A 56,291-nucleotide genomic window follows, 5' to 3' on the forward strand; every position below is an offset into this window, starting at 1 on the left:
ACGCCCGGTTACATTCCGAACCCGGAAGCTAAGCCTTACAGCGCCGATGGTACTGCAGGGGGGACCCTGTGGGAGAGTAGGACGCCGCCGAACAATCTTTGGAGGACCCCTGGTCCCAGCGTTCACGCTGGGACCAGGGGTCCTTTCTTTTTTCTTGTTTTGAGCACAAGCGCAGCCCGGAGCGCGCCGAGTACTTGGCTGCGCGAGAATGACTTGCGGTACCGAAGACAGGAGTCACCGATGTCCACCAACTCTCCCGAGGACCGACCGGAGCGCGACGAGCGGCGACGGGACAGTGGTGACCGCGGCGACCGTGCCGGGTACCGCGGAGGCCCGAGTCGTAGCAACGATCGTGGTAACGACAACCGTGGCGGTGCCCCTCGCCGTGACGACCGTGGTGGTAGCGGTGGTGGCGATCGCGGTGGGTTCCGTGGGCGGGACGACCGTTCCGCCGGCCCGCGTCGCGATGACCGGCCTGCGGGTCCGCGTCGTGACGACCGTCCCGCTGGTCCTCGTCGTGATGACCGTGGTGGCGAGCGCGGTGGGCGTCCCGGTGGTTTCCGCCGTGACGACAGCCGTGGTGAGCGTCCCGCGTTCCGACGCGACGACCGAAGCGACAACCGTGGCGGCGAGCGTCGCGACGACAACCGTGGCGATCGCGGTGGCTTCCGGCGCGATGACAGTCGGGGTGAGCGTCCGCCGTTCCGACGGGATGACAATCGCGGTGGCGGTGGTGGTTTCCGTCGTGACGACAGTCGCGGTGAGCGTCCGCCGTTCCGTCGCGACGACCGTGACAACCGCGGCGAGCGTCCGGCCTTCCGCCGTGACGACGACCGCGGTGAGCGCGGCAGCTACCCTCGCCGTGACGATCGTGGTGGTAGCGGTGGTGGCGATCGCGGTGGGTTCCGTGGGCGGGACGACCGTTCCGCCGGCCCGCGTCGCGATGACCGGCCTGCGGGTCCGCGTCGTGACGACCGTCCCGCTGGTCCTCGTCGTGATGACCGTGGTGGCGAGCGCGGTGGGCGTCCCGGTGGTTTCCGCCGTGACGACAGCCGTGGTGAGCGTCCCGCGTTCCGACGCGACGACCGAAGCGACAACCGGGGCGGCGAGCGTCCGCCCTTCCGCCGTGATGACCGTAGGGACGACCGCCGTGACGGCGACCGTCCCGCTTTCCGGCGGGATGACGACCGCGGTGACCGTGGCAGTTACCCCCGTCGCGACGACCGTCCGGCCGGTCCCCGTCGTGATGACAGCCGGGGTGAGCGTCCGCCCTTCCGTCGTGATGACAACCGTGGTGAGCGTCCGCCGTTCCGTCGCGACGACCGTGACAACCGGGGCGAGCGTCCGGCCTTCCGCCGTGACGACGACCGCGGTGAGCGCGGCAGTTACCCCCGCCGCGACGACCGTTCCGCCGCCCCCCGCCGCGACGACCGTCCGGCCGGTCCTCGTCGTGATGACCGTGGTGGCGAGCGCGGTGGGCGTCCCGGTGGTTTCCGGCGCGACGACAGCCGTGGTGACCGTCCGGCGTTCCGGCGCGACGACGACCGTGGCGGCTACCCCCGCCGTGATGACCGCAGGGACGGGGGCGACGACAGGCGCGGTGGCGGCCGGTTCCGGGACGACCGGGAGCGTGACCGCGAGCGGGAGCCGATCAAGCGGCTGCCGATCCCCGAGGACGTCACGGGCGATGAGATCGACAAGGACGTACGCCAGGAGCTGCTGAGCCTGCCGAAGGGGCTCGCGGAGGACGTGTCGAAGAACCTGGTGATGGTCGCCCGGCTCATCGACGAGGACCCCGAGGGTGCCTACGCCTACTCCAAGATCGCCCTGCGGTTGGCGTCGCGCGTCGCCGCCGTACGTGAGGCGGCAGGGTTCGCCGCGTACGCGAACCAGAAGTACAGCGAGGCGTTGGCAGAGTTCAGGGCCGCGCGGCGGATGACCGGCAGCGTGGATCTGTGGCCCGTGATGGCCGACTGCGAGCGTGGGCTCGGGCGGCCGGAGAAGGCGCTGGAGATGGCCGGGGCCCCTGAGGTGCACAAGCTCGACAAGGCAGGGCAGGTCGAGATGCGGCTCGTCGCGGCCGGCGCCCGGCGTGACATGGACCAGCTCGACGCGGCCATCGTCACATTGCAGAGCCCCGAGTTGGCCTCGAACACCGTGCAGCCGTGGACCGCGCGACTGCGGTACGCCTACGCCGATGCCCTGCTCGCCGCCGGGCGTGAGGACGAGGCGCGGGAGTGGTTCGCCAAGGCAGTGGAGTCCGACAAGGACGGCAGCACGGACGCGTCGGACCGGCTCGCCGAGATGGACGGTGTCGAGTTCGTCGACGCGTTCGTCGAGGTCGAGGACGACGAGGCCGACGAGGACGAGACCGACACCGACACCGATGCCGACTCCGATGCCGACTCCGAGATCGACGACGAGGTCGAGCCCCACGCGGAGGCCTCCGTAGCCGACGAGGTGGACGTCGACGACGAAGACGACGACATCGAAGACGACGAGGACGAGGAGCCCGTGGCCGAGCCTGTCGTCGAGGTCAAGGATGACGACAAGGCCGACGACAAGGACTGACGGCAACGCACGTCAGCAATGACGAGAGGGCGGGACCCCGGCACCGGGGTCCCGCCCTTTTCGCGTTCCCGGTGTCTCAGGGCTCCAGTGCGCGCAGCACCAGCCCCGACGCAGGCTTCGGGCCGAAGGACGTGGACTTGCGGGGCATCGTGACGCCCTGGCGGGCCAGGTCGCGTACGACCTCCTCGCGCACGGGGTGCATCAGCACGGCCGTACCGCCGTCGCGTTCGGCCTTGCTGACGGTGGCGGTGGTGTCGTGGATGTAGGCGATGTGGGCCGGGTCGTCCTCGGGGATGAGCCAGACGTGGTCCAGGAGGGTGGCGTGCAGGACCGTGGCGTCCAGGGTGCGCCAGGCGGCGGGGCGGTCGGCGGGGATCGTACGGGCCAGGAGGTCCGGATCCGGGCGGTCGACCAGATGGAAGGTGCCGTCGCCGGCGAGGAGGAAGGCGTTGCCCGCACAGGCCGCGTCGGCGAGGGCCTCCAGGGCTTCCGGTAGGGGCACTTCCAGGTGCTGGACGCGGAACAGGCCGTCGAGGGCGGCCAGGGCGTCGGCGACCGGGACGCCGTGCAGGAGGCGGTGGATCGCGCGGACGCGGAGCGGGTAGCGGGCGGTGTCGACGAGGAGGACCAGGCCGTAGTCCCAAGGGCTGGGGGAGGGGTGCTCCGCGCGTAGACGTCGGTAGGTCGCCCAGCGGTGGTGGCCGTCGGCGATGAGGGCCTGGTGGTGGGACAGGTCCGTCTGGATGCGGGTCAGGTCGGTGGGGTCGGTGACCGCCCAGAGGCGGTGGCTGTAGCCGTCCTCCGTGGTCGTCGAGAGCAGTGGGGGCTGCTCGGCGATGCGCTCGACGATCGTCGTCGTGTCCGCCGGTGAGCCGTTGCCCCGGTAGGTGAGGAGCAGGGGTTCGAGGTTGGCGGAGGTGGCCCGCATGAGGGCCGCGCGGTCCGCGATCACATGCGGCATGACGTCCTCGTGCGGCAGGACCACGCCCTCCGACGGGTCCGTCAGACGCAGGGCGCCGATGACGCCGCGCTGCAACAGGCCGTTGCCGTCGTGCTGTTCGTAGACGTACAGGCCTGGCTCGGGGTCGGTGGTGAGGACTCCCTCGGAGAGCCAGCGGTGCAGGGTGTCGGCGGCCTGTTCGTTGCGGGCACTGGGGGTGACGGCCTGCGGGAGGATCAGGCGGACGATGTTGTGCGGGTCGGCATCCTGGAGGTGGTGCAGACCGTCGGGGCGTACGACGACGTCGTACGGTGGGGACGTCACGGCGGCCAGGCTGCCGACCAGGTCTGGGTCGTAGCGGAGGCCTCGGAACGGGGTGAGTTCCAGGCCTCGGCGCTCCGTTGCTTCCGAGTGACCTGCGGTGTTCATCCCGGCATCGTACGTGTGTCAGTGGCGTGCGGGATCATCGGGTGAAAGCGATCGAACGAGGAGCGATGTGGAATGAGCCAGAGCGTCAGGACGAGTCCCGAGGGCAGTGGCCGGGCCCTGAGCGAGGCGTACGACACGGCGCTGCTCGACCTCGACGGGGTGGTGTACGCGGGGGGCAACGCGATCGCTCATGCCGTCGACTCGCTCGCCACCGCCCGCGCGGGCGGGATGCGTCTCGCCTATGTCACCAACAACGCGCTGCGGACGCCGGACGCGGTGGCCGAGCATCTCACCGAGCTGGGGATACCGACCGGCGCGGACGACGTCATCACCTCCGCGCAGGCCGTCGCCCGGCTGATCAGCGAGCAGGTGCCGGCCGGTGCCCGGGTGCTGGTGATCGGCGGGGAGGGACTGCGGGTCGCGCTGCGCGAGCGCGGACTTGAGCCCGTCGACTCGGCCGACGACGACCCGGTGGCGGTGGTGCAGGGTTACGGCGGGCCTGACCTGGTGTGGTCCAGGTTCGCGGAGGCCTGCTACGCGATCGCGCGCGGGGTGCCGTGGTTCGCGTCCAACACCGATCTGACGATCCCGAGCGCGCGCGGCATCGCGCCGGGCAACGGCGCCGCGGTGGAGGTCGTACGGATAGCGACCGGGGCCGAGCCGCAGGTGGCGGGGAAGCCGTTGCCGCCCATGCACAAGGAGACGATCCTGCGGACGGGCGCCGAGCGGCCGTTGGTGGTGGGGGACCGGCTGGACACGGACATCGAGGGGGCGTTCAACGGGGAGGTCGACTCGCTGCTTGTTCTGACGGGTGTGACAGACGGAGCGCAGCTCCTTGCCGCGCCGCCGCAGCACCGGCCGACGTATGTCGACGCTGATCTGCGGGGCATGCTCACCGGGCAGCCCGAGGTCACCGGGGCGGGAGACGGCTTCCGGTGCGGGGGTTGGACGGCGACGGCGGGTCGGGAGCGGCTGGAACTCGACGGTGAGGGCGAGCCCTTGGACGGACTCCGGGCGCTCTGCGCGGCGGCCTGGACGGCGGCGGGGGACGGCTCCTGCGTGCTCGACGCGGAGAAGGCGCTGGCGCGGCTGGGGTTGTGAGCCCGACTCGACCGCGAAGGGGTGTGCGAGGGTAGGCTAACCTAACCTCGTGTTGGTCGACAGTCCCCCAGAAGAGCGCGCGGAGACCGCCCCCGCGCCCCCAACCCGCCGGGCGGTACGAGTCCTTGGGCTCTTCGTCTCCGTGGCGCTCCTGCTGCTCGTCGCCCTGGCGAGCGTCGCGATCGGCGCGAAATCTCTGCCGTTGGGGGATGTGTGGCACGGCCTGTTCCATGACTCGGGGACGTACGCGGACGTCGTCGTCGGCGACCGGATCTCCCGTACGGTTCTCGGACTGCTCGCCGGTGCCGCGCTCGGCCTCTCCGGGGCCGTCCTCCAGGCGCTCACCCGCAACCCGCTCGCGGACCCGGGGCTGCTCGGCATCAACGCCGGCGCCTCGGCCGCGGTCGTCACCGCCATCACGTATTTCGGTGTCACCTCGCTGAGCGGCTATGTCTGGTTCGCCTTCGCGGGCGCGGCGGTGGTCGGCGCGCTGGTCTGGTTCCTCGGCGGCAGCCGGGGTGCCACCCCCGTGCGCCTCGCCCTCGCCGGCACCGCGATCAGCGCCGCGCTCTACGGCTATCTCCAGGCCGTCATGATCATGGACGACGCGGCGCTCTCCAAGATGCGCTTCTGGACGGTCGGTTCACTGGCCTCGGCCACCGGCTCGACCATCACCCAGGTCGCGCCGTTCCTCGCGGTCGGCACGGTCGTCTCGCTGCTCATGGCCCGGCCGCTGAACGCGGTGGCGATGGGCGACGACACAGCCCGCGCCCTCGGCGCCGACCTCAACCGGACCCGGGCGCTCGCCATGCTCTCCGCGACCGTGCTGTGCGGGGCCGCGACCGCAGCCTGCGGACCGATCGTGTTCGTCGGCCTGATGGTGCCGCACGTGGTGCGCTCCTTCGCCGGCCCCGACCTGCGCTGGATCCTGCCGTACGCGACGATCCTGTCGCCCGTGCTGCTGCTCGGCGCCGACGTGCTCGGCCGGCTGATCGCGCGGCCCGCGGAGCTGCAGGTCGGCATCGTCACCGCGGTCATCGGCGGTCCGGTCTTCATCTTTCTCGTACGACGGCGGAGGACGGCCCAGCTGTGAAGGCCACACCCACTCGAGTGCTTCGTACCAAGGCCGTACGTACCGGCGGTCTCTCCCTCCGTCTCGACCTCCGTGCCGTCACCGTCGTCGTCCTTCTCCTGGTCTGCGCGCTCGCCGCGAGTGTCGTGCTGACCGGTACCGGCGACTTCCCGATCCCGGCCGGTGACGTCCTCAGGACGCTGTTCGGGGGCGGTGACGCGGGCCAGGAGTTCATCGTCAACGAGCTGCGGCTGCCCCGGGTCCTCGTCGGGCTGCTGGTCGGGTCCTCGCTCGGGCTCGGAGGTGCGCTCTTCCAGTCCATCTCCCGCAATCCGCTGGGCAGTCCGGACGTCCTCGGCCTCTCACAGGGGTCGACGGCCGGGGCGCTCGTCATGATCGTGCTGTTCTCCGGCAGCGCGACCGCCGTCACCCTCGGGGCGCTCGTCGGCGGTCTGGTGACCGGGCTTGCGATCTATCTGCTCGCCTGGAAGCAGGGGGTGCACGGATACCGCCTCGTCCTGGTCGGCATCGGCGTCTCGGCCGTCGTCACCGCGGTCAACGGCTATCTGCTCACCAAGGCCGACCTCGTCGATGCCGCCCGCGCGGTCGTGTGGATGACCGGCTCCCTCAACGGCCGTGACTGGACCCAGGTCTGGCCGCTGCTCGGCCTGTGCGCCGTGCTGCTGCCGCTCGTCCTCGCCAACGCGCGCGGGCTGCGGATGATGGAGATGGGCGACGACGTGTCGTACGCCCTCGGGGTGCGGGTCGAGCGGGTGCGGCTGCTGCTGATGGTGGCCGCCGTGCTGCTCACCGCCGCCGCGACCGCCGCCGCGGGACCCGTCGGCTTCGTCGCCCTCACGGCGCCGCAGCTCGCCCGGCGGCTGACCCGCTCGCCGGGCCCGAACCTGGTGCCCTCGCTGTGCATGGGCGCCACCCTGCTGGTCACCGCCGACTGGGCCTCTCAACGGGCCTTCGGCGCCGACCAGTTGCCCGTGGGCGTGGTCACCGGAGTCCTCGGCGGGGTCTACCTGCTGTGGCTCCTGGTCACCGAGCGCAGGGCGGGCCGGATATGAGCAACCAGAGCAACCAGTGCGGCCTAAGCAGCGGGCTGAACAACCGAAGGAGCACCGTGAAGCGCCTGTCCGCCGAGAACGTCACCCTCGCCTACGACCAGCGCGTCATCGCCCGCGAGTTGTCGGTGGAGATCCCAGACAACTCCTTCACCGTGATCGTCGGCCCGAACGCGTGCGGCAAGTCCACGCTGCTGCGGGCCCTGTCGCGGATGCTGAAGCCGAGCGAGGGCCGGGTGCTGCTCGACGGGCAGGTCATCCAGTCGATGCCGGCGAAGAAGGTAGCGCGGACGCTCGGCCTGCTGCCGCAGTCGTCCATCGCGCCCGACGGGATCACTGTCGGCGACCTCGTGGGCCGCGGCCGGTACCCGCACCAGGGCCTCCTGCGCCAGTGGTCCCAGGAGGACGAACGGGTCGTACAGGAGTCGATGGCACAGACCGGTGTCGCCGAACTCGCCGACCGCTATGTCGACGAACTCTCCGGCGGGCAGCGGCAACGCGTGTGGATCGCCATGGCGCTGGCCCAGCAGACGCCCCTGCTGCTGCTCGACGAGCCGACCACCTATCTGGACATCCAGCACCAGATCGACGTCCTCGACCTCTGCGCCGAACTGCACGAGGAGCAGGGCCGCACGCTGGTTGCGGTGCTGCACGACCTCAACCACGCGGCCCGGTACGCCACTCACCTCATCGCACTGCGGGAGGGCGCGGTCATCGCGGAGGGCGCGCCGAACGACATCGTCACGGCCGAGCTGGTCGAGGAGGTCTTCGGGCTGCGCTGCCAGGTCATCGACGACCCGGAGACGGGGACGCCACTGGTGGTGCCGGCGGCGCGCAGGGCACGGGCGCGGACCGACCACCAAAAGGTGGCCGCTACAGAAGCTTCCTGAGGCGGAACAGGTCGAACACGTTGGCCTCCAGCTTCACCCGGCCCGAGCCCCAGGCCTTCGCGAAGTTCAGGCCTCCGTTGACCATGGCCACCAGCTCGTCGCCGGCCATGGTCAGCCTGATCTGGGCCTTCTCCGGCGGAAGGCCCTCCACGGTCTCGTCCACAACGATCCGGCCGCCGGTCAGCCGGCCGACGAAGGTGACGTCGAGATCGGTGATCCGGCAGCTGACCGAACGGTCCATGGCCGCGGCGGCGCGGACATTGCCGTCGGCCTTCTGCATGTTGTCCGAGAGTTTCTCGAGTGCGGCGCGGCACTCCTGGATCGTTGCCATCGTGATCGACGGTACCCCAGGCCTTCGGGGTAGCGTCTGGGCATGAGCGACTCAGTTCCCGAGGCCGAGGCCGGGACCCCGGCCGAGGCCGTACCGGAGGCGGAGCCCACGTACGACCCCGCCGCCCCCGCCCCGCTGAACGTGGACCGCACCCCGAGCGGCAACGCCGACGTCGACGCTCAGCTCGGGCGGCTTGCGGACACCGACCACCTCGCCACGGACGGCCATGTCGAGGTGTACGAGGATGTACACCGGGGGCTGCGCGACGCGCTCACCGCGCTCGACGCCCGCCCGGGACCTCCGGCTCCCACCCGTCACCCGACCACCACCCCACAATGAGATCCTTCGGATCACCCCCATCGATTGACGTATGGCAATAGGAGCTGAACCGAACGTGGCAGGAGTGGCACGCCGCCGTCTCGACGCCGAGCTGGTGCGGCGGAAGCTCGCGCGCTCTCGGGAGCACGCGAGCCAGTTGATCGCCGCAGGGCGGGTCACCGTCGGCAGGACCGTCGCGACCAAGCCCGCCACCCAGGTGGAGACGGCGGCGGCCATCGTCGTCGTGGCGGATGACGACGACCCCGACTACGTGTCGAGGGGCGGCCACAAGCTCGCGGGTGCCCTGGAGGTCTTCGTGCCGCAGGGGCTCGCGGTCGAGGGGCGGCGGGCGCTGGACGCCGGCGCGTCCACCGGAGGCTTCACCGATGTGCTGCTGCGGGCGGGTGCCGCGCAGGTCGTGGCGGTCGACGTCGGGTACGGACAACTCGCGTGGTCTCTGCAGAGCGATGAACGCGTCACCGTCAAGGACCGTACGAACGTACGCGAGTTGACGCTTGAAGCGATCGATGGGGAGCCTGTGGATCTTGTCGTGGGGGATCTGTCCTTCATCCCGCTCGGGCTGGTGCTGCCCGCCCTGGTGCGGTGCACGAAGCCGGACGCGGACCTGGTGATGATGGTCAAGCCGCAGTTCGAGGTGGGGAAGGAACGGCTGGGGAGCGGCGGTGTCGTACGCAGCCCGGAACTACGGGCCGAGGCCGTGCGCGGAGTCGCCCGGCGGGCCGCCGAACTGGGGCTCGGGGTGCGGGGCGTGACGGCCAGCCCGCTGCCCGGACCGTCCGGGAATGTCGAGTACTTTCTGTGGCTGCGGGCCGGGGCACCCGAACTGGACCCGGCCGATGTTGACCGTGCAGTGGCGGAGGGGCCGCGTTGACACAGAACCGAGCTCGTACTGTTTTCCTCCTCGCGCACACGGGTCGCCCCGCGGCGATCCGGAGTGCCGAACTGGTGGTCAAGGGGCTCCTGCAGTCCGGCATCGGGGTGCGCGTCCTGGAGTACGAGGCACGCGACCTGCCGCTGCCCGACGAGGTGGAGACGGTCACCGAGGCCACCCCGCAGTGCCTTGAGGGCTGCGAACTGCTCATCGTCCTCGGCGGTGACGGCACGCTGCTGCGCGGCGCGGAGTTCGCGCGGGCGTCCGGAGTTCCGATGCTCGGCGTCAACCTCGGCAGCGTGGGATTCCTCGCGGAGGCCGAGCGGGACGATCTCGACAAGGTCGTGGACCGGGTGGTCACCCGGGCCTACGAGGTCGAGGAGCGGATGACCGTCGATGTCGTCGTGCACAAGAACGGCAACATCGTGCACACGGACTGGGCGCTGAACGAGGCGGCGGTGCAGAAGGCCGGCGCCGAGAAGCTCCTGGAAGTCGTGCTGGAGATCGACGGGCGCCCGGTGACGGGGTTCGGGTGCGACGGGATCGTCTGTGCCACGCCCACCGGGTCCACGGCCTATGCGTTCTCCGCGGGTGGGCCTGTGGTGTGGCCCGAGGTGGAGGCGTTGCTGATGGTGCCGATCAGTGCGCATGCGCTGTTCGCGAAGCCGTTGGTCACGTCGCCGGATTCGGTGCTTGCCGTCGAGGTGCTGCCGCACATCCCTCCGGGGGTCTTGTGGTGCGACGGGCGGCGGACTGTCGAACTGCCTGCCGGGGCCCGGGTCGAGGTACGTAGGGGCGCTGTGCCTGTGCGGCTTGCCCGACTACACCATGCGTCGTTCACCGATCGGCTTGTCGCCAAGTTCGCTCTGCCTGTCTCGGGGTGGCGGGGGGCTCCTCAGTAGCACGAGTGCGTGGGGACACTCCCCCGGGTGACAGGGTGCCTCGCGCTTCTCCCGCCCTACCTCGTAAGGTCTTCACCGTGCTGGAAGAGATGCGGATACGGTCGCTCGGAGTCATTGACGACGCTGTCGTCGAGCTGTCGCCGGGGTTCACCGCTGTCACGGGTGAGACGGGTGCGGGCAAGACCATGGTCGTCACCAGTCTCGGGTTGTTGCTCGGGGGCCGGGCTGACCCGGCGCTGGTGCGGATCGGGGCGAAGAACGCGGTCGTGGAGGGGCGGATCTCCGTCCCTCCGGGCGGCTCCGCCGTGCTGCGCGCCGAGGAGGCCGGTGCCGAGCTGGACGACGGGACGCTGCTCATCAGCCGTACCGTTTCCGCCGAAGGGCGCTCCCGGGCCCACCTGGGCGGCCGTTCCGTGCCGGTGGGCGTGCTCGCGGAGCTGGCGGACGAACTGGTCGCGGTGCACGGACAGACCGATCAGCAGGGGCTGTTGAAACAGTCCCGGCAGCGGCAGGCGCTCGACCGGTATGCCGGGGACGCCGTCACCGGGCCGCTGGCCAAGTACGCGGAGGCGTACCGGCGGCTGCGGGCCGTCGCCGTCGAGCTGGACGAGATCACCACGCGCGCGCGTGAGCGGGCCCAGGAAGCCGACCTGCTGCGCTACGGCCTCGACGAGATCGCGGGCGTGGAGCCGCGTGCCGGGGAGGACGTCGAGCTCGCCGCCGAGGCCGAGCGGCTCGGGCACGCGGAGGCGCTGGCGTCCGCCGCGACGGTCGCCCATGCCGCGCTCGCCGGCAACCCCGAGGACCCCGAGGGCATCGACGCGGCGACCCTCGTCGCGGGTGCGCAGCGGGCCCTGGAGGCCGTGCGGTCGCACGACTCGGCGCTGGCCTCGCTCACCGACCGGATCGGTGAGATCGGTATCCTGCTGGGCGATGTGGCGGGGGAGCTGGCGGGCTACGCCGACGACCTGGACGCGGATCCGCTGCGGCTGGCCGCCGTGGAGGAGCGGCGGGCCGCTCTCAACGGGCTCACGCGGAAGTACGGGCAGGACATCGCGGCCGTGCTCGCCTACGCCGAGCAGGGCGCCGCGCGGCTGACCGAACTTGACGGCGACGACGAGCGGATCGACGAGCTGACCGCCGAGCGGGACGCGCTGCGGGGCGAACTGGGGGGTCTCGCGCAGGCGTTGACCGACGCGCGGACGGAGGCCGCCGAGCGGTTCGCGGCGGCGGTCACCGCCGAACTCGCCTCCCTCGCGATGCCGCACGCGCGCGTGTCGTTCGAGATCCGGCAGACCGAGGACCCGGAGGGAGTCGAGGTCGGCGGGCGCACGGTCGCCTACGGCCCCTCGGGCGTCGACGAGGTCGAGCTGCTGCTCGCCCCGCATCCCGGTGCTCCGCCGCGGCCCATCGCCAAGGGTGCGTCCGGCGGTGAGCTGTCGCGCGTGATGCTGGCCGTGGAGGTCGTGTTCGCGGGCACGGATCCCGTGCCGACGTACCTATTCGACGAGGTCGACGCCGGTGTCGGCGGCAAGGCGGCGGTCGAGATCGGACGGCGGCTCGCGAAGCTCGCGAAGACCGCGCAGGTCGTCGTCGTCACCCACCTGCCCCAGGTCGCCGCCTTCGCCGACCGGCAGCTGCTGGTCGAGAAGACCAACGACGGGTCCGTGACCCGCTCGGGCGTGAAGGTCCTCGAAGGCGAGGACCGGGTACGGGAGTTGTCCCGGATGCTGGCGGGCCAGGAGGACTCGGAGACGGCCCGGGCCCACGCGGAGGAGCTGCTGGCGACGGCACGGGCGGACGGCTAGGGCGGGCGCGCCGTTCAGGAGGCGCGCGCTCCTCACTCGTACGGGTGACATGCCCGGCCCGTGTTGCCCTCCCGCACGGCCTCCGGGCTTTTCCGCGTTGCCGGAACACCCGTACGTACTGGCATCCTTGAGTTGGAACGCGTAGGAAGCGTGCGGTACACCCCCACCGCACGATCCTTCTGTACTTTCTTCGTGACCGCCCGTCGCCGAACCAGGAGCCCCGGCCACGTGACCCCCGTGAGCAGCCACTCACCGCACGGCCAGTCGCCGCTGCGCACCGTGCAGGTGCTCGGCGGGGGCAACGCCGCCAGCAGCGCGCATGTGCGCTCCCTGGCCTCCGGGCTCGTCGCGCGGGGCGTGCGGGTCACGGTGTGCGCCCCCGTCGAGGCGGATCACACCTACGACTTCACGGGTGCCGGAGCCGAACACGTGCACGTCCCGCGCAGCAGCGACCCGTCCTCCGTGGCCGCGCTGCGAGCCGCCTGCGCTGACGCCGACCTGGTGCACGCGCACGGACTGCACGCCTCCTTCCGCGCCGTCCTCGCGCTCAGCGGCCGTCGTACGCCCCTCGTGGTCACCTGGCACGACCGCGCCCACGCCGAAGGAGCACGCGCCCATCTGCTGCGGCTGCTGGAGCGGCGGGTCGTCAAGGCCGCCGTCGTGGTGCTCGGGGCCACGTCCGATCTCGTCGACAGGGCGCGCCGGACCGGCGCCCGTGACGCGCGGCTCGCCGCCGTCGCGCTGCCGGGGTCGCGCCGGGCCGTCGAGTACGAGGATCCGGACCGGCTGCGCCCCAAGCTGCGCGCCGAACTCGGCGCCACCGCCCGCCCGTTGCTCGTCGCCGTCGGCTCGCTCGACCGGCAGCGCGGCTACGACACCCTCCTGGACGCCTCGCGCGGCTGGTGCCGCCTCGATCCGACACCGCTGCTCGTGATCGCGGGGGAGGGGCCGCTGCGGGCCGAGCTGCAGCGGCGGATCGAGGACGAGGAACTGCCGGTCCGGCTCGTCGGCAGCCGCGACGACGTGGGCGAACTGCTCGCCGCCGCCGACCTCGCGCTCCTGCCCAGCAGCTGGGAGTCCCGCTCGGTGATCGCCCAGGAGGCCCTCCACGCCCGCGTCCCGCTCGTCGCCACCGCCGTCGGCGGCATCCCCGAACTCGTCGGCGACGCCGCCGAACTCGTGCCCTACGGCGATGCGAAGGCCCTCTCCGACGCGGTCACCCGTCTGCTGCGCGACCCCGAACGCCAGGAGATCCTCCGCGAGAAGGGCATCCGGCAGGCGTCCACCTGGCCCACCGAGGACGAGACCGTCGCCCAAGTCCTCAGCGTCTACGACGAGTTGACCCAGCCTCTGCCGTTCGCCTGAGCGCGGTCCTAGGGCACGAGCCTGCGGGCCCGCAGCGCGAGGCTCAACGCCAGTACCGTCTGCGGGTCTTCGAGGTCGGTGCCCAGCAACTCCCCGATGCGGGCGAGCCTGTTGTAGAGCGTCTGCCGGTTGAGATGCAGTTCGCGGGCCGTCTCCGCTTTGCGGCCCGCGTGCGCCAAGTACGTTTCCAGGGTGGGCAGCAGGGGCGGCTTGGAGCGGCTGTCGTGGTCGCGGAGCGGGCCGATCGCGCGGCCCACGAAGGCCGCCAGGTCGGGATGGTCGCGCAGCCGCCACAGCAGCAGTTCGATGTCCAGGCGCCGGGCGTCGTACCAGGGGCGGTCGGACAGGCCCTGAGCCGCCGTCGCCGTCTCGGCCGCGTGCCGCAGGCCCGCCGACGCCGCCGCCCAGCCGCCGGCCACCCCGACGACCACGATCGGTGGCTGTGCGCCCGGGCGTTGCATCCCGGCCCGCTCCACGCCCGCCCGCAGCGCCGCGGCGACCCGGTCCGCGACCGCCGACCGCTCCGACTCCGAGCGCAGACCGAGCAGGAGGGGGACGCGGCCCTCGACCGGTCGTACGCCCAGCAGGACCGGGACCCCCACCGAGGCCAGCTCCTCGGCGACCGCGCGGGCCAGGACCGCCCAGCCGCCGCCGGGCGCGGCCAGCGCGTCGCCGAGGCGCATCACCACGGGCAGCAGCGGGCTGGTGCCGGGCTTGAAGCCCAGTACGCGGGCCTGGGCCGGGGCGTCCTCGGCGGCGATGCGGCCCTCGGCGAGGTCGGTGAGGAAGTCGCCGCGTCCGCGGGCCGCCAGCTCCTCCTCCTGGCGCGCCTGCATCAGGACCACGGCGAGGATGCCCGCGGCCCGTTCGGCGGCGATGCGGTGCACCGGGGCGAGCGGCGCCCGCACCGGAAGCAGCACGATCCGCGCCCGCACCGAACCCGTGCCGGGACCGCCGCCGGGCACGTCCACCAGCACCGAACCGGCGGGCGGAGAGCCGTCCTTGTGCTGGCCGCGCAGCCCCTCCCACACCTGGAGCGGGTCGGCGCCCTCGGGCCCGGACCCGGCGGCGTAGAGGAGTTGGCCGTCCGGGGTCTCCAGGAAGACCGGGTTGCCGCTGAAGTCGGCCAGGATGCCCAGGACCTGGGGGATGCCACCGCCGCCGAGCAGGGCCTCCGTGCAGCGGCGGTGGACCTCCTCGGCCTGTTGGAGCAGCGCGTAGTGGCCGTTGACGATCTCGGTGTGGATCTCCTCCGTGACCGCCACGAACGGCACCTCGCGATGCAGCTGGACGAGGGGGAGACCGGTCGCGCGCGCCGTCTCGACGAGGGTGGCGGGGAGACGGGTGAAACGCGGGCCGAGTTCGACGACCAGGGCCGCGATGCCCCGCTCGGCGAGTGTGCGGACGAAGGCGCGCTGTTCCGCCGGGCGGGTGCCGAGGCCGTAACCCGTGGTCAGGAGCAGTTCGCCGCCCTTGAGGAGGGAGGCGATGTTCGGGACCTCGCCCGCGTGCACCCACCGTACGGTCCGCTGCAGCCGGTCGGCGCCCGCCAGGATCTCCGGCAGGCCGCTGCGCAGCCCGGGCAGCTCCAGCGCCCGCTGAACGGTGATCCCGGCGCCCTGGCTGTCGAATGTGCTGTCCGTACGGCTGTCCATGGGGCGGACGCTACCTGCGCGGATGCCCTCGGCACACCTCGGCGCTAGGCAGGCGCGATGTTGTGGTTGAAGCGGAAGACGTTGTCGGGGTCGTACTCCCGCTTCACCGCCGCGAGCCGTCGGGTGTTCTCCGCACCCAGCCCCGCCGTCACGCGGTCCGTGCCCTCGTCGCCGATGAAGTTGAGGTAGGCCGCGCCGGTGCTCCAGGGCCGGACCCGGGCGCGGACGTCCCTGACCCACGCGACGCAGCGTTCGTCGTCCGCCGGGTCCTCCCACATGCCGAAGGGGTGCACGGCCCAGGGCGCGTTCCGGAACGGCAGCGGGAACCCGGCGGGCCCGGACGCGATCGCGCCGCCCTGGGGGAACAGCACGTGCTGGGTGCCCGTGGGGACCGGCATGCTCTCGCCGAGGGCGCAGAAGACGTCCGTGAACTCGTCGGGCGCGCCGCCCAGATACTCGGCCGACCAGTAGTTCCGCATACCCGCCGGATCGTCGAACATCGTCTGGAACGTGGCGTAGGGCAGCGCGGTGACGATCTCGATCTCGTGCGGCAGGGCCAGCAGCGGCTGGGCGAGCTTGCGCATGTCCTCCTCGGCACCGGCGTAGGTGATCAGCGCGCCGCACAGCCGCTTGCCGACCAGGTGCTCGGGGACGAACTCCTCGGGCGGGGCGGTCAGATAGATGACGCCGCCGCCCGCCTCCTGCGGGCCGGTCTCGATGATCTCGCGGTAGGTGCGGACGACGTCGGGGCCGTGCTCGGGCTCGTACATCACCATGGCGATGGAGAACTCGGGCAGCTCGTGCAGTCTCAGGGTGAGCGCGGTGGCGATGCCGAAGTTCCCGCCGCCGCCGTGCAGTGCCCAGAACAGCTCGGGGTTCTCCTCGGCGCGCGCGTGGACCACGGTCGCGTCGGCGGTCACCAGGTCGACGCCGAGCAGGTTGTCGGAGGCGAGACCGAAGGCGCGGTCCAGCCAGCCGGTGCCGCCGCCCAGGACGAAGCCGCCGACCCCGGTGGTGGAGACCCGGCCGCCGGTGGTCGTGAGACCGTGTTCCTGGGTAGCGCCGTCCAGTTCGCTCATGGTGGCGCCGCCCGCGATCCGTACCGCCCGGGCCGCCGGGTGCACGGTCACCTCGCGCATATGGCGCAGGTCCACGACGAGCGCCCCGTCGCCCAGTGCCATGCCCGCGACGCTGTGGCCGCCGCCGCGCACCGCGATCGGCAGATCCAGTTCGCGCCCGAAGCGCACCGCCCGTACGACATCGGCCTCGTCCACGCACTGGGCGATCACGGCGGGACGCCGGTCGATCATCGCGTTGAAGACGACACGGGCGTCGTCGTAACCCTGATCCCCCGGGGCGAACACGTCGCCGACCAGATCCTCGCGCAACGCGGCAAGAGCCGCGCCCGCCGTCGAGAGGGAAGCCATGGCCGCCCTCCTTTCAGGAAGGGGCTTTTGTCCGCTTCCAGCCTAGGCGGGTGAGGCGCGGCGGTCGCGCCGGGCCGCCACACGTCACCGGACCGTAAGGGCCGGCCGCCGTACGCCCCGTACGGCAGCAGGGCCCGGACCGTGAGTCGCGGTCCGGGCCCTGCTGCTGAGGCGTGTCAGCTCTTTGCGGTGTCGTCGCCGGCCTGTCCGGCGGCCTCGGCCGCGGCTGCCTTCTCGCGCATCTTGCGCACGAGTTCCGCCTTCTGGTCGGCCGCACCCTGGCGGTCGAGGTTGCGGTGCGGACCGTGGTTCTGCCGTTCGGCGCGGGACAGCTTCTTGCGCTTGCCGCCGCCCATGCCCACGGGGTTGTTGATGTTCTTGCTCACGGTCATGGTTCTCCCGGTAGTGATGTCAGGTGGTCCACGGGTTCATCACCCCGGCACCGCGGTGTCAGCCGCCGTAGGCCCCCGAAGCCGTCAGCCGCAGCGCCGTGTCGATCAGCGGAACGTGGCTGAAGGCCTGCGGGAAGTTCCCGACCTGGCGTTGCAGGCGCGGGTCCCACTCCTCGGCCAGGAGGCCCAGGTCGTTGCGGAGCGAGAGCAGCTTCTCGAAGAGCTTACGGGCCTCGTCCACGCGACCGATCATCGCGAGGTCGTCCGCCATCCAGAACGAGCAGGCCAGGAACGCGCCCTCGTCGCCGGGGAGGCCGTCGACGCCCTCGTCCGTGCCCGAGGTCGGGTAGCGCAGGATGAAGCCGTCCGGGGTGGACAGTTCGCGCTGGATCGCCTCGATCGTGCCGATCACGCGCTTGTCGTCGGGAGGCAGGAAGCCCATCTGCGGGATGAGCAGCAGCGAGGCGTCCAGCTCCTTCGAGCCGTACGACTGCGTGAAGGTGTTGCGCTCCTTGTCGTAGCCGCGCTCGCACACATCGCGGTGGATGTCGTCGCGCAGCTCGCGCCACTCCTCCAGCGGGCCGTCCGCGTCGCCCGACTCGATCAGCTTGATCGTGCGGTCGACCGCGACCCAGGCCATCACCTTCGAGTGCACGAAGTGTCGGCGCGGGCCGCGCACCTCCCAGATGCCCTCGTCCGGCTCGTCCCAGTGCTTCTCCAGGTAGCGGATCAGCTTGAGTTGGAGGAGGGAGGCGTAGTCGTTGCGGGCCAGGCCCGTCATGTGGGCCAGGTGCAGGGCCTCGGTGACCTCGCCGTAGACGTCGAGCTGGAGCTGGTGCGCGGCGCCGTTGCCGACCCGGACCGGGCCGGAGTTCTCGTAGCCGGGCAGCCAGTCGAGCTCCGCCTCGCCGAGCTCGCGCTCGCCGGCGATGCCGTACATGATCTGCAGGTTCTCCGGGTCGCCGGCCACCGCGCGCAGCAGCCACTCGCGCCAGGCGCGGGCCTCCTCGCGGTAGCCGGTGCGCAGGAGGGAGGAGAGGGTGATGGCCGCGTCGCGGAGCCAGGTGTAGCGGTAGTCCCAGTTGCGGACGCCGCCGATCTCCTCCGGGAGGGAGGTGGTGGGCGCGGCGACGATGCCGCCCGTCGGGGCGTACGTGAGGGCCTTGAGCGTGATCAGGGAGCGGACCACGGCCTCGCGGTAGGGGCCGTGGTACGTGCACTGGTCGACCCACTCGCGCCAGAAGTCCTCCGTCGCCTCCAGCGACTGCTCCGGCTCGGGGAGCGGCGGCGGCTGCTTGTGCGAGGGCTCCCAGGAGATGGTGAACGCGATGCGGTCACCCGGCGCGACGGTGAAGTCGGCGTATGTGGTGAGCTGCTTGCCGTAGGTCTCCGCGGATGTGTCGAACCACACGGAGTCGGGGCCCGCGACGGCGACCGTGCGGCCCTCGTGCTTGTGCACCCAGGGGACGACCCGGCCGTAGGAGAAACGCATCCGGAGGGCCGAGCGCATCGGGACGCGGCCGGAGATGCCCTCGACGATGCGGATCAGCTGGGGGGCGCCGTCGCGAGGGGGCATGAAATCGGTCACGCGGACCGTACCCCGCGGGGTGTCCCACTCGGATTCCAGGATGAGCGAGTCGCCGCGGTAGCCGCGCCGGGCCGCCCTCGGTGGCGGCGCGTCGGAGGCGTGGGCCGGGCCCAGCCGCCAGAAGCCGTGTTCCTCTGTGCCCAGCAGACCGGCGAAGATGGCATGGGAGTCGAAGCGGGGCAGGCAGAGCCAGTCCACCGTGCCGTCCCGGCAGACCAGGGCAGCGGTCTGCATGTCTCCGATGAGTGCGTAATCTTCGATGCGCCCGGCCACGTGCAACTCCAGTCGAACGGCCACGTCGCCCCTCAGAAAAGGGGCGGTCGCTGTGTGCGGTCAAGGGATCGTTTGTAGTGCGTCGTTGAGCCATGAAGCAAATGGCGGTCGTCGCTCAACGGACTGACGAGCTCTCGTTGTTCCGGGGAATACGGGCGGGGGTGGTGCCGTGTTCCGGACCGGCTCGGCAGCGAGTGTCCGAGCAGGATACGACGCACGTAGATGATCTGTGTGCCGCTCTCGCCAACGGACCTGGGCCGAACGGGTGAGCAACGGGTGAGAAGCACGTAACCGGGGCGCGTCTGTGTCGACGCGAGTGACCTGTGTGTCGACGTGAGTGCGGAGCGTGGCCGGAAGCCATCTCGCCCGGGCGCTGATACCCTGGTAGCCCGTGGACCGGTGGGCACAAAACCCCCGACCGCAACTCGAACCGCGACCACGGGAGCCCCCTCTTGGCCATGCCGCCCAAATCCACGACGACCAAGCACATCTTCGTCACCGGGGGTGTCGCCTCCTCGCTCGGCAAGGGCCTCACCGCCTCCAGCCTCGGCATGCTCCTCAAGGCGCGGGGCCTGCGCGTCGTGATGCAGAAGCTCGACCCGTATCTGAACGTCGACCCCGGCACGATGAACCCCTTCCAGCACGGTGAGGTGTTCGTCACCAACGACGGCGCCGAGACCGACCTGGACATCGGCCACTACGAGCGTTTCCTCGACCGCGACCTGGACGGCAGCGCCAACGTCACCACCGGCCAGGTCTACTCGACGGTCATCGCCAAGGAGCGGCGCGGCGAGTACCTGGGCGACACCGTGCAGGTCATCCCGCACATCACCAACGAGATCAAGCACCGCATCCGGCGCATGGCGACCGACGAGGTCGACGTCGTCATCACCGAGGTCGGCGGCACGGTCGGCGACATCGAGTCGCTGCCGTTCCTGGAGACGGTCCGACAGGTCCGCCACGAGGTCGGCCGGGACAACGTGTTCGTGGTCCACATCTCGCTCCTGCCGTACATCGGCCCCTCGGGAGAGCTGAAGACGAAGCCCACCCAGCACTCGGTTGCGGCACTGCGGAACATCGGTATCCAGCCGGACGCGATCGTGCTGCGCTCCGACCGCGAGGTGCCGACCGCGATCAAGCGCAAGATCTCGCTGATGTGCGACGTCGACGAGGCCGCCGTGGTGGCCTGCCCCGACGCCCGCTCGATCTACGACATCCCCAAGACCGTGCACAGCGAGGGCCTGGACGCCTACGTCGTCCGCAAGCTGGACCTGCCCTTCCGCGACGTGGACTGGCGGACCTGGGACGACCTCCTCGACCGCGTCCACAACCCGCTGCACGAGATCAACCTCGCGCTGGTCGGCAAGTACATCGACCTGCCCGACGCCTACCTCTCGGTCACCGAGGCCCTGCGCGCCGGCGGCTTCGCCAACAAGGCCCGCGTGAAGATCAAGTGGGTCACCTCGGACGACTGCAAGACCCCGGCCGGCGCCGCCAAGCAGCTCGGTGACGTCGACGCGATCTGTATCCCCGGCGGCTTCGGCGACCGCGGTGTCTCCGGCAAGGTCGGCGCCATCCAGTACGCCCGCGAGCACAAGATCCCGCTGCTCGGCCTCTGTCTCGGCCTGCAGTGCATCGTGATCGAGGCGGCGCGCAACCTGGCCGGCATCGACGACGCCAACTCCACCGAGTTCGACCCGGCCACCGGCCACCCGGTCATCTCCACCATGGCCGAGCAGCTCGACATCGTCGCCGGCGAGGGCGACATGGGCGGCACCATGCGCCTGGGCATGTACCCGGCCAAGCTCGCCGAGGGCTCCATCGTGCGCGAGGTGTACGACGGCAAGGAATACGTCGAGGAGCGCCACCGCCACCGCTACGAGGTCAACAACGCCTACCGGGCCGAGCTGGAGAAGAAGGCCGGACTCCAGTTCTCCGGCACCTCCCCGGACGGCAAGCTCGTCGAGTACGTCGAGTACCCGCGCGAGGCGCACCCCTACCTCGTCGCCACCCAGGCCCACCCCGAACTGCGCTCCCGGCCGACCCGGCCGCACCCGCTCTTCGCGGGCCTGGTCAAGGCGGCCGTGGCACGCAAGACGGGCAAGTAGTACGAGGGTTGTACGGTGACCGGGGTGCGCGCCTTCAAGAGGTGTGCACCCCGGTTTCCTTTACGTGGTTTTCTTCATGCAGTGCAGGCACGTGCGCGGGAGGACAGGGCATGACCATCAGGGACACCCCGGAGGAGTGGGAGATCCGGGCGACCGCGACCCCCTTCGTCGGCAACAAGACCTCCGTGCGCACCGACGACGTGGTGATGCCAGGTGGCACGGTCGTGCACCGCGACTACCAGGTCCACCCCGGCTCCGTGGGCGTCCTCGCCCTGGACGAGCAGGACCGGGTGCTGCTCATCAAGCAGTACCGCCACCCCGTGCGCCAGAAGCTGTGGGAGATCCCGGCCGGACTCCTCGACGTCCCCGGCGAGAACCCGCTGCACGCAGCCCAGCGCGAGCTGTACGAGGAGGCGCACGTCAAGGCCGAGGACTGGCGGGTGCTGACCGACGTCTACACCACCCCCGGCGGCTGCGACGAGGCCATTCGCATCTTCCTCGCCCGCGATCTCTCCCAGGCCGACGGACAGCGCTTCGAGGTCGAGGACGAGGAGGCCGACATGGAGCACGCGCGTGTGCCCCTCGACGACCTGGTCCGCGGGGTCCTCGCCGGCGAACTGCACAACAACTGTCTCGTCGTCGGCGTCCTCTCCCTGGTCGCCGCCCGGCACGGCGACGGCCTCGACTCGCTGCGTCCCGCCGAGGCGCCGTGGCCCGCGCGTCCTTTCGAGTCCTGAACCCACACCTCATCCTTTCGGCGTCCTTCGGCGTCTTCCTGTGTGACGATCGGCTGATCCGATCGGGGGATGTGCCCGCCGCGCTCCGCACGGTTCGTCGCAGAGCGTGAACTAGGCTCTGGAACTGCCCGATCCGGAGTCCCGGCGGGCTATGCGCGTGCAGTGGGACGGGAGTGTGGCCCGTGACGGATCAGGCGGTGGACACAGATGGCGTGAAGCTGTCCGAGGACACTTCTGCCGAGGGCCAATTCCTGGGCCGTGCAAGAGAGTTGAAGGAGCTGCGGGCCGACATCGAGCGCGCGGGCCTGGACACCATCGCCGGCCGGAAGGCGCCCCGCGCGCGCGTCCTCCTCATCGCGGGCAAGCCCGGCTCGGGGCGCACGGCCCTCGCCGGGGAACTCGTCCGACAGGTCGCTGACCGTTACGACCACGGTGTGCTCCGGGCCCGCCTCAGCGAGCCCGACGGCACCCCCGTCCCCACCGAGCGCACCGCCCGCGAACTGCTCACCGCCCTGGAACTGCCGACCCCGGCCGGAGCCTCCGAGGACGACCTCTCGGACATCCTGCGCGCCGCCCTCGCCGACCGGCGGGCACTGCTCCTGCTCGACGACGCGGCCGACGCCGAACAGGTCGACGCGCTCCTTCCGGACACCCCGGACTGCCTGGTCGTCGCCGTCTCCGGCGGCCCGCTCACCGGTATCGCCGACGTCCGCCCCTGCACCCTGGGCGGCCTCGACACCAAGTCCGCGCTGGAACTGCTCACCCGCTACACCGGCGCGGTCCGCATCACCGTCGATCCGCTCGCGGCCGAGGGCCTGGTCGAGGTCTGCCGGGCCCAGCCCGCCGCGCTGACCCTGGCCGGCGGCTGGCTCGCCGCCCGCCCGCAGGCCGCCGTGGCGGACCTCGCCAAGCATGTGCACACCGAGAGCGACGAGGGCACCCCGCTGAGCCGCGTCTTCCGGCTCGTCCACGGCTCGCTGCCCAGCCCAGCCGCCCGGATACTGCGACTGCTCTCCCTCGCCCCGGCCGGCCTGGTCGACCCGCAGACCGCCTCCGCGCTGGCCGGCTGCTCCGTCAACGGCGCCCGCGCCGCCCTGGACGACTTCGTCACCGCGGGCCTGCTGCGTGCCCTGGACTCCCCGCTGCCGCAGTACGAGGTCCCCGGCTGCCTCCAGCCCCTGCTGCGCGCCCTCGCCGAGGCCCAGGACCGCCCGGCCGAACTCCAGCTCGCCCGCGCCCGCATGCTGGAGCGGACCGTACGGCTGCTCCAGTCCTGCCGTGCCATCACGGAGACCGAGAGCCCCCAGGCCCGCGAGAAACTCCTCGGCATGCCCAGCTCGCTGCGCTTTCCCAACCCCCGGGCCGCCGCCGACTGGCTGCGTCTCAGCCAGCCCGCCCTGCTGGCCTCCGCCCGGCTCGCGGTCGCCGACGGCGAACTCGACACGCTGGCCCGCCGGTTGATGTCCCAGCTGGTGCGCGCGCTGGTCGCCCACTTCGGCACCCAGGCCGTTGCCCCCGAGCTCTACGGCATCCACCGCCTCGTCCTCGACGTGGCCGAGCGGCGGAACCTGCCCCGGGAGAAGGCCGCCGCGCTGCTGAACCTCGCCGATCTGGACGCGCAGACCGGCCGTACGACCGAGGCACTGGCCCGCTACCGGGCCGCGCTGGACGCCGGACGCGAAGCGAATGACCCGTACGCGACCGGCCGCGCGATGGAATCCGTAGGCGGCGCGCACCAGGAGCTCGGCGACTACGACCGGGCCGCGGACTGGTTCGGCCGCGCGCTGGCCCAGCGGCTCGCCCGGGACGAGCGCGCGGAGGCGGCCCGGCTGTACGGCCGGATCGGCGCCGCGCACACCTACGCGGGCCGTTACGGCGAGGCACTGAGGAACTGGCGGGCGGCCGTCGCCGGGTACCGCAAGAGCGGCGATGTGCCCGCCCAGGCACGGGCGTTGAGCGAGCTGGCCCGGGTTCAGGAGTACGCGGGCCGCCCCGAGGAGTCGCTGCTCACCTGTCACGAGGCCGTCGAGTGGGCGCGCCGCGCGGAGGACGTACGGCTGCAGGCGGCGCTGCAGCTGCGGCTGGCCGACACCCTCGACCGGCTGGGCGATCCGGCGTCCGCCGCGCTGCACCGCGGGACGGCCGAGCGGATGCTCGGCGAGGAGCTCCAGGAGGGTGATCCCGCCCCCGAATCTCTGGAACATGACGCTAACGCCTGCGAAATCCGTAGTACATCCGCGGAAGATTGATGCATTGAAAGGCTAGACACCGAGAACGCCTTCATTAAACTGGCTCTGCCGCACCTTCTCCTGCGGTCTCCCGGTGCGCTCACGCATGTCCGGGTATGAGATGCATTGCCCCACACCCTCTGAGCCAAGGACCGTGATCGACGTGAAGGTCGGCATCCCCCGCGAGGTCAAGAACAACGAGTTCCGGGTGGCCATCACACCCGCCGGCGTGCACGAGCTGGTGCGCCACGGCCACCAGGTCGTCATCGAGCAGAACGCCGGCGTCGGCTCCTCGATCCTGGACGACGAGTACGTGGCGGCGGGCGCGAAGATCCTCGCCACCGCCGACGAGGTCTGGGCCACCGCCGACCTGCTGCTCAAGGTCAAGGAGCCCATCGCCGAGGAGTACCACCGCCTCCGCAAGGACCAGACGCTCTTCACCTACCTGCACCTGGCCGCCTCCAAGGAGTGCACCGACGCGCTCATCGAGTCCGGCACCACCGCGATCGCCTACGAGACCGTCGAGCTGCCCGGCCGCGCCCTGCCGCTGCTCGCCCCGATGTCCGAGGTCGCGGGCCGCCTCGCCCCGCAGGTCGGCGCCTACCACCTGATGCGCTCGGTCGGCGGCCGCGGTGTGCTCCCCGGCGGTGTCCCCGGCACCCAGCCCGCGCGGGCCGTCGTCATCGGCGGCGGTGTCTCCGGCTGGAACGCCACGCAGATCGCCGTCGGCATGGGCTTCCACGTCACGCTGCTCGACCGCGACATCAACAAGCTCCGCGAGGCCGACAAGGTCTTCGGCACCAAGGTCCGGGCGATCATGTCCAACTCCTTCGAGCTGGAGAAGGCCGTCCTGGACGCCGACCTCGTCATCGGCGCGGTGCTCATCCCGGGCGCCAAGGCCCCGAAGCTGGTCACCAACGAACTCGTGTCGCGGATGAAGCCCGGAAGTGTGCTTGTCGACATCGCGATCGACCAGGGCGGCTGCTTCGAGGACTCGCGTCCGACCACTCACGCCGAGCCGACCTTCCCGGTCCACGACTCGGTCTTCTACTGCGTCGCCAACATGCCCGGCGCGGTGCCGAACACGTCCACCTACGCGCTCACCAACGCCACGCTCCCGTACATCGTGGAGCTCGCGAACCGCGGCTGGGCCGAGGCGCTGCGACGTGATCCTGCTCTCGCCAAGGGCCTCAACACCCATGACGGCAAGGTGATTTACCGCGAGGTCGCGGAGGCGCACGGACTGGAGCACGTCGAGCTGGAGAGCCTGCTCGGCTGACCCTTCGGCCGGCTCTGTCGACTAAGTCACCGTTCAGCAAAAGGCGATACGTCAACACAGGTCGTCAACACCGCACACCCGGCCGGACCTTGCTCGACAGGTCCGGCCGGAAGTGTGTGTATGGTCACTTTGCGGCACTCGGTCAACTCGCGCCGAACATAACCCTTGAACCGATTCGTGCACCGGTGGAACCTGCCGTGCGACTGCCGTACGCCCTTGACAGAGGGATGTTTCATTGCCGACACATCGGGCCGGGTCCGGCGGATTGTGTTGCTGCGAACACCCGACACGCCATAGAGTCGCCAACCGTCGGCATGGTGCCACGCTGACCTATCGAGAAGTTCCCTGGTCACCAAGGAGGTAAGACGACTTGTGAATGAGTCGACATTTTCTCCCGGGGGTGGTCAACCAGGAATGCCGGCAAGGGGCCAGGAGCCCGCGGGGTTCGAGGCTGTCGGCTCCGTCGCTGTGCGCACCTTCGCAGCCCACCAGGGTCACCACAAGCCAGGGGTGACCCAGCCAGCACACCAGAGCATGGATGGCCATCACGTGAACGCCATGGCCGGCGACGGAAGGGGCGCGCCCCACAACCATTTCGCCGACTACGACGAACTGCCCGACGGGCACTTCTACGACCCCGACGCCGAGTACGAGCCCGATCCCGAGTACGCGGCCACACTCGCGCCCGACGCCGCCCGCCAGCGCCGTGAGCGCGTGGGCCCGACCGGACGCCCGCTGCCCTACTTCCCGATCCCGGGCCCGCTGACCAGTCACGGCCCCGCGACGATCATCGCGATGTGCAACCAGAAGGGCGGCGTCGGCAAGACCACGTCGACCATCAACCTGGGTGCCGCGCTCGCGGAGTACGGCCGGCGTGTACTGCTCGTCGACTTCGACCCGCAGGGCGCGCTGTCGGTCGGACTGGGCGTCAATCCCATGGAGTTGGACCTCACCGTCTACAACCTGCTCATGGAGCGGGGCATGTCGGCCGACGAGGTGCTCCTCAAGACGGCGGTCCCGAACATGGACTTGCTGCCGAGCAACATCGATCTGTCCGCCGCCGAAGTGCAGTTGGTGAGCGAGGTCGCGCGCGAGTCCACCCTGCAGCGGGCGTTGAAGCCGCTGATGGCCGACTACGACTACATCGTGATCGACTGTCAGCCCTCCCTCGGCCTGCTCACCGTGAACGCCCTGACGGCGGCTCACAAGGTGATCGTGCCGCTGGAGTGCGAGTTCTTCGCGCTGCGCGGTGTCGCGCTGCTGACGGAGACGATCGAGAAGGTCCAGGAGCGCCTCAACCCCGAGTTGGAGCTCGACGGGATCCTCGCCACGATGTACGACTCCCGCACCGTGCACAGCCGTGAGGTCCTCGCGCGCGTGGTCGAGGCGTTCGACGATCACGTCTACCACACGGTCATCGGGCGCACGGTGCGCTTCCCGGAGACCACGGTCGCCGGTGAGCCGATCACCACGTACGCCTCCAACTCCGTCGGTGCCGCCGCCTATCGCCAGCTCGCCAGGGAGGTGCTCGCCCGGTGTCACGCCGAGTGAGTCTGCCGGGGGCCGACGAACTGTTCCGTACGACAGGGGGGATGGCGCTCCAGGCGTCCACCCCCAGGCGCCAGTCCAACGGAGAGGCACGGGTGCCGGCTCCGGCGGGGGAGAGCGACGGTGCCGCCGGGGAGGACGCCCCGCAGTCCGTACCCGCACAGGGCGGTGACGGCGAGGGCGCGGAGCATGTCGCGGCTGATGCGGACGCGGGCGAGTCCCGCAGCCGGGTCGTGGACGGCTCCGTACGACGTCAGGAGGCGCAGGAAGGTTCTGCCGCCGGACAGCCCCGCAAACGCGGCCGACAGCCCGCCCAGCGGCGTCCCAGCGGGCGGGAACGGCACGACGAGAAAATCACCGTGTACGTCTCCGCCGAGGAACTGATGGATCTGGAGCACGCCCGTCTGGTGCTCCGGGGCGAGCACGGCCTCGCGATCGACCGCGGCCGGATCGTGCGCGAGGCGGTCGCCGTCGTCCTGGCCGATCTGGAGTCCCGCGGGGACGCGAGCATTCTCGTACGCCGGCTTCGCGGGCGGTAGCGGTAGCCTGCGGGGGCCATGACCTCGAACGACGCTCCCGCCGCCGGCGCACCCGCCGGACGTCGGCGTGCGCTCGGGAAAGGGCCGGGCACTGCTCCGGAGCCGGAGCCCGAGGCCGTCGTAGAAGAAGTGGTTGTTGAAGACGTCGCGGACGAAGTTGCCGAGGAGCCCGACGACGGGGTCTTCAAGGTGCGGCTCGCCAACTTCGAGGGGCCCTTCGACCTGCTGCTTCAGCTGATCTCGAAGCACAAGCTCGATGTCACCGAGGTGGCGCTGTCCAAGGTCACCGACGAGTTCATGGCGCACATCAGGGCGATGGGGCCTGATTGGGATCTCGATCAGACGACCGAGTTCCTGGTCGTCGCGGCCACCCTGCTGGACCTGAAGGCGGCCCGGCTGCTGCCCGCCGCCGAGGTCGAGGACGAGGCCGACCTGGCGCTGCTGGAGGCCCGGGACCTGCTGTTCGCGCGGCTGCTGCAGTACCGGGCGTACAAGCAGATCGCCGAGATCTTCAACCGGCGTCTCGACGAGGAGGCCCGGCGCTACCCCCGTACCGTCGGGCTCGAACCGCACCACGCCGAGCTGCTGCCCGAGGTGGTCATCAGGATCGGCCCGGAGGGCTTCGCCCGGCTCGCCGTGAAGGCGATGCAGCCCAGGCCCAAGCCGCAGGTGTACGTCGACCACATCCACGCGCCGCTGGTCAGCGTGCAGGAGCAGGCCGGGATCGTGGTGGCGCGGCTGCGGGAGCTCGGCGAGGCCAGCTTCAGCGTGCTCGTCGACGACACCGACGACACCCTGACCGTCGTGGCGAGGTTCCTGGCGCTGCTGGAGCTGTACCGGGAGAAGGCCGTCGCCCTCGACCAGGAGACCGCGCTCGGTGATCTGATCGTGCGCTGGACGGGCGGGGAGGGGGAAGCCGGGCCCGTGGTCACGGACGAGTTCGACCGGCCGCCCGAGGTGCCCAAGGAGACCAAGGAGGAGTCGGCGTGAGCGAGGAGACCACGGGCGTACCGGCGAGCCCGTCCGCCGTCGCGGAACTCGACCTCAAGCCCGCCCTGGAGGCCGTCCTCATGGTCGTGGACGAGCCCGCGACCGAGGAACACCTCGCGAAAATACTCCAGCGGCCCAAACGGCGGATCGCGGACGCGCTGCGCGAGCTGGCCGACGAGTACACCGTCCAGGGGCGCGGTTTCGAGCTGCGGCTGATCGCCGGGGGCTGGCGTTTCTACTCCCGCCCGGAGTACGCCCCGGCCGTCGAGGGCTTCGTCCTGGACGGCCAGCAGGCCCGGCTCACCCAGGCCGCGCTGGAGACCCTGGCGGTCGTCGCGTACCGCCAGCCGGTCAGCCGCAGCAGGGTCTCGATGGTCCGCGGAGTCAACTGCGACGGTGTGATGCGCACCCTGTTGCAGCGGGGTCTGGTCGAGGAGGCGGGCACGGAACCCGAAACAGGTGCGATCCTGTACGTGACGACGAACTACTTTCTGGAGCGGATGGGCCTGCGAGGCCTGGACGAGCTCCCGGAGCTCGCGCCCTTCCTCCCTGAGGCCGAGGCGATCGAGGCGGAGACGCTGGAAGGGGTCCCGTCGTTCGATCCGGATGCACCGGATGCAGATGCAGACGACACGACGACGACGGAACTTTGATGCGAAGCAGTGGCAGTGGCAGCGGTAGTGGCAGGAACAGCGGGCGCGGCAACCCCCGCGGGACCGGCGGGGGCGGCAATCCCCGTGGTTCCGGCGCGGGCGGCAGCTCCCGGGGTTCCGGTGCGGGCAACTCCCGCGGGAGCGGCGGGGGCGGCTCCCAGCCGAGGGGCGCGGGCGGCGCAGGAGGGCGAGACGACCGGCCGAAGCGCGCCGGAAAGCCGCGTCCCGAGGAGCGGCGCTACGACGTAGGCCCCACGGGATCCCACGAAGGCCCCAAGTCAGGGCGCGGTGCCGCCGCGCGAGGCGGTGCCAAGGGCGGCCCCAAGCAGGGCCAGGGCACCGGCCGCGGGCGCTGGGCGCCGGCAACCTCGCGGGAGTACGACGCGCGGGCCGAGGAGCGCAACCGGGAGCGGTACGCGGGCAAGAAGGACGTGAAGCTGCCCAAGACCTTCCCGGGCGCCGAGCAGGAGGGCGAGCGGCTGCAGAAGGTCCTCGCGCGCGCGGGCTACGGCTCGCGGCGCTCCTGCGAGGAGCTGATCGAGCAGTCCCGCGTCGAGGTCAACGGCGAGATCGTGGTCGAGCAGGGGTTGCGCGTCGACCCCGAGCACGACGAGATCAAGGTCGACGGGCTGACGGTGGCGACGCAGTCGTACCAGTTCTTCTCGCTGAACAAGCCTGCCGGTGTCGTCGCCACGATGGAGGACCCCGAGGGCCGGCAGTGCCTCGGCGACTACGTCACCAACCGCGAGACGCGTCTCTTCCACGTCGGGCGGCTCGATACCGAGACCGAGGGTGTGATCCTGCTCACGAACCACGGCGAGCTGGCGCACCGGCTGACCCACCCCAAGTACGGCGTGAAGAAGACCTACCTCGCGCACATCGTGGGACCGATCCCGCGCGATCTGGGCAAGCGGCTGAAGGACGGCATCCAGCTGGAGGACGGGTACGCGCGCGCGGACCACTTCCGGGTGGTCGAGCAGACCGGCAAGAACTACCTGGTCGAGGTGACCCTCCACGAGGGCCGCAAGCACATCGTCCGCCGCATGCTCGCGGAGGCCGGCTTCCCGGTCGACAAGCTGGTGCGGGTCTCCTTCGGCCCGATCACCCTGGGCGACCAGAAGTCGGGCTGGCTGCGACGGCTGTCGAACACGGAGGTCGGCATGCTGATGCAGGAAGTCGATCTCTAGACACAGGGTTTGGGCGCGGCCGGTTCCGGAGTTTCTCCGGGGCCGGCCGTTTCGTTTTCGTCGTGCGCGGGGGTTGTGCGGCACTACGGTCGCTCTTTATAGTCGAAGTGACTATTAACGGGATGGACCACCATGACCGCAACACCGGCCTACGACAAGTACGCCTTCGAACCCTTCGCCGTCACCGCCGACCTCGCCGTCCTCACGATCCGGGCCGGCGCCCTGCACGTCCTGCTCGTCGAGCGCGGACAGGAGCCGTACGCCGGACACTGGGCGCTCCCCGGCGGCTTCGTGGCGCCCGACGAGTCCGCGGAGACGGCCGCCCGGCGTGAACTCGCCGAGGAGACCGGCCTGTCGGACGTCTCCGGGCTGCACCTGGAGCAGCTGCGCACCTACAGTGAGCCCGACCGCGACCCCCGGATGCGGGTCGTCACCGTCGCCTTCGCCGCGCTGCTGCCCGACCCGCCCGAACCGCGTGCGGGCAGCGACGCGGCGCAGGCCCGCTGGCTGCCGTACGGCAAGCTCGGGCCGCTCGCCTTCGACCACGACCGGATTCTGGCCGACGCGCACGAACGGGTGGGCGCCAAGCTGGAGTACAGCTCCCTCGCCACCGCCTTCTGCCCGCCCGAGTTCACGCTCGGGGAGCTCCAGCAGGTCTACGAGACCGTGTGGGGCGCCGAGTTGGACCGCCCCAACTTCCGCCGCAAGGTGCTCGCCACACCGGGTTTCGTCGAACCCGTGCCGGGCGGCGCCAAGTTGACCGGCGGTCGGGGCAAACCGGCCGCGCTGTACCGCGCCGGGACCGCCACCACCCTGTACCCGCCGCTGCTCCGTCCGACCCGGGAAGGAAGCCCCGCATGACCATGACCAGCACCCGCAAGCGCGCTGCCACCGGAGCCCTGACGGGCCTCGCCCTCGGGGACGCGCTGGGCTTCCCCACCGAGTTCAACGCCGTGCCCGACATCCTGGCCAAGTGCGGTCCCTGGCGGGAGATGGAACTGCCGAAGCCGGCGATCGTCACCGACGACACGCAGATGACACTGGCGTTGGGGCGAGGGCTGCGAACCGCCATGGACCGGGGGCTGCTCGGCCCGAAGCGGATGGAGCGGCCGGTGCGCGAGGAGTTCGTGGACTGGTACCTGTCGCCGGAGAACAACCGTGCCCCCGGGCACACCTGCCTCGTCGCCTGCAACCGGCTGAAGGCCGAGGACCGGCTCTGGCAGGACGCCAGCCAGATCGGTTCGAAGGGCTGCGGGGCCAATATGCGCGTTGCGCCGGTCGGGCTCGTCCCCGGCCTGAGTGACGAACAGCGCTCCGGCGCCGCCCAGTTGCAGTCCGCGCTCACCCACGGGCACCCGACCGCACTCGCCGCCTCCGACCTCACCGCGCACGCCGTACGGCTGCTCGCGCAGGGCGCCGAACCGACCGGACTGGTAGGGCTGCTGCGGTCCTACGCCCTGGAGAACCGGACCCGCTACCACCACCGCTGGCTCGGCGACCTGTGGACCCGGAGCCAGGACCCCACGCCCGAGCACTTCATCGCGCGTGGCTGGGACGACTGTCTGGAGATCCTGGACCGCCTTCAGGACGCCGTACGCGCCAACTCCCCGGAGACCGACCCGTGTCTGGCCACCGGTGCGGGCTGGATCGCCGAAGAGGCCCTGGCGACAGGCCTGTTGTGCTTCCTCCTCTTCGTCGAGGAACCCGTGACCGCCCTGCGCCGGGCCGCCTGCACTTCCGGCGACTCGGACTCGATCGCCTGCCTCACCGGGGCCTTCGCGGGCGCGCACCTCGGCGCGGACGCCTGGCCCGACGAGTGGGCGGATCGGATCGAGTACCGGGGCGAGCTGCTGGTGCTCGGGGCGCTCTGGGACGCTTGACCGATGATCGACGCCCTGGACATCGACCTCAGGCCCGTGGTGGCGGAGCAGCCCGACCCGCTGCTCTTCGCCACCGTCTCCGGCGCGCACCTCTACGGCTTCCCGTCCCGCGACTCGGACGTGGACCTCAGGGGAGTGCACCTGCTGCCCGCCGCCGAACTCGTCGGCCTGCGCGAGCCGGACGAGACCCGGTCGAAGATGTGGCTGCGGAACGGCGTCGAGATGGACCTCGTCACCCACGACCTGCGCAAGTTCGTACGGCTGATGCTGCGACGCAACGGCTATGTACTGGAGCAGCTGCTGTCCCCGCTCGTCGTGCACACCACCGACGCCCACCGCGAGCTGGCCGCGCTCGCGCCGGGTGTCCTCACCGGTCATCACGCCCACCACTACCGGGGGTTCGCCACCACCCAGTGGCGGCTGTTCGAGAAGACCGGTGAACTCAAGCCGCTGCTCTACACGTTCCGCGTGCTGCTCACCGGCATCCATCTGATGCGCAGCGGCGAGGTGCAGGCCCATCTGCCCACGCTCGTCGGGGAGGTCGAGGCTCCGTCGTATGTGACGGAGCTGATCGCGGCCAAGGCCGAGCGGGAGCACGGGGCGGCCGATGTGGACCACGCGCGCGTGCGGGCCGACACAGAGCGCCTGCACGGCGAACTGGACGCGGCCCAGGCGGCGTCAGCTCTCCCGGACGCCCCGACTACCTACGACGCCCTGCACGAGTTCGTCGTGCGGGCCCGGCTGGAGGGCTGAGGCGCGGCGGACCCGGACCAGGAAGTCCTCCACACGAGCGCGGTCCGGTTCCGGTGGGAGGGGAGTGCGGGCCGCCGCCTCGTCCGTCTCCGTCGCCAGGCGGGTCATCCACAACTCGACCTCCGGCCACGGGACTTCGCCGCGTTTGACGGACAGCAGCCGTTCGCGCCGGTCTCCGACGTCGATCGTGAGGACGCCCGTGCGGAGCAGGTCGCGGGCGCTCATCAGCAGGCGGAGCAGATGCATCGCGTGCTTCCAGCGAGGGGCGCCGTGCAGGCGGATGTCGGCCTCCAGCTTCCTGCGCTGGCCCAACGCGTAGCGCGTGAACGTCTCGTGGACCTGACGGGAGAGGAACGCGCCGCGCAGGGCGAGGAGTTCACGGCCCGTGTCGTCGACGTGCTCGACATGCGGGGAGTGGAGGCACTCCAGGACGTTGGGGTTGGCGCGCAGGGCCAGTTCGCAGAAGCGCTCCAGCTCCCAGCTGAACTGCTCCTGGGCCGGGCCCTCCACATGCGTCGGCGGCTTCTCGAAGCGCCAGAACAGGGGAGTGGGGGCGAGGAACACGCCTCGGCGGTCGGTGTCGCTGCCCTCCGTCGCCAGGCCGAAGGCGCGCGAACCCATCACACAGGCGTAGACCGTGTGGTCGCGGACCAGGGACTCGGGGTGCATTCCGGGAGCGTACGCGGCCGGGTCACGCCAGGTGGATCGAATTTCCCTCCACCGTGATCTGCTCCGCGGGGAGGGGCTTCGGCGCCGGGCCGCCCGCCACGGATCCGTCCGCGATGTGGTACTTGCTGCCGTGGCACGGGCAGTCGATCGTGCCGTTCGCGACGGCGTTCACCGTGCAGCCCAGGTGGGTGCAGACCGCCGAGAAAGCCTTGAACTCGTCCTTCTTCGGCTGGGTCACCACGACCTTCTGGTCCTTGAAGATCTTGCCGCCGCCGACGGGGATGTCGGAGGTCTTCGCCAACTCCTGGCCGCCGGAGGCCTTCACGGACGACGAGCCCGAGGAGTTGTTGCCGTCGCCGTACTTGCTGCACCCGGCGGCGAGCGCGGCGGCCGCGCCCGTCACGAGAACCGTGCGGCGCGTCGAGCTGTCGGTCATGTACTCACTCCGAAGGTGCGGAAGAACCAGAGGGCGGATGTCAGCCAGAGCAGGGTGAGGCCGGCGAAGACCAGCCCGCCGACGAGCGGCAGCAGCCAGCCGGGGAGGCGCTCCGAGCGGAGCAGCAGCATCTTGGCACTGAAGGCACCGAAGAACAGGCACCCCAGGAGGGAGTGCCACATCACGCGTGTCGAGTACGTCTGGTACCCGAACGCGTAGAGGCAGTGCACCGCGACCGGCACGGCCACCAGGAACGCGATCCGCCCCGACCAGCGGTGCAGGGTCGCCGACCAGCTCGGTCCTGGCAGTCTGCCGTAGACCATGAAGGCGGAGACGACCTGGACGAGGGCGAAGAAGAACGCGGTCGTCGCCAGCCAGGACTTGACCGCGCCCGTGCTGCTGAAGCCGGCGAGGTTGAAGGCGGTGCCGGCCGGGTCGTGGACCTTGCCGTAGACGCCGAGTCCGACGGCCACGGCCGCGGCCACCAGGGCCGGGACCAGATAGCGGCCGGGGCTGTCACGGCGGTGCGGGGGCGGTGGGAAGGCCTGGGTGGCGGCGTTCGGGTCGGCGGTCATGATCGGCTCCCTGAGGCGGATGGTGGGTCAGGGGGTGACGGGCTGTGCCGTGAGCTGCTGTCCGTCGACCGTGACCGCGCCGGTCTCCGGGTCGATACGGGGTGCGGAGGTGGCCTTGCCGTCGCGGGTGACGATGCCGGTCTGGCGGCCGTTGGGCAGCACGATCCAGCCGCCGTCGATCTTGGCGCCGCGCACCTTGGCCGTGGCACGCCACAGTCCGGACGGCTTGACGGCCTTGTCGGCGGTGAAGGAGTACTTCCGGCCCTCGTCCTTGACGGTCCCGCGGATCTTCTTGCCCTGCTGGAGCTTTCCGTCGAGTACGGCGCCGTTCGGGGCAGTGAGCTTCATCGTGCCGTCGTCCGCGACCGGGCCGCGCAGCCAGGCCTCCTTGTAGCGGCCGTCGCAGAAGTACGCGACCGCCCTGCCGTTGCGGATCGTCACGGCGACCGAGGCGGCGTCGTCGTCGGTGCGGCCGGCGTAACTGGCGTTCGGCACGGCCGACTTGGACGGTGTCGGGCTGGGCGTGACGGTCGGTGTCGGTGACGCGGGCGCCGACTTCTTCGGGGACGGTGACGCGGACGGCGATGCCTCGCTGTACGAGGAGGACGCGGTCTTCGTCCCCGACGTCGCGTTGAGCGTCAGCATGAACAGGCCCAGCACCAGGCCCGCCAGAAGTGTGAGCAGTGGTCCAGGACGCTTCATTACTGTCCTCCCCCGAGGCGAGCTACCAGCCCATGAGAGCGGACTCGGGGCCGTGGGTAAAGAGGCATACCGGGATGATCTCACCCCAAGTAGCGGAACAGAGTGATTCAGGTGACATTGGCAGGGTTCGTGGGGCCCGCTCCGGCCCGTCTCAGCGGGCGGGCGCCGGGCACCCGTACCGGACAGGCTGACTAGGCTGGATGTGCACAGAGCCGTGAGGTACATCAGCGAGGAGCAGAGCAGTGGCGGTACGAGCGGTCCGGGGCGCCGTCCAGCTGGACAGGGACGAGGCCGGCCACATGGACGAGCGGGTCGGCGAGCTGCTCACCGCCGTCCTGGAGCGCAACGGCCTCACCGCCGACGACCTGATCAGCGTCTGGTTCACGGCCACGCCCGACCTGCACAGCGACTTCCCGGCAGCCGCCGCCCGCAAGCTCGGCAGCGCCTTCGCCGACGTACCGCTGATCTGCGCGCAGGAACTCGACATCGCGGGTGCCATGCCCCGGGTGGTCCGTGTCCTCGCGCACATCGAGTCCGACAAGCCCCGCGCCGACATCGCGCACGTCTACCTCGGTGCCGCCGCCGCCCTCCGCAAGGACATCGCCCAGTGAGAACCGCGCTCGTCATCGGCACCGGCCTCATCGGCACCTCCGCCGCGCTCGCCCTCGTCTCACGCGGGGTCGTCGTGCACCTCGCCGACCACGACCCCGAGCAGGCCCGTACGGCCGCCGCGCTCGGTGCCGGCACCGACAAGGCGCCGGAGGGACCCGTCGACCTCGCGATCGCCGCCGCCCCGCCCGCGCTGGTGGCCGGGGTGCTCGCCGACGCGATGCGCCGGGGCATGGCCCGCGGCTACCTCGACGTGGCCAGCGTCAAGGGCGGCCCGCGCCGCGAGCTGGAGGCGCTCGGCCTGGACCTGTCGGCGTACATCGGCTCGCACCCCATGTCCGGCCGGGAGAAGTCGGGCCCGCTGGCCGCGACCGCCGACCTCTTCGAGGGCCGCCCCTGGGTGCTGACGCCCACCCGCGACACCGACACCGAGGTGCTCAACCTCGCCCTGGAACTTGTCTCGCACTGCCGTGCCGTACCGGTCGTGATGGACGCCGACGCCCACGACCGTGCCGTGGCGCTGGTTTCCCACATGCCCCACCTGGTGTCCAGCATGGTCGCCGCAAGGCTGGAGAACGCCGAGGAGGCCGCCGTACGGCTGTGCGGGCAGGGCATCCGGGACGTGACCCGGATCGCCGCGTCCGACCCCCGCATGTGGATCGACATCCTCTCCGCGAACCCGGGGCCGGTCGCCGACCTGCTCACCGATGTCGCAGGGGACCTGGAGGAGACGGTGCGGGCACTGCGCTCCCTGCAGTCCGCCGACGAGGACAAGCGCCGCGAGGGTGTCGGCGGCATCGAGGACGTGCTGCGCCGCGGCAACGCGGGGCAGGTCCGCGTCCCCGGCAAGCACGGGTCCGCACCGCGGGTGTACGAGGTCGTGGCCGTGCTGATCGACGACCAGCCCGGGCAGCTGGCCCGGATCTTCGCGGACGCGGAGATGGCCGGGGTCAACATCGAGGACGTCCGCATCGAGCACGCGACCGGGCAGCAGGCGGGTTACGTGCAGCTGATGGTGGAGCCGAAGGCGGCGCCCGTGCTGAGCGCCGCGCTGCGCGAGCGGGGATGGGCGATCCGGCAGTAGTGCCGCTCGGCCATCCGGCAGTAATACGCCGTGCGGGGAGCCAGTAACCTTGTGCGGGGCGCACTCGCGCCCCCACCCCGCTCACCACCACGCACCAGGAAGGTGTCCTCCCGTGGAAAACGGCGCCGCCCGGACCGCCCCGGCAGTGATTGTCGCCATCGACGGCCCCTCCGGCACGGGCAAGTCGAGCACGTCGAAGTCCGTGGCCGCGCAGCTCGGGCTGAGCTATCTGGACACCGGCGCCCAGTACCGGGCGATCACCTGGTGGATGGTGAACAACGGGATCGACCTCACCGACCCCACCGCGATCGCCGACGCCGCGGGCAAGGCGGAGATCGTCTCGGGCACCGACCCGGCGCACCCGACGATCAGCGTCGACGGCGTGGACGTGTCCGGCCCGATCCGCACCCAGGAGGTCACCTCCAAGGTCAGCGCGGTCAGCGCGGTGCCCGAGGTGCGGGCCCGGATCACCGAGTTGCAGCGCTCGCTGGCAGCCGAGGCGGAGCACGGGATCGTGGTGGAGGGGCGGGACATCGGTACGACCGTGCTGCCCGACGCCGACCTGAAGATCTTCCTCACCGCTTCTCCGGAGGCGCGGGCCGCCCGGCGCAGCGGCGAGCTGAAGGGTGCCGACGTCCAGGCCACCCGCGAGGCGCTGCTGAAGCGGGACGCGGCCGACTCCTCGCGCAAGACCTCGCCGCTCGCGAAGGCGGACGACGCGATCGAGGTGGACACCTCCGACCTCACGCTCCAACAGGTCATCGAGTGCGTGGTCACCCTGGTCGGGGAGAAGCGGGCCGCCAAGTGACCGCAGCATCGGAGCGGGGTGCCGAGGTCGGGCGGCGCATCGGCGTCGGCCTGATGTACGGGCTGTGGAAGCCGCGCGTGCTGGGTTCCTGGAAGGTTCCCGCGACCGGCCCGGTGATCCTCGCCGTCAACCACTCCCACGGCGTCGACGGCCCGATGGTCATGGGAGTGGCACCCCGGCCGACACACTTCCTGATCAAGAAGGAAGCCTTCGTCGGCCCGCTCGACCCCTTCCTGCTGCGCATCGGCCAGCTGAAGGTGGACCGCTCGATCGCCGACCGCACGGCGATCACCGGGGCGCTGGACGTCCTGGCGGCCGACGGCGTCCTGGGGATCTTCCCCGAGGGCACCCGCGGCGAGGGCGACTTCGCCTCGCTGCGCGCGGGGCTCGCCTACTTCGCGGTCCGCAGCGGCGCCCCGATCGTGCCGGTGGCCGTACTGGGCACCGCCGAGAAGAGCGGACGACTGATAAAGGCGCTGCCTCCGCTGCGCTCCCGCGTCGACGTCGTCTTCGGTGACCCGTTCGATGCGGGCGACGGCTCCGGCCGCCGTACGCGCAAGGCACTGGACGAGGCGACCGAGCGGATCCAGAAGCAGCTGGCCGCCCACCTGGACGATGCCAGGCGCCTCACCGGGCGCTAAGAGACACTTGAGTAGTGGATCACCCGAAATCCGGGGGTTCCACCGATCACCACGATGAACGAGGTACCGACTTCATGAACGACCAGATCCAGCCCGACGGCTCCGGCGAGGAGCACGAGCACGGGGCGCTCGGCGACGCCGAGTACGCGGAGTTCATGGAGCTCGCCGCCGTAGAGGGCTTCGACGTCGAGGACGTCGAGGGCGCCATCGAGGAGGCCGGTCACGGGCCGCTGCCCGTGCTCGCCGTAGTCGGCCGGCCGAACGTCGGCAAGTCGACTCTCGTCAACCGCATCATCGGCCGCCGCGAGGCCGTCGTGGAGGACAAGCCGGGCGTCACCCGCGACCGCGTGACCTACGAGGCCGAGTGGGCGGGCCGCCGCTTCAAGGTCGTCGACACCGGCGGCTGGGAGCAGGACGTCCTCGGCATCGACGCCTCCGTGGCCGCCCAGGCCGAGTACGCGATCGAGGCCGCCGACGCGGTCGTCTTCGTCGTCGACGCCAAGGTCGGCGCCACCGACACCGACGAGGCGGTCGTGCGGCTGCTGCGCAAGGCCGGCAAGCCCGTCGTGCTGGCCGCCAACAAGGTCGACGGCCTCAGCGGCGAGTCCGACGCGGCCTACCTGTGGTCCCTGGGCCTCGGCGAGCCGCACCCCGTCTCCGCACTGCACGGCCGCGGCACCGGCGACATGCTGGACGCCGTCCTGGAGGCGCTGCCGGAGGCGCCCGAGCAGACCTTCGGGACCGCGGTCGGCGGTCCCCGCCGGATCGCCCTGATCGGCCGCCCGAACGTCGGCAAGTCCTCGCTGCTGAACAAGGTGGCGGGCGAGGAGCGCGTGGTCGTCAACGAGATCGCGGGCACCACCCGTGACCCGGTCGACGAGCTCATCGAACTCGGCGGCGTGACCTGGAAGTTCGTCGACACCGCCGGTATCCGCAAGCGCGTCCACCTCCAGCAGGGCGCCGACTACTACGCCTCGCTGCGCACCGCCGCCGCCGTCGAGAAGGCGGAGGTCGCGGTCATCCTGATCGACGCCTCCGAGTCCATCTCGGTGCAGGACCAGCGCATCGTCACCATGGCCGTCGAGGCGGGCCGTGCCATCGTCCTCGCCTTCAACAAGTGGGACACCCTCGACGAGGAGCGCCGCTACTACCTGGAGCGCGAGATCGAGACCGAGCTCGCCCAGGTCGCGTGGGCGCCCCGGGTCAACATCTCGGCGCGCACCGGCCGCCACATGGAGAAGCTGGTCCCGGGCATCGAGACCGCCCTCGCCGGCTGGGAGACCCGCGTCCCGACGGGCCGCCTGAACGCCTTCCTCGGCGAACTGGTCGCCGCCCACCCGCACCCGGTCCGCGGCGGCAAGCAGCCCCGCATCCTCTTCGGCACCCAGGCGGGCACCAAGCCCCCGCGCTTCGTGCTCTTCGCCTCCGGCTTCATCGAGGCGGGCTACCGCCGCTTCATCGAACGCCGCCTGCGCGAGGAGTTCAGCTTCGACGGCACCCCGATCCACATCTCGGTCCGGGTGCGCGAGAAGCGCGGCAACAAGAAGAAGTAGCCGCAAGGCAGTTGCTACGACGAGGAGGGCGGCCCCTGTTGAAACAGGGGCCGCCCTCCTCGTGTGCGTGCCGCGTCAGATGCCTCGGCGTGGGCCGGGCGGCAGGGCCGGGATGTGGTGCATCCCGGTGTGGCCGTGCTGCTGGCCGACATGGCCGAGCTGTCCCACGCGCTGCCACTGCGACTGCTGCCGGGCGCTGTAGGCCCCCGCGCTGTACGCGCTGTACGAACTCCCGCCGAACGAACCGCCACCGAACGAGCCCGTGCTGTGCGGGCTGTGCCCGAAGGCCGTGAAGCCCAGATCCTCCTCGCCGCTGCGGTCACCCGGCAGCGAGCGGAAGGTCTTGACCCACTCCGAGTAGAGCCGGTCGTAGATCGGCGTGGCCGACGGGCCGCCGGGGCTGTCCCGGTCCGATCGCGAGGACGGGATCGGCTGGTAGGGCCGGCTGCGGGGAACATCGTATGCGTGCACGTATGTCCAAACGACGCGTGACCTGAAGGGATGCGGCTCAGGTGCCCGCGAGCGGGAGCGCGGAGCCGACCAGCTTGCCGTTGGCCGCGGCCTTGTCGAGCGCGCTGCGCAGCAGGTCCTCACGGGGCTGGCGGCCGATCGAGCCGACCGGCGCCGCGAACATCAGCACCTGCTGGTGCTTGTTGGCGGCGGCGCGCCAGCTGTCGGTGACCTGGAGCGGCTGGTGCGCCTGCCACCAGGCCACCGGGGAACCGCCGTTGCTGCTGGGCTGGAGCACCGCGTGCAGCTGGCCCGCGGCGAGCAGCACCGACCAGCCGTGCAGTACGGGCGGCACGGTGGTGATCTCGCTGAGCGGCATGAAGCCCTGCTCGATCAGCAGCGGCAGGAAGTCGTCGCCGGCGCCGGTCGAGCCGGGCCGCACGATGGGCGCGGTCGGCTCGACCACCAGGGCGGGGTGCAACTCCCCTGAGATCAGGACAAGTCCGCTGGTCACACCGAGCACGGCCTGCTCGGGTACGGCCTTCTCCGGTTCGCCGGCCGGGGCGTGCGCGTTGCCGCTGATAGAGCGGACGGCGCCCTGCAGCTGCTCCTCGGTGACCTGGACGATCTGGGAGGGCAGGCAGGTGGCGTGGGCGAAGGCGAGGACGGCGGTCTCGTCGCCGATGAACAGGACGGTGCTGGTGCGCTCCTGATCGGAGTCGCCCTGGGTGCGGCACGACGTGCAGTCGTAACTGCCCGGGGCGTTGTCTCCGGCGAGCAGCCGGTCGGCTTCTTCGTCGCCGATCTCGGCGCGTACGTCGTCGCTGACGTCGAGCATGCGCGGCACGGGTGGCTCCCTCGGAATGCGGTGCCCGGCGGGTCCCGGGCTCATGAAGAAGACAACGGACGATCTGTGGCGGGAGTCACGCTCCAGAGCGAACCGAATCCAACCAACCGAAGCGCAGGGTCACACCGGGTGCGGAATCGGACACTCCCCGTCAACTGCGTGGAAATGCAAGGGAGTTGGTTGCGTGAACCGAGTCACAGATCGGAAAGGTCGTTGGTCGAAATATCAGTAAATGCGGGAATGTAGTGGGTGTCCGGAAAATGCCGCTACCTTCGGTAACGGTCAACTGGCCTGGCACAACGGGCCGTTGGTCGACATCGGCTCGTCCACGTCCGTACATTCCTCCGCCGTGTGCAGCGAGCACCGCTCGGGACACGTCCGCCGGCCGATCAAGCCAGCAAGCAGCACCACTTCCGGCGGACGGGGAGGAGCGCGAGGACCACGTCGATGCGTGGAAGCCGCGAACCGCCTTGGGGGACCCCGGGTTGTTGGAGAGGGAACTACATGTCCGAATGTGCCGATACCACTCGCGAGAACACGCCTGAGACCCACCGCAAGGGTCAGGCGCGGACAACGGCGGTCCTCGCCGGAGCGGCCCTGCTCGCCCCCCTGGGCGTGCTGGCGGCCACCGGCAACGCCGCGGCGGCCGACAGCGGGGTGTGGGACCGCATCGCCCAGTGCGAGAGCGGCGGCAACTGGCACATCAACACAGGCAACGGCTACTACGGAGGACTCCAGTTCTCCGCCGGCACCTGGCGCGCCTACGGCGGCTCGGCCTACGCGGCAACCGCCGACCAGGCCTCGCGGTCCGCGCAGATCGCCGTGGCCACCAAGGTTCAGCACGCCCAGGGCTGGGGTGCCTGGCCGGTCTGTTCGGGACGGGCCGGAGCGAGCGGCAGCGCACCCGCGGCCTCCTCCGGCAAGGTCACCGAGCAGTCCACCAAGGCGAAGACGCCGAAGACGACGAAGAAGTCGTCCACCGAGTCGACGGTCGAGTCGACCAAGAAGACCGCCCCGTCGAAGACGCCGGACCGCGGCACGAACAACGCCTCGCGCGGTACGTCCCGCGGCGACTACACCGTCCGCGAGGGCGACACCCTCAGCGGCATCGCCGCCGAGCACGGGACCACCTGGCGGAAGATCTACGCCGCCAACAAGGCCGTCATCGGCGGCGACCCCGATCTGATCGTGCCCGGCCAGCAGCTCGACCTCTGAGCCGAACCGCGCCCGCGCCGCCCCCGCCCGGTCCTCCGACCGGGCGGGGGTCCGCCGTTGCCGGGCGGCTAACGCAGTTCGGCCGCCTCGCCGCCGAACACGACGGTGCCGCGCCGCAGTTCGTACACGAGGGCGCCCCGGCCGCGCAGCACGGGCGGCAGCCGCTGCTCGGCGACGACCACGCACGCGTCCAGCCCGCCCAGCAGTTCGTACGTGCGGTCCGCGACCGCCGGTGACATGCCCTGCGCCGGCTCGTCGACGAGCACCACGCGCGCGCGTGCCAGCAGGGCACGGGAGAGGGCCAGCATGCGCTGCTCGCCCCCGGAGAGGGTGCCGGCCCGGCGGGGGAGCAGCGGGCTCAGCTGTGGGTACGCATCGAGGGCCACGGAGTAGTCCCGCGCCGCGAGTTCGAGGTTCTCGTGGACGGTGAGGGACCCGAACACGGCCCGCCGCTCCGGCACCAGACACAGTCCCCGGCGAGCCCGTTCGTAGGCCGGCACACGGGTCACATCGGCGCCGTCCCACACCACCGCGCCGCCCGACAGCGCGACCGTACCGGCGAGGGCGCGCAGCACGGTCGTACGGCCGGAGCCGTTGCGGCCGAGCAGGACGGTGAGCCCGTGAGCGGGGGCGGCGAGGGTGACGCCGTGCAGGGCTTCGAGGGGGCCGTAGCGCACGCGCGCATGGCGCAGGGAGATGGTCATGCCGGTGTCTCCCAGGCGCCGGGTGCGTCCAGGACGCGGTCCGGCGGTCCGGAGGCGACGATGCGGCCCGCCGTCATCACATGGACCACGTCGGCGAGGCCGGCGACCAGATCGAGGTCGTGCTCCACGACGAGCAGCGCGGTGCCCTCGGCGGCCAGCGCCCGCAACACCAGGGTCAGCGCGGCCACTTCGGCGGTGTCGAGTCCGGCGGCTGGCTCGTCCAGCAGCAGTACGCGCGGGCCGCCCGCGAACGCCCTCGCCAGTTCGACCCGGCGCAGCGTCCCGGTGGGCAGCCCGGCGGCGGGCAGCGACCGCAGGTCCCCGTCGAGCCCGAAGAGCCGCAACGCCCGCTCCACCGCACCGGGTTCGGCGGCCCGCCCCTGTTCGGCGCCCACGCGCACGTTCTCGGCGACGGTCAACGAGGGGAAGACGGCGAGCTGTTGAAAGGTCCGCGCGACCCCGAGCCGGGTCCGGGCGTGCGCGGCCAGCCGGGTGACGTCCCGCCCACCGAGCCGGACCCGCCCGCGCACGGGCCGCACCGTCCCGGCCAGACAGTGGAACAGGGTGCTCTTTCCGGCTCCGTTGGGCCCGACGACGGCGGTCACCTGCCCCGCCCGCACGACGAGATCGACTCCGTCGAGGGCGGTGAAGCCGCCGTAACGGGCGTACAGGGCATGGGCGGTGAGGGCGGGCCGGGTCCGTGTCGGCGCCGGTCCGGGAGGGGGCGTTCTCTCGGGTCGGTGCCTGGGCCCAAGAGCGTGCGTCCACTCGGCGCCGCCTTCCGCCGGGCGCGCAACGCTCCTTCGGGTGGCCGTCGTCGGGCCGGTCACGCTTCTGCGGGTGGCCGCCGCCGACCCCGTACGCACCGGCCCGCCCACCGCCCGCAACCTCCGCCGCACCCGCACCCCCAACGGAGTGAGCCGCGCCCGTCGTCGGGGCCGCGTCCGCCCGACCGCCGCCCGCAGCGCCTCGTACGGCCCCCCGGGAAACCGCCCCACACACACCGCCAGCACCCCCATCAGCGCCGCCGCCACCCCGCCGCGCGCGCCCGCGTCCAGGCCCACCAGCAGGGCCGCGGCCGTCAGCGCGCCCAGTGTGCTGTCGGCGCCCAGGACGACCACCGCGGCGAACCACAACAGGCCCCGGACGGGGTCGTAGGCCGAAGGGTCGAAGGCGCGCAGGCCCATGCCGAGCATGCCGCCGCCGAGGGCGGCCAGGGCGGCGCCCGCGACAAAGGCCAGGAGTTTCAGGGACGGGACCCGGACGCCGGCCGCCGACGCGCCCGCCTCGTGGTCGCGCATCGCGGCGAGGGCGCGCCCCGTGCGGCCCCGGCGCAGGGCGTGGGTCGCCAGCAACGCGCAGGTCAGAAGGGCGAGTTCGAGGACGTAGTACGCGCGGTCCCCGTCGAAGCCGGACGGGCGGTCCAGGGACAGGCCCGACGTGGCGTACGGCTGGGCGAAGACGAAGCGGCTGACCCCGACGCCGACCGCGAAGGTCGCGAGGGCCAGGGACAGGCCGTGGCGGCCGATCGCGGGCCAGCCGGTGAGCAGGCCCAGGGGAGCGACCAGGAGCACCGCCACCGCCAGCGCGGCCAGTTCGGGCAGCCGGGGCAGGCCGGGGAAGCGGCCCGCTGCCAGCAGCGCCGTGAACAGGGCTCCCAGGCCCGCGTACGCCGCCTGCCCCAGCGAGAGCTGGCCGCCGCGCCCGGTGACCACCACCAGGGACAGCAACACCACGCCCAGCGCCGGGACCTGGACCGAGGTGTGCAGGTCCGAGCCCGCGAAACCGAGGGGGAGCAGGAACAGCACCGCGGCCACGATCCAGGCACCCGGAGGCGTCGCGACCCGTGCCGTCGCCGTACGGGGGAGCGCGTCCCGTGCGCCAAGACCCGGCAGGACGAGCGCCACGACCAACAGGGCTACCACGAACAGGTTCGCGCCCACCGCCTGCACCAACTGCCCACCCCAGCCGGACAGATGGACCCTCGTCAACTGGCTCTGCCCGACCCCGGTCCCCAGCGCCACCAGCACGGCGACCGGCAGACTCCGCATCCGCGCGGCCACCGCGACCGCCACCACCTCCATGACGAGCAGGGGCAGACCGTACGGGTCCAGGCGCACGTAGGGAGCGAGGAGCACGCCCGTCAGCCCCGCCGTGAAGGACCCGAACGCCCAGCCCGCCGCCGCCACCCGGTCCGCGTCCACCCCGCCCAGCACAGCGAGCTGCCGGTCGTCCACCACGGCCCGCAGCTCCCGCCCGAACCGCGTCCGGCGGATGACCCCCCCGACGCCCGCCGCGAGCACGAGCACCACCGCCAACTGTCCCCAGGGATCGGCCGACACCAGCACCGGTGCGTCGTCCCGGGCGCCCTGCCCCCACACCAGCGCCGCCCCGCCGACCAGCAGCACGAACACGCCGATCGACGCCACCAGGGTCTGCGCCGGATCGCCGCCCAGGACCGACAGCGGCCGGAAGACGAACCGTTCCAGTGCGACTCCGACGGCGGGCGCGAGCAACAACAACGTCACCACCGCACCCAGCCACAACGGCCAGCCCCACCCCACCACGCACTGCCGCAGCACGTACGCGCAGACCATCGCGATCGCGCCGTGCGCGAAGTTGAGGACGCCGGTCGCCCGGTACGTCACGATCAGACCGATCCCGGTGAGCGCGGCGGCGCTGCCGACCGAGAGGCCGGCGAGGGTGAGGTCGTAGCTCAGCGAGGACATCAGTCGTCGGCTTCGGCGGGCTCGCAGATCGGGCAGGGGCTCAACTCGCCGTTCGCCACCAGCTTCGCGTCCACCGGCACCGCTTCGGCCTTCCCGGCGACCAACGGGCAGTCCGCGCGGTGCCACAACGTGCCGCCCGGCACCATCAACAGGTCTCCGCTGACCGCCAGGGGCACGGCGGCCGCCTCCGCGGACTCCTCGGCGTCGTCGGCCTCCGCGGCCACGAGAAGGGCGTACAGCTCCTCCACGCGCGCGGTGGCGAGGGCGCCGCGGCCATGGGTGAGCAGGATCGCGCCGGCGACGATCAGCGCGGCGCCGGGGATCGTGCAGGAGGCCAGGTAGGGGAGTTGCCGTTCGGCGTAGCGCTCGCCCGAGACGCCGTACCAGCCGAGCACGCACAGCACCGCACCCGCGGCGAGCGCGGCCCAGCCGGCCCACAGGACGGGACGCACGGTCCGCAGTCGGGCTGTCCGCATTTACGGCTCCCACATGTCATGTGTCTGTCCATGCCGGCCAATGGCTTGCACTATGCCTTCTGACACCCGACCTGAAAACACCGGGCGCGCACGGCCCGGACCGACACCCGGCGGTGAGCCAGATGGTTCTCGGGAGCGACCTCAGGCGAAGGAACACAAGGCGCGTGCGGGGCACGGCGGTTACGGCCGCCCTCGTGCTCGCGCTCGGCCCCGCGCTGGCGGCCTGCAGCGACGACAGCGGGGGCGGCAGCGGCGCGCCGCCGCCCACCCCGTCCGTCGAGCGGACCACGAGCGCGCCGGCGACCGCGCCCGCCGACCCGGCCACCGCCACGGCCCGGATCAAGGCCAACTGGAAGAAGTTCTTCGACCCGGCCTCTTCCACCAAGGACAAACAAGCCGTCCTGGAGAACGGCGACAAGATGGGCGCGGTGCTGAAGGCGTTCAACGGCGACAAACGCGGCGGGCAGGTACAGGCGGAGGTCACCAAGGTCGTGTTCACCAAGGCGGACAAGGCGACCGTGACCTACACGCTGACCCTCAACGGCGCCACCGCCCTGCCGGACGCCTCCGGAACCTCCGTCGAGCAGGGCGGCACCTGGAAGGTGTCCGTCAACACCCTGTGCGCGCTGGTGGCGTTGAGCGGCGATGCCTCGCCGTCGCCCGGGTCGGGCTGCTGAGGCTGCTGCCGCGGTACTGCTGCTCCTGGTGGGCACGGCCTGCGGCAGCCGTCTCCCGGAGAGCGACTTCGAGCACGGCGACACCCGTCCGCCCGCGCCGAGCACCGGCACACCGATCCGGGTCGGGATCATCACCAGCGCGACCAGCCCGGTCGGCGGCGACATCTTCACCGGCCCCCGCGACGGCGCCCAGGCGTACTTCGACCGCGTCGACGCGCGCGGGGGCATCGCCGGGCGCCGGGTCGAGGTGCGGCTGTGCGACGACGGCGGCAGCGGGGTCGGCAACAACGAGTGCGTGCACAGGCTGATCGACGAGGACAAGGTCGTCGCCCTGGTCGCGACCACCGCCTTCGACTACGCGGGCGCCTCCCGCGTCTCCCACGCGCGCGTGCCCGACATCGGCGGCCAGCCCATCGGCGCCGCCTACGACACCTGGCCGCACCTCTACGGCATCTACGGCAGCCTCGCGCCCCGCACGGGCACCCCGGGCTGGGGCGGGAAGCTGTACGGCGGCACGGAGGTCTACCGGTACTTCAAGCGCGAGCGGGGCGCCCGTACCGCCGCCGTCGTGTCGTACAACCAGGCCGCGTCCGCCGCCTACGCCCGGCTCGTCGAGCAGGGGCTCAAGGCCGAGGGCTACAAGGTCGTTCCCGAGCAGGTCGACTTCGCGCTGCCCAACTTCCGCGCGGCGGCGGCCGACCTGAAGCAGCAGGGCGCGGACCTCGTCTTCGACGCCCTCGACACGCACGGGAACGCCCAGTTGTGCGCGGCGATGGACCAGGTCGGCGCGAAGGTCGTCGCCAAGGTGACGAACGTACAGAACTGGACATCCACCGTCCCGGAGGACTACAAGAACTCGCCGCGCTGCCGCAACGCCCTGTGGGCGGCCGGGTCCAGCCGTGACTTCGACGACCTGTCGCAGCCGGCCGTACGGGAGTTCCGGGAGGCGACCAAGGGACTGAAGACGCATTCCCAATGGCAGTTGGAGGGCTGGGCGGCGGCGATGTGGTTCACGGACGCGGCGAAGGCCTGCGCGAAAACGGGCGTCACGCGCGCGTGCGTCGACGGATTCATGAACCGGAGCGAGAACTACACCGCCGACGGCCTGCTGGTTCCCGTCTCCTTCGAGCGGCTCGCCGAACCGCCGCGGACGCGCAGGACGTGTCTGTCGGTCGCACGATGGCAGGACGGAAGGGGGTGGGTCCCGCAGGGCGACATGAACAGCACTTGTTTCGAGGTGCCCCAACTCCCGTACAGCCCTTGATCCGGACCACCCTTGATACAGACTTCGACCATGTTGGAGACCTCGGCACGACTCCTGCGTCTGCTCTCGCTGCTCCAGGCCCACCGCGAATGGTCCGGCGCCGACCTGGCCGACCGGCTCGGGGTCACCCCGCGCACCGTGCGCAGGGACGTCGACCGGCTGCGGGAGCTGGGCTACCCCGTCAACGCCAGTCCCGGCACGGGCGGCGGTTACCAGCTGGGCGCGGGCGCCGAGTTGCCGCCGCTGCTGCTGGACGACGACGAGGCGGTGGCCGTGGCGGTCGGCCTGCGGACCGCCGCCGGGCAGGGCATCGAGGGCATCGGCGAGACCTCGGTACGCGCCCTCGCCAAGCTGGAGCAGGTCCTCCCGAACCGGCTGCGCCGCCGGGTGGGCGCCCTCAACGCCTTCACCGTGCCGATGCTGCACAACACCCTCCCGTCCGCCGTGGACCCGGCCGTACTGACCGAGCTGGCCGCCCTGTGCCGGGACGCAGAGCGGCTGCGCTTCGAGTACGAGAGCCACGACGGCGTCCCCACCCGCCGTACCGTCGAACCGCACCGCCTGGTGTGCACCGAGCGCCGCTGGTACCTGGTCGCCTGGGACCTGGACCGCGAGGACTGGCGGACCTTCCGCGTCGACCGCGTCACGCCCCGGCCGCCGCACGGGCCGCGCTTCACCCCGCGCGAACCACCGGCGGAGGATCTCGCCGCGTACGTCTCGAAAGGGGTCTCCACGCGCGCGTACGCCTCGCAGGCCGTCGTCCGGCTGCTCGTACCGCTGGAGCGGGCCGCCGAGCGGATCTCACCGTCCTCCGGGACCCTGGAGGCCGACGGGCCGGACGCCTGTCTGCTGCGGACCGGGGCGCCGAACCTCGATGTGATGGTGATCCATGTGGTGATGACGGGCTTCGAGTTCGAGGTCCTGGAGCCGGTCGAGCTGACCGGGGCGATCAGGACGGCCAGGGACCGGCTGTCCCGGGCGCTGGAGCGGGCCGGCCGGGGGCCGCACGGCGATTCTGTGCCGGAACGGTGAAACACTTATGCGGCGTCAGCTCCCGCCGTACGGCACGGAATCGGAATGGAATGGGGCGCCCGGCCGGTTCTCGCGGAAATTTCCGCAGAGCTATTCGACAGGCCGGACCGACACGCGGGAATTACGTTCGAATGGCCGCGCAAGACGTCCGGAACCGCTCATACGTGTGAGGCCCGCTGCGGCAGCAGCTGATGTCACGGAGAACAAAACACACGTCCTGATCCTGTGACAGAAGTGTGACCGGAGAGGGTCATGGAGAGCGGGAGAGGGGCTAGCGTGGCGCGCATGGCACCCATTCCGACTCCACCGGCGGAGCCCCAGGACAGTCCGGACACCTATGTCGGCCTCGACGCGCCCGAGGCCGAGCGGCTCGCGCGGGAACGGGGGTGGTCGACCGTGCGGTCGCTGCCGCCGGGGGCGATCATCACCATGGAGTACCGCGTGGGCCGGCTCAACTTCGAGGTGAAGGACGGCACGGTGGTACGCGCCTGGAAGGGCTGAACGAGCACGTCACGAAGGCCCCGGTTCCGCAGGAGGAACCGGGGCCTTCGTCGTGCGGGGATGGGTTGTGCGTACCGGCCCCGCGGTTCGGTGGGTCAGCCGCCCGCCGCCGGCCGGGCCGTCGCCGCGGTGGTGCCACGTGCCACCCGTTCCGGGTGCGGCGGGCGGCGGCTGCCGATCGGGGTGACCGGGGTGCGCTCCGAGCGGATCGTGTGCGGGCTCGGCGCGAGATGGGCGGGAGGCCGCGCCGAACGGCTCGTGGTGACCGTCTCGCGGGCCGCCGGCACCTCGTCGCCCGAGGAGGAGGCACGCGGCTTGAGCAGTACGGGCGCGGGGACGGGGGACGCCGGCACCGGGGCGGGCGCGGTACGGCCGCGGCGGGCGCGCCAGCGGTCGCGGTAGTCGAAGATGCGGGTCTCGGCCAGCGCGATCAGCGGCTCGCACCACGGGAGGGCGAGCAGCACCAGCAGCCCGGCGGCCCAGCCGAGCAGCACGTCGCTCAGCCAGTGCGTACCGAGGTAGACCGTGGCGAGACCGACGCCGAGCGAGGTCACGGCGGACGCGGCGGACAACCACCGGCGGGCTCTCGGCGTAGAGGCCAGATACGCCAGAATTCCCCAGGTCACGACCGCGTTGGCGGTGTGGCCGCTGGGAAATATATCGCCGCCGAGGCCCATCTCGTTCGAGCCGATGACGGTGGCGTAGTGCGGGCCGAGGCGGCCCATGCCGAGCTTGGCGGCGCCGACCGTGATGTTCAGCAGCAGCAGCAGGGTGCCCAGGGTGAGCAGCGGGCGCAGTGTGTGCTGCCGCCACGAGCGCCAGCCCAGCCAGGCCGCGACCATCACCGCGGTCGGGCCGCGCTGGCCCAGCACCACGTAGTAGTCGACGAACCAGTGGATGCCGGCCCACTGCTGGTACGGCCGGAAGAACATGACCTGCCAGTCGAACCGGACCAGCCAGGAGGTGGTCACGACAAGCCACACGATGGCCAGATAGAAGGCCAGGGTCGCCGCGAAGAGCACGACCCTGTGCCGGCTCATCTTCGGCACATCGATGTTGGCCGGCCGTTCCGGTTCCCGGTCCAGCCTCGCGAACACCCGGTCCAGACGGGTGAGGTTTCGTTCGGTACGCACCCAATCGACGTTACAGCGAGTGAGTGTGGATGCCTGTCGAATCAGCGGCTTTGTGATGACGATGTGATGTGGGAAAGCTCTCAGAGGCAGGTTTATTTCCGAGGATTCCGCAATCCCCGGCGGCTCCGTCCTTCAATTCCTTTGATCATGTCGGGCCCCAGTTTTATGGCACTTATGAATTAGTTCACCAAACGCTGGGGTGAAATTAGCCGGACGCTCACCGGTTCCCGGGGTGGATCATGGCGGGCCGGAGCCGTTCAGCCAGAACGCCCCGTACACGGCCGACGCCATCGCGACACCGCCCACCACCCACGCTGACCTGGAGGTACGCAGCCGCGCCAGGGCGAGTGCGAGAGGGAACAACAGGGGGAATGCGGGCATCAGCAGGCGCGGTTTCGAGCCGAAGTAGCTCGACGCGCACAGCGCGAGCGCGGTGACGACGCCGGTGTACACCAGGAGCGGCAGCGGCTGGCCCTGCCGGACGCCCACGACGTACAGCCAGACCACCAGCCCGACCCCGACGATCAGCCCGACCCCGGCCAGGGCCGAGGGGAACGAGGTGAACTTCTCGCCGACGAAACGGGCGAAGGCGGCGCCGCCGTCGAAACCGTTGCGCCAGCCCGCCTGGACGTCGAGATAGCCCAGCGGACCCTTTCCGGTGCGGTGGCCGACCCACAGGACGTATCCGGCGGCACCCAGGGGCGCGAGCGCCAACCCGAGGGCGCATCGCCAGTTCCGCGCGCCGGGCGCGGGCGCCGCGCTGCCGTCCCGCACGAAAGAGCCGGCGCCGACGGCAGAGCTGACACCGACGACAGAGGTGACGCCGGCGACCCACACCGCGGCCACCACGGCGAGCCCCACGGGCCGTGTGAGACCGGCGAACAGCGCCAGAGTGCCCGCCGTCAGCCAGCGACCGGTCAGGACGGCGTACAGCGACCAGGCGGCGAGCGCCGTGAACAGCGACTCGCTGTACGCCATCGACTGCACGATCCCCACAGGCAGCACGGCCCACAGCAGCACGGCACACACGCCCACGCGACGGCCGTGGACATGCTCGGCGACCGCGAAGATCCCCCAGGCCGCCGCGAGCGAGGCGAGCACGCTCACCACCAGACCGCCGTCGGCGTACGACAGCGGGGAGACCGCGTGCAGGAACCTTTCCAGCCAGGGCAGCAGCGGGAAGAAGGCGAGGTTCGAGTGGACGTCGCCGTTCGGGAGCCGCACCTCGTAGCCGTAACCGAGGTCGGCGACCCGGGTGTACCAGAGGGCGTCCCAGCGCGCCGTCAGCAAGGTGTGGGCGCTCTTGCCGCGCGCCGCGCTCCACACCGCGAGCACCACCAGGCCCAGGGCGCGGACGGCGGCGTACCCGAGGAGGGCAGGGGCCGCCCGGCGCAGAGGTGCTTCAAGATCGGTCACGGGCCCGATTATCGACGGGGTGCAGAACCGGCAGGCCCGGTGGGGCGTGGTCCATGGGAGGGGGAGTGGTGTACGCCACACGTGTTGTCCGGGGAGTGTGAGAGGTCCGCCACGTGGCATTGACGTGAACTCGCGTACGCTGACGGCTCACTCGCCTTCGTTGCGCGGGTCGGAGACACCGCTCCTCTCCGGCCGCAGTCACGGGGAGTCCCCACCCCGTGAGCCCGCCGAACGCGAGGGAACATCTGGGAGGTAGTACATGTCCGGGACGACCACGGCCGCCGCAGCGCTGCGCCGTCGGGCGGCCGGGGCCGGTGCCAACCGCTGGGTCGTCCTCGTCGTCCTCTGCGTCAGCCTGCTCCTCGTCGCGCTCGACGCCACCGTGCTCCATGTCGCGGTGCCCGCCGTCACCGAGGACCTCAAACCCGGCGCGATAGAGCTGCTCTGGATCGTCGACGTCTATCCGCTGGTCTGCGCCTCGCTGCTCATCCTCTTCGGCACGCTCGGCGACCGCGTCGGCCGCAGAAGGATCCTGCTCCTCGGCTACGGCCTCTTCGGCATCGCCTCCGGCCTGGCCGCCTGCGCCCATGACGCCCAGGTCCTGATCCTCGCGCGGGCGCTGCTCGGCGTCGGCGGCGCGATGATCATGCCGGCCACGCTGTCGATCCTCCGCCAGGTCTTCCCCGACCGGCGCGAGCGCGCGGTGGCGATCGGCGTGTGGAGCGCGGTGGCGGCGGTCGGCGCGGCGGTGGGTCCGCTGCTCGGCGGTTTCCTCCTCGAACACTTCTGGTGGGGCTCGGTCTTCCTGGTCAACATCCCCCTGATGCTGATCAGCCTGCCGATCGGCCGCCTCCTGCTCCCCGAGTCCAGGGGCGACCGCAACGGCCCGTGGGACGTCGTCGGCGCGCTGATGGCCGCCGGCGGACTCTTCGGAGTCGTCCTGGGCGTCAAGCGGCTCGGCGGCGGAGAGCCCGTGCACAGCGCCTGGACCGTGGCCCCGCTGCTCGTGGGAGCTGTGCTGATGGTTCTCTTCGTACGACGGCAACGGCGCCGTACGCATCCGCTGGTGGACCTGAGCATGTTCCGCAGGCCGGCGTTCAGCACCTCCGTCGGCTGCATCGTGCTGGCGATGCTCGCCCTGGTGGGTCTGGAACTGATCGCCGCCCAGTACCTGCAGCTGGTCCTGGGCCTGTCGCCCCTCCAGACGGGTCTACGGCTGCTGCCGCTGACGTTCGCGGCGATGGCGGCGGGGCTGTTCGGGGCGCGGATGCTCCGGCGTTTCGGCCCGCGCCGGATGGTGTGCTTCGGCTTCTGCCTGACCGCGTTCTCGGTACTGACGCTCACCGCGATGGGCGGCCGGGACAACACCGGGCTGCTGCTCTTCGGGTTCCTGCTGCTCGGGTTCGGACTGGAGATGACGCTCTTCGGGGCGTACGAGTCGATGCTGAGCGAGGCACCGCAGGCCCAGGCGGGCGGCGCGGCGGCGATCGGCGAGACCTCCTACCAACTCGGCGCCGGCATCGGCATCGCGCTCCTCGGCAGCGTCATGAACGCGGCGTACGCGCCCGGACTGCGGTCCGTACCCGGGGTGCCGACCTCCGCGTCGGCCTCGGCGGGCCATTCACTGGGCGAGGCGTACGACGTGGCGTCGCGTCTCGGTGGAGTGCGTGGCGCCGCCCTGCGCGACGCGGCGCGGCACGCCTTCGTGCACGGCCTGCACGTCACGCTCCTGGTCAGTGCGGGCCTGCTGCTGCTGGGCGCGGTGATGGCGTTGCGGTTGCCCCGCATCATGCAGTGCGAGGCACCTCTGGTCGCCGTGCCCGCCCCTCGGGAAGTAGCCGAGTCCCGCATCTCGGCCTGAACAACATCTCCCACCCACGTGCCGCCCGCGACGGGCGTTTGAAGGGTGGACGTCTCCCGCCACGGTTCCTGGCCGTCGGCGGCCACGGGTCCGTTATTGTAACTAGCAGTGGTAGTTTTCTTAGATTTCGGAGGCCCTGCATGGCTGCGTCCTCGTCCTCGAAGTTGCCCCCCTTCAACCCCGCCGACCCCCTCGGCATCGACGACCTGCTCGACCCCGAGGACCTGGCGATCCGGGACACCGTTCGCGCGTGGGCCGCCGACAAGGTGCTGCCGTACGTCGCCGAGTGGTACGAGAAGGGCGAGTTGCCCGGGATCCGGGAGCTCGCGCGGGAGTTGGGCGGTATCGGGGCGCTCGGGATGTCGCTCGACGGGTACGGCTGCGCCGGTGCCACCGCCGTGCAATACGGGCTCGCCTGCCTGGAGTTGGAGGCCGCCGACTCCGGGATCCGGTCGCTCGTGTCGGTGCAGGGGTCCCTCGCCATGTACGCCATCCACCGCTTCGGCAGCGAGGAGCAGAAGCAGGCCTGGCTGCCGCGCATGGCCTCCGGTGAGGTCATCGGCTGTTTCGGGCTGACCGAGCCCGACCACGGCTCGGACCCGGGCGCGATGCGGACGTATGCCAAGCGGGACGGCGGCGACTGGGTGCTCAACGGCCGGAAGATGTGGATCACCAACGGGTCGGTGGCCGGCGTCGCCGTCGTGTGGGCGCAGACCGACGACGGGATCCGCGGGTTCGTCGTACCCACCGACGCCGCCGGTTTCTCCGCGCCCGAGATCAAGCACAAGTGGTCGCTGCGTGCGTCCGTGACCAGCGAACTCGTCCTCGACGACGTGCGGTTGCCGGCCGATGCGGTGCTGCCGGAGGTCGTCGGGCTGAAGGGGCCGCTGAGCTGTCTGTCGCACGCTCGTTACGGAATCGTGTGGGGTGCGATGGGCGCGGCGCGCGCTTCCTTCGAGTCCGCCGTCGAATACGCGAAGACCCGGGAGCAGTTCGGGCGGCCGATCGGCGGCTTCCAGCTCACCCAGGCCAAGCTCGCCGACATGGCGGTCGAACTGCACAAGGGGATTCTGCTCGCCCATCACCTGGGGCGGCGCATGGACGCCGGGCGCCTGCGTCCCGAGCAGGTCAGCTTCGGCAAGCTCAACAACGTACGGGAGGCCATCGAGATCTGCCGTACGGCACGGACGATCCTCGGTGCCAACGGGATCTCGCTGGAGTACCCGGTGATGCGGCACGCGACGAACCTGGAGTCGGTGCTCACGTACGAGGGCACCGTCGAGATGCACCAGCTCGTGCTGGGCAAGGCGCTCACCGGACTCGACGCCTTCCGGTAGGAAGACCCGAAGTCCTTTTCAACCCTGCGGGAGGCAGGGCCGATGAGCGGCCCTGCCTCAGCTCTGGTTGAAGAAACCGTCCTCGCGGCGCGCGACCGGGTCGCCGCTGACGATCTCGGTGTTGGCGGGGGTCAGCAGGAAGACACGGTTCGCGACCCGCTCGATGGTGCCGCGCAGGCCGAAGGTCAGGCCGGCCGCGAAGTCGACCACGCGCTTGGCGTCGGTCGCCTCCATCGCCGTGAGGTTCACGATCACCGGAACCCCTTCCCGGAACAGCTCGCCGATGGCTCGGGCGTCCCGGAAGCTGTCCGGGGTGACCGTGCCGATGCGCCGGCCCTTCACCTCGGCGACGTCCGAGGCCACCTTCACTCGCGGGTCCGTCACCCAGGCATCCCCGGGCTGCTCGGTCCCTTCGGAGTAGTCGTCGTCGTAGTAGCGCTCGTCATCGTTGTCGTCAACGAGCCCAAGCCAGGCACTCGCCTTGCGTACCGATCCCATGGACGCCTCCTCTCACAGCGGTCTTTATTGCTATCCGCATCCCTATGGTCATCCATGATGCGGATCGCGCGCCAAGTGGATAGACGCCGCGCGGGGGGTTTGTGACGCTACTGGTGCACAGCCAATACGTCGAGGGCCCCCGTGTATC

53 protein-coding genes and 1 rRNA gene are annotated in these 56,291 nt (G+C 71.2%); 36 read left to right on the forward strand and 18 right to left on the reverse strand.

Translation table 11 applies throughout. The annotated features are described in order from the left end of the window. The 3 genes from rrf to AB0I51_RS41695 form a co-directional block, all read left to right on the forward strand. A 5S ribosomal RNA gene (gene rrf / locus AB0I51_RS41685) occupies positions 1–93 on the forward strand; the annotation flags it as partial. A gap of 274 nt (positions 94–367) precedes the next feature. Then, complete coding sequence (locus AB0I51_RS41690) at positions 368–1,723, forward strand: hypothetical protein (protein WP_362983709.1); 1,356 nt, start codon at positions 368–370, stop codon at positions 1,721–1,723. Beyond that, positions 1,660–2,571, forward strand: a complete 912-nt coding sequence (locus AB0I51_RS41695) for a hypothetical protein (protein WP_362983696.1) — start codon at positions 1,660–1,662, stop codon at positions 2,569–2,571. The genes AB0I51_RS41690 and AB0I51_RS41695 overlap by 64 nt, the downstream gene beginning before the upstream one ends. 76 nt (positions 2,572–2,647) lie before the next feature. Here the strand turns inward: AB0I51_RS41695 and AB0I51_RS41700 are convergent, their stop codons facing one another. Beyond that, positions 2,648–3,940 carry a DUF1015 domain-containing protein gene (locus tag AB0I51_RS41700; RefSeq protein ID WP_362983604.1) on the reverse strand — a complete coding sequence of 431 codons (1,293 nt, stop codon included), beginning with the start codon at positions 3,938–3,940 and terminating at the stop codon, positions 2,648–2,650. A gap of 72 nt (positions 3,941–4,012) precedes the next feature. Between AB0I51_RS41700 and AB0I51_RS41705 the strand changes: the two genes are divergently transcribed. Genes AB0I51_RS41705 through AB0I51_RS41720 form a run of 4 tightly spaced genes read left to right on the forward strand, consistent with a single transcriptional unit; the run spans position 4,013 to position 8,073 of the window. Continuing rightward, positions 4,013–5,041 carry an HAD hydrolase-like protein gene (locus tag AB0I51_RS41705; protein WP_362983605.1) on the forward strand — a complete coding sequence of 343 codons (1,029 nt, stop codon included), beginning with the start codon at positions 4,013–4,015 and terminating at the stop codon, positions 5,039–5,041. Positions 5,042–5,090: 49 nt separating this feature from the next. Beyond that, entirely contained in the window at positions 5,091–6,134 is a 1,044-nt protein-coding gene (locus AB0I51_RS41710; RefSeq protein WP_362983606.1) for an iron chelate uptake ABC transporter family permease subunit, read from the forward strand. Continuing rightward, a complete protein-coding gene (locus AB0I51_RS41715; RefSeq protein ID WP_362983607.1) occupies positions 6,131–7,186 on the forward strand; it encodes an iron chelate uptake ABC transporter family permease subunit in 1,056 nt (351 codons plus the stop codon). The genes AB0I51_RS41710 and AB0I51_RS41715 overlap by 4 nt, the downstream gene beginning before the upstream one ends. Beyond that, positions 7,183–8,073 carry an ABC transporter ATP-binding protein gene (locus tag AB0I51_RS41720; RefSeq protein ID WP_362983608.1) on the forward strand — a complete coding sequence of 297 codons (891 nt, stop codon included), beginning with the start codon at positions 7,183–7,185 and terminating at the stop codon, positions 8,071–8,073. The genes AB0I51_RS41715 and AB0I51_RS41720 overlap by 4 nt, the downstream gene beginning before the upstream one ends. Here the strand turns inward: AB0I51_RS41720 and AB0I51_RS41725 are convergent. Continuing rightward, complete coding sequence (locus AB0I51_RS41725; protein WP_362983609.1) at positions 8,057–8,404, reverse strand: SCP2 sterol-binding domain-containing protein; 348 nt, start codon at positions 8,402–8,404, stop codon at positions 8,057–8,059. The genes AB0I51_RS41720 and AB0I51_RS41725 overlap by 17 nt on opposite strands. A gap of 42 nt (positions 8,405–8,446) precedes the next feature. Between AB0I51_RS41725 and AB0I51_RS41730 the strand changes: the two genes are divergently transcribed. The 5 genes from AB0I51_RS41730 (at position 8,447) to AB0I51_RS41750 (ending at position 13,689) form a co-directional block, all read left to right on the forward strand. Then, entirely contained in the window at positions 8,447–8,743 is a 297-nt protein-coding gene (locus tag AB0I51_RS41730; RefSeq protein WP_362983611.1) for a hypothetical protein, read from the forward strand. A gap of 55 nt (positions 8,744–8,798) precedes the next feature. Then, entirely contained in the window at positions 8,799–9,614 is an 816-nt protein-coding gene (locus AB0I51_RS41735) for a TlyA family RNA methyltransferase (RefSeq protein ID WP_362983613.1), read from the forward strand. Next, on the forward strand, positions 9,611–10,516 hold the full coding sequence (locus tag AB0I51_RS41740; RefSeq protein ID WP_019059337.1) for an NAD kinase: 906 nt from the start codon (positions 9,611–9,613) through the stop codon (positions 10,514–10,516). The genes AB0I51_RS41735 and AB0I51_RS41740 overlap by 4 nt, the downstream gene beginning before the upstream one ends. An 89-nt stretch (positions 10,517–10,605) precedes the next feature. Next, the gene (recN, locus tag AB0I51_RS41745; RefSeq protein ID WP_362983698.1) at positions 10,606–12,324 is read left to right on the forward strand and encodes a DNA repair protein RecN; all 1,719 of its coding nucleotides are present in this window, start codon (positions 10,606–10,608) and stop codon (positions 12,322–12,324) included. Positions 12,325–12,552: 228 nt separating this feature from the next. Then, positions 12,553–13,689: a glycosyltransferase family 4 protein gene (locus tag AB0I51_RS41750; RefSeq protein WP_362983615.1), complete on the forward strand. Its 1,137-nt coding sequence runs from the start codon at positions 12,553–12,555 to the stop codon at positions 13,687–13,689. An 8-nt stretch (positions 13,690–13,697) separates the two neighbouring features. On the opposite strand, the gene AB0I51_RS41755 is transcribed toward AB0I51_RS41750, so the two are convergent. The 4 genes from AB0I51_RS41755 to AB0I51_RS41770 all read right to left on the reverse strand — a co-directional run bounded on the left by AB0I51_RS41755 (position 13,698) and on the right by AB0I51_RS41770 (position 19,024). Continuing rightward, positions 13,698–15,344, reverse strand: coding sequence for a PucR family transcriptional regulator ligand-binding domain-containing protein (locus tag AB0I51_RS41755; RefSeq protein ID WP_362983618.1), 1,647 nt, complete (start codon positions 15,342–15,344; stop codon positions 13,698–13,700). A 44-nt stretch (positions 15,345–15,388) separates the two neighbouring features. Next, positions 15,389–16,771, reverse strand: a complete 1,383-nt coding sequence (locus tag AB0I51_RS41760; RefSeq protein ID WP_362983620.1) for an FAD-binding oxidoreductase — start codon at positions 16,769–16,771, stop codon at positions 15,389–15,391. Between the two features lie 176 nt (positions 16,772–16,947). Further along, positions 16,948–17,163 (reverse strand): DUF6243 family protein, encoded by a 216-nt coding sequence (locus AB0I51_RS41765; RefSeq protein WP_362983621.1) that lies wholly within the window; start codon positions 17,161–17,163, stop codon positions 16,948–16,950. A 58-nt stretch (positions 17,164–17,221) separates the two neighbouring features. Further along, on the reverse strand, positions 17,222–19,024 hold the full coding sequence (locus tag AB0I51_RS41770; protein WP_362983700.1) for a glycoside hydrolase family 15 protein: 1,803 nt from the start codon (positions 19,022–19,024) through the stop codon (positions 17,222–17,224). A 458-nt stretch (positions 19,025–19,482) separates the two neighbouring features. Here AB0I51_RS41770 and AB0I51_RS41775 point away from each other — a divergent pair, with 458 nt between their 5' ends. The 12 genes from AB0I51_RS41775 to AB0I51_RS41830 all read left to right on the forward strand — a co-directional run bounded on the left by AB0I51_RS41775 (position 19,483) and on the right by AB0I51_RS41830 (position 32,926). Further along, positions 19,483–21,132 carry a CTP synthase gene (locus AB0I51_RS41775; RefSeq protein WP_362983623.1) on the forward strand — a complete coding sequence of 550 codons (1,650 nt, stop codon included), beginning with the start codon at positions 19,483–19,485 and terminating at the stop codon, positions 21,130–21,132. 110 nt (positions 21,133–21,242) lie between these two features. Continuing rightward, positions 21,243–21,869: an NUDIX hydrolase gene (locus tag AB0I51_RS41780; protein WP_362983625.1), complete on the forward strand. Its 627-nt coding sequence runs from the start codon at positions 21,243–21,245 to the stop codon at positions 21,867–21,869. Positions 21,870–22,051: 182 nt separating this feature from the next. Beyond that, entirely contained in the window at positions 22,052–24,118 is a 2,067-nt protein-coding gene (locus AB0I51_RS41785; RefSeq protein WP_362983627.1) for a tetratricopeptide repeat protein, read from the forward strand. 142 nt (positions 24,119–24,260) lie between these two features. Beyond that, a complete protein-coding gene (gene ald, locus AB0I51_RS41790) occupies positions 24,261–25,376 on the forward strand; it encodes an alanine dehydrogenase (RefSeq protein ID WP_362983702.1) in 1,116 nt (371 codons plus the stop codon). A 414-nt stretch (positions 25,377–25,790) separates the two neighbouring features. After that, positions 25,791–26,927, forward strand: coding sequence for a ParA family protein (locus AB0I51_RS41795; RefSeq protein ID WP_078532803.1), 1,137 nt, complete (start codon positions 25,791–25,793; stop codon positions 26,925–26,927). Further along, entirely contained in the window at positions 26,924–27,463 is a 540-nt protein-coding gene (locus AB0I51_RS41800) for a hypothetical protein (RefSeq protein WP_362983704.1), read from the forward strand. Before AB0I51_RS41795 ends, AB0I51_RS41800 begins: the two co-directional genes overlap by 4 nt. Positions 27,464–27,481: 18 nt before the next feature. Continuing rightward, positions 27,482–28,453, forward strand: coding sequence for a segregation/condensation protein A (locus AB0I51_RS41805; RefSeq protein ID WP_362983629.1), 972 nt, complete (start codon positions 27,482–27,484; stop codon positions 28,451–28,453). Beyond that, the gene (scpB, locus tag AB0I51_RS41810; RefSeq protein ID WP_362983631.1) at positions 28,450–29,106 is read left to right on the forward strand and encodes an SMC-Scp complex subunit ScpB; all 657 of its coding nucleotides are present in this window, start codon (positions 28,450–28,452) and stop codon (positions 29,104–29,106) included. The genes AB0I51_RS41805 and scpB overlap by 4 nt, the downstream gene beginning before the upstream one ends. After that, positions 29,106–30,293 carry a pseudouridine synthase gene (locus tag AB0I51_RS41815; protein WP_362983633.1) on the forward strand — a complete coding sequence of 396 codons (1,188 nt, stop codon included), beginning with the start codon at positions 29,106–29,108 and terminating at the stop codon, positions 30,291–30,293. The genes scpB and AB0I51_RS41815 overlap by 1 nt, the downstream gene beginning before the upstream one ends. 132 nt (positions 30,294–30,425) lie before the next feature. Then, positions 30,426–31,154 (forward strand): NUDIX domain-containing protein, encoded by a 729-nt coding sequence (locus tag AB0I51_RS41820; protein ID WP_362983635.1) that lies wholly within the window; start codon positions 30,426–30,428, stop codon positions 31,152–31,154. Further along, entirely contained in the window at positions 31,151–32,173 is a 1,023-nt protein-coding gene (locus AB0I51_RS41825; RefSeq protein ID WP_362983637.1) for an ADP-ribosylglycohydrolase family protein, read from the forward strand. Before AB0I51_RS41820 ends, AB0I51_RS41825 begins: the two co-directional genes overlap by 4 nt. Before the next feature lie 3 nt (positions 32,174–32,176). After that, positions 32,177–32,926: a nucleotidyltransferase domain-containing protein gene (locus tag AB0I51_RS41830; RefSeq protein WP_362983639.1), complete on the forward strand. Its 750-nt coding sequence runs from the start codon at positions 32,177–32,179 to the stop codon at positions 32,924–32,926. Here AB0I51_RS41830 and AB0I51_RS41835 read toward each other — a convergent pair. The 4 genes from AB0I51_RS41835 to AB0I51_RS41850 are packed head-to-tail and all read right to left on the reverse strand — an operon-like array spanning position 32,852 to position 35,308. Further along, positions 32,852–33,595 carry a nucleotidyltransferase domain-containing protein gene (locus tag AB0I51_RS41835; RefSeq protein WP_362983641.1) on the reverse strand — a complete coding sequence of 248 codons (744 nt, stop codon included), beginning with the start codon at positions 33,593–33,595 and terminating at the stop codon, positions 32,852–32,854. The two genes, AB0I51_RS41830 and AB0I51_RS41835, sit on opposite strands and share 75 nt — an antisense overlap. Before the next feature lie 22 nt (positions 33,596–33,617). After that, positions 33,618–34,031 (reverse strand): Rieske (2Fe-2S) protein, encoded by a 414-nt coding sequence (locus tag AB0I51_RS41840; RefSeq protein ID WP_362983643.1) that lies wholly within the window; start codon positions 34,029–34,031, stop codon positions 33,618–33,620. After that, positions 34,028–34,606 carry a DUF6529 family protein gene (locus tag AB0I51_RS41845; RefSeq protein WP_362983645.1) on the reverse strand — a complete coding sequence of 193 codons (579 nt, stop codon included), beginning with the start codon at positions 34,604–34,606 and terminating at the stop codon, positions 34,028–34,030. Before AB0I51_RS41845 ends, AB0I51_RS41840 begins: the two co-directional genes overlap by 4 nt. Positions 34,607–34,633: 27 nt before the next feature. Then, the gene (locus tag AB0I51_RS41850; protein WP_362983647.1) at positions 34,634–35,308 is read right to left on the reverse strand and encodes a hypothetical protein; all 675 of its coding nucleotides are present in this window, start codon (positions 35,306–35,308) and stop codon (positions 34,634–34,636) included. A gap of 242 nt (positions 35,309–35,550) precedes the next feature. Between AB0I51_RS41850 and aroH the strand changes: the two genes are divergently transcribed. The 5 genes from aroH (at position 35,551) to der (ending at position 40,003) form a co-directional block, all read left to right on the forward strand. Continuing rightward, on the forward strand, positions 35,551–35,919 hold the full coding sequence (gene aroH, locus AB0I51_RS41855) for a chorismate mutase (protein ID WP_359608193.1): 369 nt from the start codon (positions 35,551–35,553) through the stop codon (positions 35,917–35,919). Beyond that, a complete protein-coding gene (locus AB0I51_RS41860; RefSeq protein ID WP_362983649.1) occupies positions 35,916–37,001 on the forward strand; it encodes a prephenate dehydrogenase in 1,086 nt (361 codons plus the stop codon). The genes aroH and AB0I51_RS41860 overlap by 4 nt, the downstream gene beginning before the upstream one ends. A 112-nt stretch (positions 37,002–37,113) precedes the next feature. After that, entirely contained in the window at positions 37,114–37,809 is a 696-nt protein-coding gene (gene cmk, locus AB0I51_RS41865; protein WP_362983651.1) for a (d)CMP kinase, read from the forward strand. A 53-nt stretch (positions 37,810–37,862) separates the two neighbouring features. After that, a complete protein-coding gene (locus AB0I51_RS41870) occupies positions 37,863–38,450 on the forward strand; it encodes a lysophospholipid acyltransferase family protein (protein WP_362983705.1) in 588 nt (195 codons plus the stop codon). Positions 38,451–38,524: 74 nt separating this feature from the next. Then, positions 38,525–40,003, forward strand: a complete 1,479-nt coding sequence (gene der / locus AB0I51_RS41875; protein ID WP_362983653.1) for a ribosome biogenesis GTPase Der — start codon at positions 38,525–38,527, stop codon at positions 40,001–40,003. Between the two features lie 75 nt (positions 40,004–40,078). Here the strand turns inward: der and AB0I51_RS41880 are convergent, their stop codons facing one another. Continuing rightward, positions 40,079–40,474: a hypothetical protein gene (locus tag AB0I51_RS41880; protein WP_362983655.1), complete on the reverse strand. Its 396-nt coding sequence runs from the start codon at positions 40,472–40,474 to the stop codon at positions 40,079–40,081. Positions 40,475–40,511: 37 nt separating this feature from the next. Then, positions 40,512–41,300 (reverse strand): hypothetical protein, encoded by a 789-nt coding sequence (locus tag AB0I51_RS41885; protein ID WP_362983657.1) that lies wholly within the window; start codon positions 41,298–41,300, stop codon positions 40,512–40,514. Positions 41,301–41,804: 504 nt separating this feature from the next. Between AB0I51_RS41885 and AB0I51_RS41890 the strand changes: the two genes are divergently transcribed. Further along, positions 41,805–42,515 (forward strand): transglycosylase family protein, encoded by a 711-nt coding sequence (locus AB0I51_RS41890; RefSeq protein ID WP_362983659.1) that lies wholly within the window; start codon positions 41,805–41,807, stop codon positions 42,513–42,515. A gap of 68 nt (positions 42,516–42,583) precedes the next feature. On the opposite strand, the gene AB0I51_RS41895 is transcribed toward AB0I51_RS41890, so the two are convergent. From AB0I51_RS41895 to AB0I51_RS41905, 3 genes are read right to left on the reverse strand one after another with little or no spacing between them, the layout of a single operon-like run. Continuing rightward, entirely contained in the window at positions 42,584–43,219 is a 636-nt protein-coding gene (locus AB0I51_RS41895; RefSeq protein WP_362983661.1) for an ATP-binding cassette domain-containing protein, read from the reverse strand. Beyond that, positions 43,216–45,948 (reverse strand): ATP-binding cassette domain-containing protein, encoded by a 2,733-nt coding sequence (locus tag AB0I51_RS41900; RefSeq protein ID WP_362983663.1) that lies wholly within the window; start codon positions 45,946–45,948, stop codon positions 43,216–43,218. Before AB0I51_RS41900 ends, AB0I51_RS41895 begins: the two co-directional genes overlap by 4 nt. After that, positions 45,948–46,424 carry a hypothetical protein gene (locus AB0I51_RS41905; RefSeq protein ID WP_362983665.1) on the reverse strand — a complete coding sequence of 159 codons (477 nt, stop codon included), beginning with the start codon at positions 46,422–46,424 and terminating at the stop codon, positions 45,948–45,950. Before AB0I51_RS41905 ends, AB0I51_RS41900 begins: the two co-directional genes overlap by 1 nt. Positions 46,425–46,546: 122 nt before the next feature. Here AB0I51_RS41905 and AB0I51_RS41910 point away from each other — a divergent pair, with 122 nt between their 5' ends. The 4 genes from AB0I51_RS41910 (at position 46,547) to AB0I51_RS41925 (ending at position 49,898) form a co-directional block, all read left to right on the forward strand. Beyond that, entirely contained in the window at positions 46,547–47,101 is a 555-nt protein-coding gene (locus AB0I51_RS41910; protein WP_362983667.1) for a hypothetical protein, read from the forward strand. Next, positions 47,070–48,365: an ABC transporter substrate-binding protein gene (locus AB0I51_RS41915; RefSeq protein ID WP_362983669.1), complete on the forward strand. Its 1,296-nt coding sequence runs from the start codon at positions 47,070–47,072 to the stop codon at positions 48,363–48,365. The genes AB0I51_RS41910 and AB0I51_RS41915 overlap by 32 nt, the downstream gene beginning before the upstream one ends. Positions 48,366–48,395: 30 nt before the next feature. After that, positions 48,396–49,397 carry a YafY family protein gene (locus AB0I51_RS41920; protein WP_362983671.1) on the forward strand — a complete coding sequence of 334 codons (1,002 nt, stop codon included), beginning with the start codon at positions 48,396–48,398 and terminating at the stop codon, positions 49,395–49,397. Positions 49,398–49,682: 285 nt separating this feature from the next. After that, positions 49,683–49,898 (forward strand): I78 family peptidase inhibitor, encoded by a 216-nt coding sequence (locus AB0I51_RS41925; protein WP_362983673.1) that lies wholly within the window; start codon positions 49,683–49,685, stop codon positions 49,896–49,898. Positions 49,899–49,993: 95 nt separating this feature from the next. On the opposite strand, the gene AB0I51_RS41930 is transcribed toward AB0I51_RS41925, so the two are convergent. Both AB0I51_RS41930 and AB0I51_RS41935 read right to left on the reverse strand, forming a co-directional pair. Then, the gene (locus AB0I51_RS41930) at positions 49,994–51,031 is read right to left on the reverse strand and encodes a phosphatase PAP2 family protein (protein ID WP_362983675.1); all 1,038 of its coding nucleotides are present in this window, start codon (positions 51,029–51,031) and stop codon (positions 49,994–49,996) included. 237 nt (positions 51,032–51,268) lie between these two features. Beyond that, positions 51,269–52,447, reverse strand: coding sequence for a hypothetical protein (locus tag AB0I51_RS41935; RefSeq protein WP_362983677.1), 1,179 nt, complete (start codon positions 52,445–52,447; stop codon positions 51,269–51,271). 259 nt (positions 52,448–52,706) lie between these two features. Here AB0I51_RS41935 and AB0I51_RS41940 point away from each other — a divergent pair, with 259 nt between their 5' ends. Then, positions 52,707–54,308 carry an MFS transporter gene (locus tag AB0I51_RS41940; RefSeq protein WP_362983678.1) on the forward strand — a complete coding sequence of 534 codons (1,602 nt, stop codon included), beginning with the start codon at positions 52,707–52,709 and terminating at the stop codon, positions 54,306–54,308. 140 nt (positions 54,309–54,448) lie between these two features. After that, entirely contained in the window at positions 54,449–55,645 is a 1,197-nt protein-coding gene (locus tag AB0I51_RS41945; RefSeq protein ID WP_362983680.1) for an acyl-CoA dehydrogenase family protein, read from the forward strand. Between the two features lie 57 nt (positions 55,646–55,702). Here the strand turns inward: AB0I51_RS41945 and AB0I51_RS41950 are convergent, their stop codons facing one another. Beyond that, positions 55,703–56,143, reverse strand: coding sequence for a cell division protein SepF (locus AB0I51_RS41950; RefSeq protein ID WP_019074897.1), 441 nt, complete (start codon positions 56,141–56,143; stop codon positions 55,703–55,705). Positions 56,144–56,291 lie beyond the last annotated feature (148 nt).

The sequence above is a fragment of the Streptomyces sp. NPDC050549 genome (assembly GCF_040655035.1).
Classification (GTDB): domain Bacteria; phylum Actinomycetota; class Actinomycetes; order Streptomycetales; family Streptomycetaceae; genus Streptomyces.

Excerpts from the sequence above, each read along its gene's own strand:
- AB0I51_RS41835 (WP_362983641.1), bottom strand. The coding sequence starts at position 33,595 with ATGCACCCCGAGTCCCTGGTCCGCGACCACACGGTCTACGCCTGTGTG.
- AB0I51_RS41940 (WP_362983678.1), top strand. The coding sequence starts at position 52,707 with ATGTCCGGGACGACCACGGCCGCCGCAGCGCTGCGCCGTCGGGCGGCC.
- AB0I51_RS41760 (WP_362983620.1), bottom strand. The coding sequence starts at position 16,771 with ATGGCTTCCCTCTCGACGGCGGGCGCGGCTCTTGCCGCGTTGCGCGAG.
- der (WP_362983653.1), top strand. The coding sequence starts at position 38,525 with ATGAACGACCAGATCCAGCCCGACGGCTCCGGCGAGGAGCACGAGCAC.
- AB0I51_RS41805 (WP_362983629.1), top strand. The coding sequence starts at position 27,482 with ATGACCTCGAACGACGCTCCCGCCGCCGGCGCACCCGCCGGACGTCGG.
- AB0I51_RS41840 (WP_362983643.1), bottom strand. The coding sequence starts at position 34,031 with ATGACCGACAGCTCGACGCGCCGCACGGTTCTCGTGACGGGCGCGGCC.
- AB0I51_RS41765 (WP_362983621.1), bottom strand. The coding sequence starts at position 17,163 with ATGACCGTGAGCAAGAACATCAACAACCCCGTGGGCATGGGCGGCGGC.
- AB0I51_RS41950 (WP_019074897.1), bottom strand. The coding sequence starts at position 56,143 with ATGGGATCGGTACGCAAGGCGAGTGCCTGGCTTGGGCTCGTTGACGAC.
- AB0I51_RS41925 (WP_362983673.1), top strand. The coding sequence starts at position 49,683 with ATGGCACCCATTCCGACTCCACCGGCGGAGCCCCAGGACAGTCCGGAC.
- AB0I51_RS41820 (WP_362983635.1), top strand. The coding sequence starts at position 30,426 with ATGACCGCAACACCGGCCTACGACAAGTACGCCTTCGAACCCTTCGCC.
- AB0I51_RS41830 (WP_362983639.1), top strand. The coding sequence starts at position 32,177 with ATGATCGACGCCCTGGACATCGACCTCAGGCCCGTGGTGGCGGAGCAG.
- AB0I51_RS41825 (WP_362983637.1), top strand. The coding sequence starts at position 31,151 with ATGACCATGACCAGCACCCGCAAGCGCGCTGCCACCGGAGCCCTGACG.
- AB0I51_RS41905 (WP_362983665.1), bottom strand. The coding sequence starts at position 46,424 with ATGCGGACAGCCCGACTGCGGACCGTGCGTCCCGTCCTGTGGGCCGGC.
- AB0I51_RS41915 (WP_362983669.1), top strand. The coding sequence starts at position 47,070 with ATGCCTCGCCGTCGCCCGGGTCGGGCTGCTGAGGCTGCTGCCGCGGTA.
- AB0I51_RS41700 (WP_362983604.1), bottom strand. The coding sequence starts at position 3,940 with ATGAACACCGCAGGTCACTCGGAAGCAACGGAGCGCCGAGGCCTGGAA.
- AB0I51_RS41815 (WP_362983633.1), top strand. The coding sequence starts at position 29,106 with ATGCGAAGCAGTGGCAGTGGCAGCGGTAGTGGCAGGAACAGCGGGCGC.
- AB0I51_RS41755 (WP_362983618.1), bottom strand. The coding sequence starts at position 15,344 with ATGGACAGCCGTACGGACAGCACATTCGACAGCCAGGGCGCCGGGATC.
- AB0I51_RS41720 (WP_362983608.1), top strand. The coding sequence starts at position 7,183 with ATGAGCAACCAGAGCAACCAGTGCGGCCTAAGCAGCGGGCTGAACAAC.
- AB0I51_RS41730 (WP_362983611.1), top strand. The coding sequence starts at position 8,447 with ATGAGCGACTCAGTTCCCGAGGCCGAGGCCGGGACCCCGGCCGAGGCC.
- AB0I51_RS41910 (WP_362983667.1), top strand. The coding sequence starts at position 46,547 with ATGGTTCTCGGGAGCGACCTCAGGCGAAGGAACACAAGGCGCGTGCGG.
- AB0I51_RS41895 (WP_362983661.1), bottom strand. The coding sequence starts at position 43,219 with ATGACCATCTCCCTGCGCCATGCGCGCGTGCGCTACGGCCCCCTCGAA.
- AB0I51_RS41705 (WP_362983605.1), top strand. The coding sequence starts at position 4,013 with ATGAGCCAGAGCGTCAGGACGAGTCCCGAGGGCAGTGGCCGGGCCCTG.
- AB0I51_RS41845 (WP_362983645.1), bottom strand. The coding sequence starts at position 34,606 with ATGACCGCCGACCCGAACGCCGCCACCCAGGCCTTCCCACCGCCCCCG.
- AB0I51_RS41775 (WP_362983623.1), top strand. The coding sequence starts at position 19,483 with ATGCCGCCCAAATCCACGACGACCAAGCACATCTTCGTCACCGGGGGT.
- AB0I51_RS41850 (WP_362983647.1), bottom strand. The coding sequence starts at position 35,308 with ATGAAGCGTCCTGGACCACTGCTCACACTTCTGGCGGGCCTGGTGCTG.
- AB0I51_RS41780 (WP_362983625.1), top strand. The coding sequence starts at position 21,243 with ATGACCATCAGGGACACCCCGGAGGAGTGGGAGATCCGGGCGACCGCG.
- AB0I51_RS41795 (WP_078532803.1), top strand. The coding sequence starts at position 25,791 with ATGCCGGCAAGGGGCCAGGAGCCCGCGGGGTTCGAGGCTGTCGGCTCC.
- AB0I51_RS41725 (WP_362983609.1), bottom strand. The coding sequence starts at position 8,404 with ATGGCAACGATCCAGGAGTGCCGCGCCGCACTCGAGAAACTCTCGGAC.
- AB0I51_RS41890 (WP_362983659.1), top strand. The coding sequence starts at position 41,805 with ATGTCCGAATGTGCCGATACCACTCGCGAGAACACGCCTGAGACCCAC.
- AB0I51_RS41945 (WP_362983680.1), top strand. The coding sequence starts at position 54,449 with ATGGCTGCGTCCTCGTCCTCGAAGTTGCCCCCCTTCAACCCCGCCGAC.
- AB0I51_RS41900 (WP_362983663.1), bottom strand. The coding sequence starts at position 45,948 with ATGTCCTCGCTGAGCTACGACCTCACCCTCGCCGGCCTCTCGGTCGGC.
- AB0I51_RS41870 (WP_362983705.1), top strand. The coding sequence starts at position 37,863 with ATGTACGGGCTGTGGAAGCCGCGCGTGCTGGGTTCCTGGAAGGTTCCC.
- AB0I51_RS41920 (WP_362983671.1), top strand. The coding sequence starts at position 48,396 with ATGTTGGAGACCTCGGCACGACTCCTGCGTCTGCTCTCGCTGCTCCAG.
- recN (WP_362983698.1), top strand. The coding sequence starts at position 10,606 with ATGCGGATACGGTCGCTCGGAGTCATTGACGACGCTGTCGTCGAGCTG.